57 protein-coding genes (2 of these 57 running past the window's edge) are annotated in these 57,671 nt (G+C 42.5%); 1 reads left to right on the top strand and 56 read right to left on the bottom strand.

Annotated features, from left to right (window positions below; translation table 11 throughout):
* The 39 genes from fliF to MPH60_RS14410 form a co-directional block, all read right to left on the bottom strand.
* Positions 1–1,017, bottom strand: partial view of a flagellar basal-body MS-ring/collar protein FliF gene (gene fliF, locus MPH60_RS14220; protein ID WP_241591156.1) — the 5' portion only. It extends 582 nt beyond the left edge of the window; the window shows 1,017 of its 1,599 coding nt (coding positions 1–1,017); its start codon is at positions 1,015–1,017; its stop codon lies beyond the left edge, outside the window.
* 93 nt (positions 1,018–1,110) lie between these two features.
* Positions 1,111–1,419: a flagellar hook-basal body complex protein FliE gene (fliE, locus tag MPH60_RS14225; protein ID WP_241591154.1), complete on the bottom strand. Its 309-nt coding sequence runs from the start codon at positions 1,417–1,419 to the stop codon at positions 1,111–1,113.
* A gap of 23 nt (positions 1,420–1,442) precedes the next feature.
* Entirely contained in the window at positions 1,443–1,901 is a 459-nt protein-coding gene (gene flgC, locus MPH60_RS14230; protein ID WP_241591152.1) for a flagellar basal body rod protein FlgC, read from the bottom strand.
* Entirely contained in the window at positions 1,901–2,296 is a 396-nt protein-coding gene (gene flgB, locus MPH60_RS14235) for a flagellar basal body rod protein FlgB (RefSeq protein ID WP_241591150.1), read from the bottom strand. The genes flgC and flgB overlap by 1 nt, the downstream gene beginning before the upstream one ends.
* A gap of 759 nt (positions 2,297–3,055) precedes the next feature.
* Positions 3,056–3,835 (bottom strand): GTP-sensing pleiotropic transcriptional regulator CodY, encoded by a 780-nt coding sequence (codY, locus tag MPH60_RS14240; protein WP_057278408.1) that lies wholly within the window; start codon positions 3,833–3,835, stop codon positions 3,056–3,058.
* A gap of 107 nt (positions 3,836–3,942) precedes the next feature.
* Positions 3,943–5,352, bottom strand: coding sequence for an HslU--HslV peptidase ATPase subunit (gene hslU, locus MPH60_RS14245; RefSeq protein WP_048684871.1), 1,410 nt, complete (start codon positions 5,350–5,352; stop codon positions 3,943–3,945).
* A 12-nt stretch (positions 5,353–5,364) separates the two neighbouring features.
* Positions 5,365–5,892, bottom strand: coding sequence for an HslVU peptidase proteolytic subunit (gene hslV / locus MPH60_RS14250; RefSeq protein ID WP_048684874.1), 528 nt, complete (start codon positions 5,890–5,892; stop codon positions 5,365–5,367).
* 20 nt (positions 5,893–5,912) lie between these two features.
* On the bottom strand, positions 5,913–6,815 hold the full coding sequence (gene xerC, locus MPH60_RS14255; RefSeq protein WP_241591147.1) for a tyrosine recombinase XerC: 903 nt from the start codon (positions 6,813–6,815) through the stop codon (positions 5,913–5,915).
* Positions 6,816–6,874: 59 nt separating this feature from the next.
* A complete protein-coding gene (trmFO, locus tag MPH60_RS14260) occupies positions 6,875–8,182 on the bottom strand; it encodes an FADH(2)-oxidizing methylenetetrahydrofolate--tRNA-(uracil(54)-C(5))-methyltransferase TrmFO (protein ID WP_101224639.1) in 1,308 nt (435 codons plus the stop codon).
* Between the two features lie 429 nt (positions 8,183–8,611).
* Entirely contained in the window at positions 8,612–10,687 is a 2,076-nt protein-coding gene (gene topA / locus MPH60_RS14265) for a type I DNA topoisomerase (RefSeq protein ID WP_241591145.1), read from the bottom strand.
* 267 nt (positions 10,688–10,954) lie between these two features.
* On the bottom strand, positions 10,955–11,821 hold the full coding sequence (gene dprA, locus MPH60_RS14270) for a DNA-processing protein DprA (protein WP_241591143.1): 867 nt from the start codon (positions 11,819–11,821) through the stop codon (positions 10,955–10,957).
* 119 nt (positions 11,822–11,940) lie between these two features.
* Entirely contained in the window at positions 11,941–12,843 is a 903-nt protein-coding gene (sucD, locus tag MPH60_RS14275; RefSeq protein WP_241591141.1) for a succinate--CoA ligase subunit alpha, read from the bottom strand.
* Positions 12,844–12,861: 18 nt separating this feature from the next.
* Positions 12,862–14,022, bottom strand: a complete 1,161-nt coding sequence (sucC, locus tag MPH60_RS14280; protein ID WP_241591139.1) for an ADP-forming succinate--CoA ligase subunit beta — start codon at positions 14,020–14,022, stop codon at positions 12,862–12,864.
* Between the two features lie 492 nt (positions 14,023–14,514).
* Positions 14,515–14,787, bottom strand: coding sequence for an EscU/YscU/HrcU family type III secretion system export apparatus switch protein (locus tag MPH60_RS14285; RefSeq protein ID WP_387548049.1), 273 nt, complete (start codon positions 14,785–14,787; stop codon positions 14,515–14,517).
* On the bottom strand, positions 14,784–16,703 hold the full coding sequence (locus tag MPH60_RS14290) for a hypothetical protein (RefSeq protein WP_241591137.1): 1,920 nt from the start codon (positions 16,701–16,703) through the stop codon (positions 14,784–14,786). Before MPH60_RS14290 ends, MPH60_RS14285 begins: the two co-directional genes overlap by 4 nt.
* Before the next feature lie 13 nt (positions 16,704–16,716).
* Complete coding sequence (locus tag MPH60_RS14295) at positions 16,717–17,499, bottom strand: ribonuclease HII (protein WP_241591305.1); 783 nt, start codon at positions 17,497–17,499, stop codon at positions 16,717–16,719.
* 170 nt (positions 17,500–17,669) lie between these two features.
* Positions 17,670–18,542, bottom strand: a complete 873-nt coding sequence (gene ylqF, locus MPH60_RS14300; protein WP_241591136.1) for a ribosome biogenesis GTPase YlqF — start codon at positions 18,540–18,542, stop codon at positions 17,670–17,672.
* A 17-nt stretch (positions 18,543–18,559) separates the two neighbouring features.
* A complete protein-coding gene (gene lepB, locus MPH60_RS14305; RefSeq protein ID WP_241591133.1) occupies positions 18,560–19,120 on the bottom strand; it encodes a signal peptidase I in 561 nt (186 codons plus the stop codon).
* A gap of 216 nt (positions 19,121–19,336) precedes the next feature.
* The gene (rplS, locus tag MPH60_RS14310) at positions 19,337–19,684 is read right to left on the bottom strand and encodes a 50S ribosomal protein L19 (RefSeq protein ID WP_034313702.1); all 348 of its coding nucleotides are present in this window, start codon (positions 19,682–19,684) and stop codon (positions 19,337–19,339) included.
* Positions 19,685–19,814: 130 nt separating this feature from the next.
* Positions 19,815–20,549, bottom strand: a complete 735-nt coding sequence (gene trmD, locus MPH60_RS14315) for a tRNA (guanosine(37)-N1)-methyltransferase TrmD (protein ID WP_241591131.1) — start codon at positions 20,547–20,549, stop codon at positions 19,815–19,817.
* Positions 20,549–21,067, bottom strand: a complete 519-nt coding sequence (gene rimM / locus MPH60_RS14320) for a ribosome maturation factor RimM (protein WP_214750782.1) — start codon at positions 21,065–21,067, stop codon at positions 20,549–20,551. The genes trmD and rimM overlap by 1 nt, the downstream gene beginning before the upstream one ends.
* 10 nt (positions 21,068–21,077) lie before the next feature.
* A complete protein-coding gene (locus MPH60_RS14325) occupies positions 21,078–21,464 on the bottom strand; it encodes a YlqD family protein (RefSeq protein WP_034313711.1) in 387 nt (128 codons plus the stop codon).
* Between the two features lie 209 nt (positions 21,465–21,673).
* The gene (locus MPH60_RS14330) at positions 21,674–21,904 is read right to left on the bottom strand and encodes a KH domain-containing protein (RefSeq protein WP_048684915.1); all 231 of its coding nucleotides are present in this window, start codon (positions 21,902–21,904) and stop codon (positions 21,674–21,676) included.
* 13 nt (positions 21,905–21,917) lie between these two features.
* A complete protein-coding gene (gene rpsP / locus MPH60_RS14335; RefSeq protein ID WP_048684918.1) occupies positions 21,918–22,190 on the bottom strand; it encodes a 30S ribosomal protein S16 in 273 nt (90 codons plus the stop codon).
* A 153-nt stretch (positions 22,191–22,343) separates the two neighbouring features.
* On the bottom strand, positions 22,344–23,684 hold the full coding sequence (gene ffh / locus MPH60_RS14340; protein ID WP_101224630.1) for a signal recognition particle protein: 1,341 nt from the start codon (positions 23,682–23,684) through the stop codon (positions 22,344–22,346).
* 11 nt (positions 23,685–23,695) lie between these two features.
* Positions 23,696–24,028, bottom strand: a complete 333-nt coding sequence (locus MPH60_RS14345; protein ID WP_034313718.1) for a putative DNA-binding protein — start codon at positions 24,026–24,028, stop codon at positions 23,696–23,698.
* A 214-nt stretch (positions 24,029–24,242) separates the two neighbouring features.
* Positions 24,243–25,265: a signal recognition particle-docking protein FtsY gene (gene ftsY / locus MPH60_RS14350; protein ID WP_241591128.1), complete on the bottom strand. Its 1,023-nt coding sequence runs from the start codon at positions 25,263–25,265 to the stop codon at positions 24,243–24,245.
* Positions 25,266–25,292: 27 nt separating this feature from the next.
* Entirely contained in the window at positions 25,293–28,856 is a 3,564-nt protein-coding gene (gene smc / locus MPH60_RS14355) for a chromosome segregation protein SMC (protein ID WP_241591126.1), read from the bottom strand.
* Between the two features lie 24 nt (positions 28,857–28,880).
* Entirely contained in the window at positions 28,881–29,621 is a 741-nt protein-coding gene (gene rnc / locus MPH60_RS14360) for a ribonuclease III (RefSeq protein WP_241591303.1), read from the bottom strand.
* Between the two features lie 263 nt (positions 29,622–29,884).
* Complete coding sequence (locus MPH60_RS14365) at positions 29,885–30,118, bottom strand: acyl carrier protein (RefSeq protein WP_034313729.1); 234 nt, start codon at positions 30,116–30,118, stop codon at positions 29,885–29,887.
* 57 nt (positions 30,119–30,175) lie between these two features.
* Positions 30,176–30,919 (bottom strand): 3-oxoacyl-[acyl-carrier-protein] reductase, encoded by a 744-nt coding sequence (gene fabG / locus MPH60_RS14370; protein WP_241591124.1) that lies wholly within the window; start codon positions 30,917–30,919, stop codon positions 30,176–30,178.
* The gene (fabD, locus tag MPH60_RS14375; protein ID WP_241591122.1) at positions 30,916–31,863 is read right to left on the bottom strand and encodes an ACP S-malonyltransferase; all 948 of its coding nucleotides are present in this window, start codon (positions 31,861–31,863) and stop codon (positions 30,916–30,918) included. Before fabD ends, fabG begins: the two co-directional genes overlap by 4 nt.
* Before the next feature lie 27 nt (positions 31,864–31,890).
* Positions 31,891–32,877: a phosphate acyltransferase PlsX gene (gene plsX / locus MPH60_RS14380; RefSeq protein WP_241591121.1), complete on the bottom strand. Its 987-nt coding sequence runs from the start codon at positions 32,875–32,877 to the stop codon at positions 31,891–31,893.
* Between the two features lie 24 nt (positions 32,878–32,901).
* Positions 32,902–33,459, bottom strand: coding sequence for a transcription factor FapR (gene fapR / locus MPH60_RS14385; RefSeq protein WP_034313744.1), 558 nt, complete (start codon positions 33,457–33,459; stop codon positions 32,902–32,904).
* A gap of 119 nt (positions 33,460–33,578) precedes the next feature.
* A complete protein-coding gene (recG, locus tag MPH60_RS14390) occupies positions 33,579–35,630 on the bottom strand; it encodes an ATP-dependent DNA helicase RecG (protein WP_241591119.1) in 2,052 nt (683 codons plus the stop codon).
* Positions 35,627–36,511 (bottom strand): L-serine ammonia-lyase, iron-sulfur-dependent, subunit alpha, encoded by an 885-nt coding sequence (sdaAA, locus tag MPH60_RS14395; protein ID WP_241591117.1) that lies wholly within the window; start codon positions 36,509–36,511, stop codon positions 35,627–35,629. The genes recG and sdaAA overlap by 4 nt, the downstream gene beginning before the upstream one ends.
* A 37-nt stretch (positions 36,512–36,548) precedes the next feature.
* Positions 36,549–37,211, bottom strand: a complete 663-nt coding sequence (gene sdaAB, locus MPH60_RS14400; protein WP_241591115.1) for an L-serine ammonia-lyase, iron-sulfur-dependent subunit beta — start codon at positions 37,209–37,211, stop codon at positions 36,549–36,551.
* A 207-nt stretch (positions 37,212–37,418) separates the two neighbouring features.
* Positions 37,419–39,089, bottom strand: a complete 1,671-nt coding sequence (locus tag MPH60_RS14405; protein WP_241591113.1) for a DAK2 domain-containing protein — start codon at positions 39,087–39,089, stop codon at positions 37,419–37,421.
* A gap of 18 nt (positions 39,090–39,107) precedes the next feature.
* Positions 39,108–39,470, bottom strand: coding sequence for an Asp23/Gls24 family envelope stress response protein (locus MPH60_RS14410; RefSeq protein ID WP_034313762.1), 363 nt, complete (start codon positions 39,468–39,470; stop codon positions 39,108–39,110).
* A 252-nt stretch (positions 39,471–39,722) separates the two neighbouring features.
* Here MPH60_RS14410 and rpmB point away from each other — a divergent pair, with 252 nt between their 5' ends.
* Entirely contained in the window at positions 39,723–39,911 is a 189-nt protein-coding gene (rpmB, locus tag MPH60_RS14415) for a 50S ribosomal protein L28 (protein WP_034313767.1), read from the top strand.
* A gap of 187 nt (positions 39,912–40,098) precedes the next feature.
* Here rpmB and spoVM read toward each other — a convergent pair whose 3' ends face one another.
* The 17 genes from spoVM to MPH60_RS14500 all read right to left on the bottom strand — a co-directional run.
* A complete protein-coding gene (spoVM, locus tag MPH60_RS14420; protein WP_034313769.1) occupies positions 40,099–40,179 on the bottom strand; it encodes a stage V sporulation protein SpoVM in 81 nt (26 codons plus the stop codon).
* Between the two features lie 122 nt (positions 40,180–40,301).
* The gene (locus MPH60_RS14425) at positions 40,302–40,955 is read right to left on the bottom strand and encodes a thiamine diphosphokinase (RefSeq protein ID WP_241591112.1); all 654 of its coding nucleotides are present in this window, start codon (positions 40,953–40,955) and stop codon (positions 40,302–40,304) included.
* Positions 40,956–41,057: 102 nt separating this feature from the next.
* Positions 41,058–41,705 carry a ribulose-phosphate 3-epimerase gene (rpe, locus tag MPH60_RS14430; RefSeq protein ID WP_241591109.1) on the bottom strand — a complete coding sequence of 216 codons (648 nt, stop codon included), beginning with the start codon at positions 41,703–41,705 and terminating at the stop codon, positions 41,058–41,060.
* A 1-nt stretch (position 41,706) separates the two neighbouring features.
* Complete coding sequence (gene rsgA, locus MPH60_RS14435) at positions 41,707–42,588, bottom strand: ribosome small subunit-dependent GTPase A (protein WP_241591107.1); 882 nt, start codon at positions 42,586–42,588, stop codon at positions 41,707–41,709.
* Between the two features lie 23 nt (positions 42,589–42,611).
* Positions 42,612–44,654: a Stk1 family PASTA domain-containing Ser/Thr kinase gene (gene pknB, locus MPH60_RS14440; protein WP_241591105.1), complete on the bottom strand. Its 2,043-nt coding sequence runs from the start codon at positions 44,652–44,654 to the stop codon at positions 42,612–42,614.
* Between the two features lie 5 nt (positions 44,655–44,659).
* Complete coding sequence (locus MPH60_RS14445) at positions 44,660–45,409, bottom strand: Stp1/IreP family PP2C-type Ser/Thr phosphatase (RefSeq protein WP_137018768.1); 750 nt, start codon at positions 45,407–45,409, stop codon at positions 44,660–44,662.
* Positions 45,410–45,413: 4 nt separating this feature from the next.
* The gene (gene rlmN, locus MPH60_RS14450; protein WP_241591102.1) at positions 45,414–46,508 is read right to left on the bottom strand and encodes a 23S rRNA (adenine(2503)-C(2))-methyltransferase RlmN; all 1,095 of its coding nucleotides are present in this window, start codon (positions 46,506–46,508) and stop codon (positions 45,414–45,416) included.
* Entirely contained in the window at positions 46,508–47,860 is a 1,353-nt protein-coding gene (rsmB, locus tag MPH60_RS14455; RefSeq protein ID WP_241591100.1) for a 16S rRNA (cytosine(967)-C(5))-methyltransferase RsmB, read from the bottom strand. Before rsmB ends, rlmN begins: the two co-directional genes overlap by 1 nt.
* Positions 47,847–48,806 carry a methionyl-tRNA formyltransferase gene (gene fmt, locus MPH60_RS14460; protein ID WP_241591098.1) on the bottom strand — a complete coding sequence of 320 codons (960 nt, stop codon included), beginning with the start codon at positions 48,804–48,806 and terminating at the stop codon, positions 47,847–47,849. Before fmt ends, rsmB begins: the two co-directional genes overlap by 14 nt.
* Positions 48,803–49,288 (bottom strand): peptide deformylase, encoded by a 486-nt coding sequence (gene def, locus MPH60_RS14465; RefSeq protein WP_241591096.1) that lies wholly within the window; start codon positions 49,286–49,288, stop codon positions 48,803–48,805. The genes fmt and def overlap by 4 nt, the downstream gene beginning before the upstream one ends.
* Before the next feature lie 95 nt (positions 49,289–49,383).
* On the bottom strand, positions 49,384–51,795 hold the full coding sequence (priA, locus tag MPH60_RS14470; RefSeq protein WP_241591093.1) for a primosomal protein N': 2,412 nt from the start codon (positions 51,793–51,795) through the stop codon (positions 49,384–49,386).
* 6 nt (positions 51,796–51,801) lie between these two features.
* Complete coding sequence (coaBC, locus tag MPH60_RS14475) at positions 51,802–53,010, bottom strand: bifunctional phosphopantothenoylcysteine decarboxylase/phosphopantothenate--cysteine ligase CoaBC (RefSeq protein ID WP_241591092.1); 1,209 nt, start codon at positions 53,008–53,010, stop codon at positions 51,802–51,804.
* A 260-nt stretch (positions 53,011–53,270) separates the two neighbouring features.
* On the bottom strand, positions 53,271–53,477 hold the full coding sequence (gene rpoZ / locus MPH60_RS14480) for a DNA-directed RNA polymerase subunit omega (protein ID WP_241591089.1): 207 nt from the start codon (positions 53,475–53,477) through the stop codon (positions 53,271–53,273).
* Between the two features lie 3 nt (positions 53,478–53,480).
* Entirely contained in the window at positions 53,481–54,095 is a 615-nt protein-coding gene (gene gmk, locus MPH60_RS14485) for a guanylate kinase (protein ID WP_241591087.1), read from the bottom strand.
* A 10-nt stretch (positions 54,096–54,105) separates the two neighbouring features.
* The gene (gene remA / locus MPH60_RS14490; protein ID WP_034313813.1) at positions 54,106–54,369 is read right to left on the bottom strand and encodes an extracellular matrix/biofilm regulator RemA; all 264 of its coding nucleotides are present in this window, start codon (positions 54,367–54,369) and stop codon (positions 54,106–54,108) included.
* Positions 54,370–54,422: 53 nt separating this feature from the next.
* Positions 54,423–55,298 carry a YicC/YloC family endoribonuclease gene (locus MPH60_RS14495; protein WP_241591085.1) on the bottom strand — a complete coding sequence of 292 codons (876 nt, stop codon included), beginning with the start codon at positions 55,296–55,298 and terminating at the stop codon, positions 54,423–54,425.
* Positions 55,299–55,453: 155 nt separating this feature from the next.
* Positions 55,454–57,671, bottom strand: the 3' portion of a protein-coding gene (locus MPH60_RS14500; protein ID WP_241591301.1) for a calcium-translocating P-type ATPase, SERCA-type. 461 nt of this gene lie beyond the right edge of the window; 2,218 of the gene's 2,679 nt are visible here — the last part of the coding sequence; its start codon lies off the right edge, out of view — the gene reads right to left on this strand; it ends in the stop codon at positions 55,454–55,456.

Below are 57,671 nucleotides of genomic sequence, written 5' to 3' on the forward strand. Positions count from 1 at the left end.
ACCGGATCCATTTGTGCCTTCAACGTATTGGGTTCCCAATGAATCTGAGGAATCCTCACTTTGCGGAACGCCTCCTGCACCTGCTGCGTCCCCGCTATACGATTCATTGATCCTTTGCGCAGAAATCTCAATTCCAGCCATATTTTCTTCATCGACCGGTTCCACTAAATTCTCTTCCCGATTTTCTTGAGTGAAATCAATGTCTGTCGTGACTGAAACAACCACTTTGTCTCTCCCCATTATCGTTCCAAGCATATTTTGTACCTGTCTTTGAATATCGCGTTCTATTTCTTTTTTTATTTCGTTTTGGGAAGCAAATGCGGACGCAAAAGAAGAATTTTCATTTTCAAGATCGAAGTACTCAAACTCTTGGTTCATAATGACGATATTATCTGTAGGGAGATTCGGAACACTTTTTGAGACGAGATGATAAAGGGAATTGATTTGACTTTCTTCAAATTTATAACCGGGTTTCGTATTCAATACAATGGATGCTGACGCTTCCCCAGCTGAATCACTGACAAAAACTCCTTTATCAGGAAGAGTGATCATAACACTGGCATCTTCTACTCCATCAATCTTTTTTATTAAACTGGCCAATTCCGTTTGCATCGAGTCAAGTTTAATGACATTGAATTCATTTTCAGTCATTCCGATACCGGCACTTTGACTAAAAAAGGAATAGTCGATACTGCCTGATTCCGGAATTCCTTCAGCTGCCAGCTCCACTTTAAGTGAATCCAGTTTTTCTTCTGGAACTTTTATGGTCGTTCCATTTTCAGAAACTTCATTCATAATCCCTTGACTGTCTAAATTTTCTTTAATGCTCCCCGTTTCCGAAGGAGTTAAGTTGGAATATAAGGGCACCAGCGTCGTACGCGTGGTTAAAATTGAAACTGCCGTAATGATGATGATAATTAATACCGCTGAACCAATCATCATGAATTTCTGTTTTTTACTGCGGCTTGTCCAGTAAGCAGTTATTTTGTTTTTAAAGTTCACTAGTACTTCATTCATTTAAATCCCCCGGTCAGTCTATGAATTTATGATTGGGGGATTTCTTTTCCCCCTGGTCATTTTTCTCTATATTATGAGGTTAAAAAATGAATGCTATATACTCATTCTCATCATTTCCTGGTAGGCTTCCACAACCTTATTCCGAACCTCTAATGTAGCCTGCATGGTAACGCTGGCTTTTTGTGAAGCTATCATCACCGAATGAAGCTCAACATCCTCCCCATTAACCAATTTGGTTGTAAGATCATCAGATGCCACTTGTGTTTCGTTAACTTTATTTATTGATTCTTTTAATACGGACGCAAAATCTTGTTGTGCTTCGTATGGTGTATTAGTCTTGTATTGCTCTTTTTTCAGAACATTACTTGCACTGTTCACTGCAGAAAGAGAAATCCCCTCCATATCGACATTCTCCTTTCAAACTTTTATTTCCCGATTTCCAAAGCTTTCATCATCATTCCCTTTGATGCATTTAAAACTGTCACATTTGCTTCGTATGAGCGTGTGACACTCATTAAATCAACCATTTCCCGAAGCGGGTCGACATTTGGCATTTCAACATAACCATCTTCATTGGCATCAGGATGTTCGGGATTGTAATCCAGTTCAAAAGGTGTTTTATCTTTTACTATTCCAGTCACCTTCACTCCATTCCCTACCTCGCTCGTTGTTCCTGATGCTGCGTTTAAGAAACTCGAAAAACCGTTTTCCTTACTTTGCAGCACAACCGATTTTCTTGTGTATGGCTTCCATGTTTTTGATTCGGCGTCATATTCCGCCCTGGTAGTATCGGCATTAGCCATATTAGCGGAGATTACATCCATCCTTACCCTTTGACTCGTCAGGCTAGATCCGGTCATGTTTATACTTTGGAAGATTCCCATCACTTACCTCCTCTAATTACATTCTGCAATGATTGAAACTTACCTGAAAGCCTGTCGGTTACTGCATTATAATAAATCTGGTTGGAAGCAAGATCCGTCATTTCCTTATCAACGTCCACACTATTCCCATTATTGTTATATCGGACATTTTTCTGCGTCACGATGTTAGAAGCATGACTCCCCTCTGATTTGAAGGTAAAATGTCGTTCATCGGTACGATATGACTCCAGGGAAGATTCCAGTTCTCCTTTAAAGGATTGTGTTTTATCGACCTCTTTAGCTTTATAATTAGGCGTATCCGAATTGGCTATGTTCTGTGAAATGACTTTTTGTTTGGCATTAGAATAATCAAGGGCATTTTCAAGTGATTGAAAAGTATTCGAGAATAATTCCACATCGATCACCTCTTTCTATAATTAACAAATAATGACTTTATCAATAAATTAACCCAGCACATTTACGTTTTAATTTTAAAGAAACATTATAACTATGTCCATAAACAACACATAGACTTTAGACCTATTATCGTCGAATTTTGTCACAAATCACTCAAATTTGTCGTTTTTATTAGTATAATTACAGGTCTATTATGACGTTATATTACATTTTATTATGATATTCTACATATTAACCAAATTTTACTTCTATTAGCTTATATATCATATCGAAAAACAAATCCATATACCTGATACTTTAGAACTAATTTTTAAATTTACTTTAAATTTATTATTTCATTTTAGTTGATTTCACCCTTTTAAATAAAGGATTCTTGAGAAAACAAGTAATTCCGGCTTTTTTTCTTTTTTTGAAAAAAAACGATGTTTTTTTAAAGCTCTGTTCCATTCGACAAAATCCCCAACAGGTTGGACCCGTTATCCATAGGATCTTTAAAATCAAAAAGTAACATCACCGTTCATTTTCATCATATCGACAGTTATAATAATATAATTACCCTTTTCAAGAAATATTTAACTATCTTTACTGCTTCTATTAGAAAACATGCCTATATTCACATTTCCATTTAATCCGAATTACCTCTTTTTGCTTTCCACCCATGTCATTCACCCGCATTTGCCTGTTAGTCCCAGAACGTCAACTGATCCAAATATCACAAAAAAAGGCAGCCCTTTTTCAAGGACTGCCTTTTTAGTATGTTAATTATTTTTAAGCTTCTCTAATTCAAGTAGGAATTTATCGTTCAATACTTTGATATAAGTACCTTTCATTCCAAGAGAGCGTGATTCAATGACTCCTGCACTTTCCAGTTTCCTTAGTGCATTTACGATAACGGAACGAGTGATGCCGACACGGTCTGCAATTTTGGAAGCTACAAGAAGACCTTCATTACCTTTAAGCTCCTCAAAGATGTGCTCAATTGCTTCCAATTCGCTGTAAGATAACGAGGAAATTGCCATTTGAACGACAGCTTTACTACGAGCTTCTTCTTCTATTTCTTCTGATTTTTCACGCAGGATTTCCATGCCGACTACAGTCGCACCATATTCAGCCAAAATTAAATCATCATCGTGAAATTTTTCTTGTAATCGGGCAAGCACCAATGTTCCTAATCTTTCTCCCCCACCCATAATCGGTACGATCGTTGTTAATCCAGTTGCGAAAAGCTCTTTATTTTCGACTGGGAAAGCAGTATATTCGCTTTCGATATCAAGGTTCGATGAGGTTTCAGGAATATTGAAAAGGTTTTTTGTGTACTCTTCTGGGAATTGTTTATCTTCCAACATTTTGTACATGCGTTCGTTTTCAATTTGCTGACTTACCGCTATGCCTAATAATTTCCCGCGGCGGCTGACGACGAATACATTCGCTTCGATAACTTCACTTAAACTTTCAGCCATTTCCTTGAAGTTAACTGCTTTACCTGCTGCTTTTTGGAGCATTGCATTGATTTTTCTCGTTTTTGCTAATAAGTTCATTTGATTTGTTCCTCCTAAAAATACCATGGTTCACAATAACTATGAAGTTGTATTTCCGTAATTTTATGTTCATTGCGTAGGCAAAACATTGCCCTATTGTTTCTTAATTAAAGGATAAACTGGCTTAAATCTTTGTTCCGGGCGATAGAACCAAGCTTACCTTCGACATATTGGGGAGTAATTGTAATCTTCTCCATCGTTATTTCCGGAGCTTCAAACGATAAGTCTTCAAGCAACCGTTCCAAAATGGTATGAAGTCTTCTTGCACCAATATTGTCTGTGTTTTGATTTACTTCGAAGGCCACTTCAGCTATCTTACGAACAGCATCGTCAGAAAATTCAATTTCTATACCTTCAGTTTCTAATAAAGCAACATATTGTTTTAACAAGGCATTATCCGGTTCATGAAGAATCCGTACAAAGTCGTCTACAGTCAGTTTGTTCAATTCAACACGAATTGGGAATCTACCTTGTAATTCAGGGATAAGGTCGGATGGCTTAGCCATATGAAAGGCCCCTGCAGCAATAAATAGGACATGATCCGTTTTAACTGACCCATATTTAGTCACTACTGTCGAACCTTCTACAATTGGCAGGATATCCCTTTGGACACCCTCTCTTGATACATCCGCTGATGAACTTCCAGATTGCTTACTTGCAATTTTGTCTATTTCATCAATGAAGATAATCCCATTTTGCTCAGCCCCGTATACTGCATCGGAAGTGACTTCATCCATATCAATCAATTTTGCCGCTTCTTCATTTGTTAAAACGGTTCTCGCTTCACTTACTTTCAATTTGCGCTTCTTGCTTTTTTTCGGCATCAAGCTTCCTAAAGCGTCCTGCATGTTCATCCCCATTTGTTCCATTCCCGAACCTTGGAGCATATCAAACATCGAAGCAGCCTGTTCTTCCACTTCGACCGTTATCATTTCACTTTCCAACTCACCATTAGCCAGCTTTTCAGCGACGATTTTTCTTTTTTCCTGCAAACTTAAATCTTCGGAATTTTCTTCCGGATCTTGTTCGTCTTGATTGTTATTGCCTCCAAAAAAGACTTCAAGAGGATTCTTGAAATTACTCTGTTTTTTAGTGGATGGCACTAATAGCTCTATTAAACGGCGATTTGCATTTTCTTCTGCCCGTTCTTTTACGCTGGCCATCTTTTCTTCCTTCACGAGGCGGACGGAAGTCTCCACCAAGTCACGGACCATGGATTCTACATCCCGGCCGACATACCCGACTTCCGTAAATTTCGTTGCTTCAACTTTAACAAAAGGAGCACCTACCAATTTAGCCATTCTCCGAGCTATTTCTGTTTTCCCAACGCCTGTCGGTCCAATCATTAATATATTCTTCGGTACGACTTCGTCACGAAGTTGATCCGAGAGAAGGGAACGTCGGTAGCGATTCCGAAGAGCCACTGCCACTGCCCGTTTTGCCTCACGCTGCCCTACGATATACTGATCCAGTTTTTCAACGATTTGCCTCGGTGTTAAATTAGCTTTTTTTGACATTTGCGCTCCTCCTTACAACTCTTCCACGATTATATTCGTATTTGTAAATACACAAATTTCCGCTGCAATTTGTAAAGATGATTGAGCGATTTCCTTTGCCGATAAGTGGTCGCTGGAAAACCGCATTAATGCCCTTCCGGCAGCCAATGCATAATTTCCTCCCGATCCTATGGCGAGGATCCCGTCATCCGGTTCAATTACTTCCCCGGTGCCAGAAACGAGCAGTAAATGGTTCTTATCCATCACGACTAGCATGGCTTCAAGCTTCCTCAATACATTGTCACTTCTCCATTGCTTTGCCATTTCGACGGCAGCGCGCTGAAGATTGCCATTATACTCTTCAAGTTTTGCTTCGAACATCTCAAATAAAGTGAAAGCATCTGCAACGGAACCTGCAAAACCTGCAAGGACATTACCATTAAAGATTTTTCTTACTTTCCTCGCTGTATGCTTCATCACTACTGAATTTCCTAAAGTAACCTGCCCATCACCGGACATGGCACATTCACCTTTATGATGCACTGCAAATATCGTTGTCATAAAGTGTCCCCTTTCAACATTTAAGGCCGCGGATGTGATGCATTGTAGACTTTTTTCAATTGGTCTTTTGTAACATGCGTATACACTTGCGTTGATGAAATTTTAGAATGACCAAGCAATTCCTGAACCGTGCGAATGTCCGCCCCATTATTCAATAGGTGTGTAGCAAACGAATGCCTTAGCATATGGGGATGAAGACTTCCGTCTGCGGCTGACTTTTTAATCAATTCATTCAATATATAGCGAACTCCCCTAGGTGTCAGAGGGTCTCCACGAAAATTAACAAATAAATAAACATGCGCCTTGGCGTCAGACGAAGTCAATTCCATCCTGGCTGTACGTATGTATAAATCTATCGCTTCCTGTGCATATCTACCAACCGGAACGTAGCGATCTTTTTTTCCTTTTCCATGGATCAGTACTGTCCCTAAGGAAAGATCGATATCCTGCAGTTTAATATCACAACATTCACTTACGCGAATGCCTGTAGCATACAATAATTCCAGTAAGGCATAATTCCTTATCCCTATCGGTGAATCTTTCTTTAAAGAAGAAAACAACTGATCCATTTCCTTCTCATAGAGAAAACGCGGCAGTCTTTGATCCTTTTTAGGTAAAGAAGCAAGAGAAAAAGGATTATCCTTAACATCACCTTCACGCAGTAAAAATTTATAAAGGCTCCGCAAACAAGAAGTTTTTCTTGCTACAGTGCGCTTAGAAAGTTTTTTCTCATATAAATTCGTTAAATATAACCGGACATCAAGATATTCAACGGACGTGATGTCCTCAATGCCCTGTTCATTAAGGAACAGAAAAAATTCGTGAATATCACGTTTGTAATTTTCAATGGTGTAATGTGAACTGTTCTTTTCAATTTGTAAATATTCGATGAAGGATGATAATGCCTTTTTTTGATTAATCATGGAAACACCTCGCAAAGGCTAATAAATAGTATCATACTTTAAAACAGCAGGCAAATATTTTACAAATTTTTCACAAAGTTCTGAATTGTGTCTAAAGCGCGTTTAGCATGCGTTTCATTCCGCTCTTTTTTGGATTTGATTCTCACTTCAAGGTCTGGAAGCAATCCAAAGTTGGCATTCATCGGCTGGAAGCTCTTACCATTCGTCGACGTTATGTACCTTGCCATGCTGCCCATCGTCGTCTCTGCAGGGAAAATGATAGGATCCAATCCTTGGACGATCCTTGCAGCATTGATACCTGCAACCAGTCCCGATGCAGCCGATTCTACATATCCTTCGACGCCAGTCATCTGACCGGCAAAGAATAAATCATCCCGATTCTTGAATTGGTACGTAGGCTTCAAAACATTAGGTGAGTTTATGAAAGTGTTTCGATGCATAACTCCATAACGGACAATTTCCGCATTTTCCAATCCAGGAATGAGCTGCAATACTTCTTTTTGCGGTCCCCATTTCAAATGTGTCTGAAAACCAACAATATTGTAAAGTGTTCCTGCAGCATCATCTTGACGCAATTGAACTACAGCAAAAGGACGTTTTCCCGTTTTTGGATCTTCCAAGCCAACAGGCTTCAATGGACCAAATAACATCGTTTTCTTCCCGCGTGATGCCATCACTTCAATGGGCATGCAGCCTTCAAAAAAGATTTCTTTTTCGAATTCTTTAAGTGGAACTGTTTCAGCAGCAATCAATGCTTCATAAAAGCGGTCAAACTCTTCTTCCGTCATCGGACAGTTCAGATAAGCTGCTTCACCTTTATCATAGCGGGATTTCAAATATACTTTATCCATGTTGATGCTGTCTTTTTCAAGAATTGGTGCGGCAGCATCATAGAAGTACAAGTATTCTTCATCCATGATTTGCTTTAAACTGTCAGATAGTGACTGACTGGTAAGCGGACCGGTTGCAATGACGGTAGGACCTTCCGGAATTTCCGTCACTTCTTCATTGATGACCGTTACATTTGGATGATTTTTGACCCTTTCCGTAACAAGACCGGCAAATTCATGACGATCAACAGCTAAAGCACCGCCAGCCGGTACAGCACAAGCATCTGCTGCGGACATGATCACCGAATCCAGAATACGCATTTCTTCTTTTAATACACCAACTGCATTTGTTAACGTATTTGCCCGAAGTGAATTGGAACAAACAAGTTCAGCGAATTTATCGGTATGATGGGCTGGCGTTTGTTTTACAGGGCGCATTTCATATAGATCGACTTTAATTCCTCTTTTAGCTAACTGCCACGCCGCTTCACTTCCAGCAAGCCCAGCACCGATTACACTTACTTTTGTTTCTTTCATTTTTCGAACCTCCATGTATAGATATGATAAGACAGGATCATTTATCATTAAAACTGCTTTCATAAAAGTTTCATTTTTAACGATACCTATGTATTTATACCCGAAATACTCATTCCTGCTAACGATAATTTAAAGAATATGCCCTATAATAGCCGGCATTCTTCCTGCAATCCATTTCTTCTAAAAAGGGTAACGGACACAAATAGGAATTATATCTTTAAAAGAATGTACTTGTCCACTGAATTTTACATCACATGGCTTAAATAAAAAAGTTTCAAGCTTTATCCATTTTCTTCTTTGAAGTAAATCCACATACTATCATGATATCATACTTTCCTGAACATAAAGAAACTCGGCAGATGCCGAGTCAATTTATATTTAGTTTTTTTCGATAGTTCACAGTGATAGTAAACGATTTCACGGTCTTTTTTATGCTTGGGGCAATTCTTTGAAATCACAATCCATGCACTGTACCTGGACGCCTTTTTTGAGTTTTTTCTCAACAAGTGTACCTTCACATTTTGGACAACTCCGCGGCAGCGGTTTATCCCAAGATATGAAGTCACATCCAGGATAGGTATCACACCCGTAAAATATGCGGCGTTTTTTACTTTTCCTTTCAATGATGTTTCCTTCTTTACATTTTGGGCATTTAACACCGATTTCTTTAACGATTGGCTTTGTGTTACGGCAATCCGGGAAATTACTGCATGCCATGAACTTTCCGTAACGCCCCATCTTAAAGACCATCCCATGTCCGCATTCCACGCAATCTTCACCTGCAGGTTCATCCTTGATTTCAATTTTCTCCATCTCGACTTCGGCTTTAGCCAAATGAACTGCAAATTCCTTATAAAATTCATCGATGACCTTTATCCATTCGATACTGCCTTCCTCGACGCTGTCGAATTCCTGTTCCATCTTGGCAGTGAACTCTGCATCAAGAATATCCGGGAAGAATTCGCGTATCAATTCAAGAACGATCTCACCAAGCTCCGTTGGTATGAACCGTTTATTATCCAAGGTAACATAGCCTCGTTTTTGAATCGTATCCAAGGTAGGAGCATATGTGGAAGGACGGCCTATTCCCAGTTCCTCTAGGGTTTTGACAAGACGGGCTTCCGTATATCGGGGCGGAGGCTGTGTGAAATGCTGCTTCGGCTCGATATCTTTTGAAAAGAATTGATCCCCTTTTTTCACATCCGGAAGTGCATTTTCCTTTTCTTCCACCGAGTCATCGGACCCTTCAACATATACCTTCATGAAACCCGGGAATTTAATTTTTGAACCATTTGCCCTGAAGATGACGTCCCCGTTATGCAGGTCGATGCTCATCGTATCCATGACCGCCGAAGACATTTGACTAGAAACGAATCGTTCCCAAATCAATTTATAAAGACGGAATTGATCTCTGGATAAGAACTCCTTGACTACACCCGGTTCACGTAATGTGCTTGTTGGCCTGACCGCTTCATGGGCGTCCTGGGCATTAGTCTGTTTTTTCTCTTTGCGCTGTTCAACCTGAACATAATCTTTACCATAATTATTTTGAATGAAGGTATGAACTTCCTCTTTCGCAACATCGGAAATCCGGGTCGAATCGGTTCTCATATAAGTGATTAACCCGACTGTACCTTCCTTGCCAAGCTCGATTCCTTCATAAAGCTGCTGAGCAAGCATCATGGTTTTCTTTGCACGGAAATTCAATTTACGTGCCGCTTCCTGTTGCAGGGAAGAAGTCGTAAAAGGAGCGGCTGGATTGCGCCTTCTTTCTTTTTTTGCCACTGCTCCTATCGTAAATTCGCCGCCATTTAAAGAAGCAAGCACTTTTTTGACGTCCTCTTCGTTATTCAGCTCCTTCTTCTCACCGCTAATGCTGAAGAAGGAACCTTCAAACTGTTCTTTTCCTTTTACAAAATCAGCCTTGATTGTCCAATACTCTTCAGGGATAAAATCTTTGATCTCCTTCTCCCTGTCAATGATCATCCGTACAGCAACTGATTGGACCCGTCCCGCGCTTAAGCCTTTTTTCACCTTTTTCCACAAAAGCGGGCTTATATTGTATCCGACCAAACGATCCAATACCCGTCTTGCCTGCTGGGCATCAACCAATTTCATATTTATTGGCCTCGGTGATTTAAATGATTCTTTGATAGCCTCTTTCGTGATCTCATTGAATACCACGCGGCAATCTGAGTTAACGTCAACATCAAGACTGTGAGCCAAATGCCAGGCAATGGCTTCCCCTTCCCTGTCGGGGTCAGCCGCGAGATAGATTTTTTTCGCTTTTTTTGCAGCTGTTTTCAATTCTTTTAAAACCGGGCCTTTGCCGCGGATAGTTATATATTTAGGTTCATATTCATGTTCAACATCGACACCCATTTGACTTTTAGGCAAATCGCGTACATGCCCCATGGAAGCCTTTACTTTATATTTTTTTCCTAAGTAACGTTCTATCGTTTTCGCCTTTGCGGGCGATTCCACAATCACTAAGTATTCTGACATCCAATAAATCCTCCTCAAAGAGGTAATATAAATCTTCACTATTATTAATCATTCAAAAATCATTTGTCAACACCTCTTTACTTTTCAAAGCTTACTGATTCATTTAATTATCGGTATTTTGACAAGAGGTGCCATTTGCAAAACTTATAACAGTTTTACAATATTTTCAACCTTTTTGTCTAATAATTCAACCCATCCTTTTAAAAAACCACCTTTTTTTCATTATTTTTCCGTTTGATTCTCCGTCTATCTTCTATATTATATTGTTCAAAACTCTTCCTCGATCTGCCTGGCACTCAAAACAAGTTTGGCACCATCAGAAATCAATTGATTGGTCCCCAGCGATTCAGGGCTCGTAACATTACCAGGAAGCGCAAACACATCCCTGCCGTGTTCCAATGCAGCTTGGGCCGTAATAAGGGATCCGCTTCTTTCTTTTGCCTCGACCACGAATACTCCCTGTGATAATCCACTGATGATTCGATTCCGAAGCGGAAACATCCAAGGTTCCGCCCTCAATTCCGGTGGAGTCTCAGATAAAAGCAAGCCTTTTTCAATGATTTCTTCAGCAAGGGGTATATTGGATTTTGGATATATTTTCATAAGTCCCCCTCCTAAAATCCCAATCGTATCCCCGCATTCACTTAATGTGATCTTATGTGACTCTGCATCGATTCCAGCCGCCACTCCACTTATGATCACGAACTTTTTCTTTATAAGCGGTAATAGAATCGTTTTTAAGGCCTCCAGACCATACGAGGTTGGCTTACGTGTTCCAACAACACCTAGCGTATTCTTCCTTGTTAAAAGCCTCTTATCGCCTTTATAATAAAGAACCCACGGAGGATCGAATATTTGCTTCAGCAAAAAAGGGTAATCATCATCGAAGATCGTCAAACAATGAATTTGGTTATCTTCGTATATTTTAAGTTTATCGATGGTATGGAGGGAATGTAAATCTTTGAGAAAGGGGGTGAGCTTATTTGAAGGGATAGGGAGCATTTTTGCCCATTCAGCGTGATTCGTCGTGAACAGGGAAGATAATGACGGGTCTTTGGACATGATGATTTGGATTGTTTTCCATCCTGCTCCGCGGCAATGATGGAGATGGATTAACTTTTCTTTTTTATTCAATTGAAAACGCCCCTAATCGGATATTTTTTTAAAGTAGGTTGATAGTGATGTACTTGGTGTCTCCCGAGGAAATTGGAAGGGAAAAAGGCCGACCCAAAAAAAGGTCGGCCCAGCTTGAATCAATGTGTTTTACAAGGTTCGTAAATATCTTTTTCTTTCAAGACGGAGATCAATGTTTCACCCATTACGGATGGAGTTTCGGCAACTTTAATTCCACATTCGTTCATAACGCGGATTTTCTCGTCAGCAGTCCCTTTTCCTCCTGAGATAATGGCACCGGCATGACCCATGCGTTTACCGGCTGGAGCCGTACGGCCACCAATGAAACCAACAACTGGCTTAGTCATATTTTCCTTCACCCAGATTGCTGCTTCTTCTTCTGCCGTTCCACCGATTTCCCCGATCATGATCACCGCATGTGTTTCCGGATCTTCATTGAATGCTTTCAAAACATCAATGAAATCCGTTCCGTTAACGGGATCTCCACCGATGCCGACAGCCGAAGATTGTCCAATGCCTGCTTGCGATAATTGGTGAACGGCTTCATACGTCAAAGTTCCCGAACGTGAAACTACACCTACATGGCCTTTTTTGTGAATATACCCTGGCATAATACCAATCTTACACTCTTCAGGAGTAATGACACCTGGGCAGTTCGGTCCGATCAAGCGAGTTTTTTTGCCTTCCATGTAGCGCTTCACCTTGACCATATCCAGGACAGGAATATGTTCCGTGATACAAATGACAAGATCAAGTTCTGCGTCTACGGCTTCTAGAATTGCATCGGCAGCAAATGGAGCCGGTACATAGATAACAGATGCATTCGCTCCGGTTTCAGTGACAGCTTCGGAAACTGTATTGAATACAGGTACCCCTTCCACTTCTGTTCCACCTTTACCCGGAGTGACTCCTCCAACGATTTTCGTGCCGTATTCCAACATTTGTTTTGTATGAAATAATGCTGTTGCACCAGTGATTCCCTGAACGATCACTTTCGTATCTTTATTAATATAAACGCTCATTATGTTCCCCCCTGCCTATTATCCTACAAGTGATACTATTTTTTGTGCTCCATCTGCCATTGATTCAGCAGACGTAATATTTAAACCTGACTCTTTTAGAATCTTTTTGCCAAGGTCCACATTCGTTCCTTCAAGACGAACAACAAGAGGGACATCCAGACCAAGCTCTTTAGCAGCAGCCACGACGCCTGTAGCGATGATGTCACATTTCATGATTCCTCCGAAGATATTAACGAAGATGCCTTTAACATTTTGATCGGAAAGGATGATTTTGAAAGCCTCTTTCACTTTTTCCTCAGTGGCGCCGCCACCAACGTCAAGGAAGTTAGCCGGATCTCCCATATAATGTTTAATGATGTCCATCGTCGCCATAGCAAGACCGGCACCATTAACCATGCATCCGATATTTCCGTCAAGCGATATGTAACTAAGGCCATGTTTTGATGCTTCAATCTCTTTCGCATCCTCTTCATCCAAGTCACGGTACTCCGCGATGTCTTTATGGCGGTAAATCGCATTATCATCGAAGTTCAATTTAGCATCAAGCGCCATTACATCGCCGTCGCCCGTTACTACTAATGGGTTGATTTCTGCGATTGAGCAATCTTTATCAACGAAAGCTGTATATAAGTTAACCATCAGTTTGGAAGCTTTATTTATAAGTGGAGCCGGAATATTGATATTGAATGCAATCCTCCGTGCCTGGAAACCAGTCAGGCCGACAACCGGATCGATTACTTCTTTGAAAATTTTCTCTGGTGTCTTTTCGGCCACTTCCTCAATTTCCGTTCCGCCTTCTTCAGAAGCCATCAATACGACACTGTCCGTAGCACGGTCAAGGACCAGCCCGATATAATACTCTTTCGTAATGTCGCAGCCTTCTTCAATAAGTAAACGCTTAACTTCCTTGCCTGCAGGACCTGTTTGATGGGTCACCAACGTCTTGCCAAGAATCTCTTCTGCATATGTACGTGCTTCATCAAGATTCTTCGCTACCTTGACTCCGCCGGCTTTCCCGCGGCCACCCGCATGAATTTGAGCTTTGACGACAACAACTTCCGTACCTAACTCCTTCGCTGCTTCCACTGCTTCATCAACAGTAAAGGCAACCCGGCCATTTGGAACGGATACCCCGTATTGTCGCAATATCTCTTTCCCCTGATACTCATGGATATTCATTTCCCATCCTCCTTATCTACTAAAAAACGACTTTGAAATTTAATGCGTGATTTCTCTACTATATTACAACAAAATTCTCCTTCGTGCATAATTTTCTTTCACATAATTTTTAAAATATTATTATAATATACTTCTATATCCTTGTTTAAAATGGAAAAAACCTTCTTCGCCGTTGTGTTTTTTCTTATTGAATTCATATATTTTAGTTCTGAAAATCTATTTTCAAAAAAATCACCACAGTTAATTAATCTTCTAAAAACGCTTCCATGAAAGCCTTTTCAACATAACAATTCAGAAGTCCTTTCATTGAAAAATCACAATTATCCTTGTCTTGGTCCAAAGGAAAAGCAAAAGGACAAAGCAATAGCCTTGTCCTTTTGTAAATATGTTATTATTCTTTTAATATAATGAAAATTCGTCAGTCATTTCCCTAATATTCTACATAAACCAACAGTGATCCATTTAGCGATACCGCCTGGATAAATTAGGAAACTATCGATTCATGTCCTTGTCAACTTTATAAATGAATGCGAATACCTCTGCAACAGCTCCATACAATTCTTCCGGAATCGTTTGATTTATATCCAATTGACCTAATAGTGCAGCAAGCGATTCGTCCCTTTGGACCGGTATATCCAGTTTCTTCGCCTTCTCCAGAATTTTTTCAGCCGTTTTACCTTTTCCCTTCGCCAATATGACGGGCGCTTTAGATGTCTTTTGATCATACCTTAATGCAATCGCTTCTTTTCGTTTATCATTCATCATATTCGAATATCCACTCCACTATACGAACCGGCTACTGAAAAAGGAACCGGTTTCAACCCATGATCCCGCTCTTTTTCATTCACAGGATTTACAAAGGAAACCCCTGACAATCTGTAATCCATTTTTTCGAGGTTCTCTCTCAGGATGTCAAGATATTGGCCGGCTGCCCCTTCAAGGACAGCGCCATTCCCATTGACGACCGTCACTTTGATGATTCGGTTTTGAACCTGCATGTCGATGACCGTCTCTTTAAGGCGTTCCAATTCTAAATAAAATAGGACACGGCAGTAATCCGGGTCAATTTTGCCATCTTTTGTTTTTCTTCCGCTCCATTGTAAAGTCAGGTCCGTTTGAGCAGGCCCCAGATTGAGTGGAAGTGTAAGAAGTAAATGCTGAATCGGTCCATTTTCCTGTGAAAGGATCTGTTGCGCCGTAATCCGATTTAGGATTTGTTCTGCCATCTCCTTCGTAGATGCCGAAATTTGCTCATTCAGCAATTTAAGCAGCAGCGGTTTAAGTGTCTCCAGATCCTTTGGGAACTCCGCCATATCAACCCCTGAAAGGTTAATGAGTGCATGTTCCAGCTGAAGACCAAGGATCTTGGTCATTTCTTTCAGTTGATGAGCAACAGAAGGTCCATCGGTGAAATCGATTGTTTGAAACTCAGCTTCCAATACATGTGAAAGGACCAGCTTCTCATTAATCTTAGCGTATTGGGCCTCAGGAAGCCTATTAAGCGACTGAAACAATAATTCAGCCGCCTTACCCTTCGACTCAGCTACTTGATCTGTGTCCTTATTCAGGTAGCCTATAAGGTCATTCACTTCCATTTTTCCGCCTACTGCCTTTTTAGCTGTTGCTTCGATAAAGGAACCCTGGAGTAAATGAAAGGCAAGAGAGGAAAGTTTTTCTGCAGGAATGTTGTTTCTCGGCATCGAGTGAATATTAATTGGCAGTTTTGCCCCCACATGTTCATGACCGTTCAATATGCGATTAATAGCAGTATCGATCTCTTCAACTTTTGCAAATGCTCCGCTTTTTGCCTCGGAAAGCAGCTGCAATCCTTGGTGTAATTTATCAACCGCTGAATTCTTAGCAATACCTGTCCTAGCCTCAGCTCCATCAATTAAATTTTCCAGAAAAACAGATTCCGGCATTCCCTTTGGTATGAAACCCGTCTTTTGAAGCAGGGAAAATGCACCGGATTTCATTTGTGACGTTGAATCGGAATCCAGCCAAGTGGTCACTAGTTTTTGCAAACCGATTTGTTGAAACTGGTTCTGTTTAGCAACATGGAAGGCGTCCAATACTTCCATCAGCTTGACGGCAGTCCTCGTCACTGCTCCACCATCCTCCAGCTTTTGCCTGAAGCCACTGAGGAGTTTGTGGAAAGGTTCACCTTTGAACTGTGTAAATAATGCTTCAAATACATCTTTTACAAAAGGCAGTTGCTGAATGAACATCGTTTTTATTACAGGCAGACCGACTTCTGCAGCATCAGCAGCTTTTAACCATTGCATGGCGGGCTGAAAAGTTTCCTTGGTTATCGGGAGGCGATTTGTCAGGAGATATTCGGCAAGCTTAGTTGCGGACGGATCGGGCGTTATGCCGAGATGAGCGATTAATTTTGCAGCCGTTCCCTTTATGCCGGAATCGTTCAAATCGGGGGAATTTAAAGCTTTTAACACGAGCCCCCCCTCAATTGGGTGCTGCACTTTAAACCAATGCCTTTCTCCTGTTCGAAGCGGGATATCTAGAGTGGCAATCATTTTTTGATGGCCAATCTGTACCTCGGCCGTTCGGTTAGGTAAAACCTTATTCACCTTTCCGAAAAGGATTTGCCCGTTTTTCCAACTCGCAGTTCCTTTTATTTCAATCGGTGAAGGTAACGGTTGACCGCTTGTTATGGATTGCACCACTCATCCCCCCTTAATCCTTCGTTCGTGCAGCGATTTCCTTAACTGGTGCAAAACTTCTTCTATGCCAAGGTGTAAGCCCGTGCGTGTCGAGCGCTTCTAAATGTTGGCTTGTCCCGTAACCCATGTGCTTTTCAAAACCATATTCCGGATATTTCTCACCATATTCCTTCATCATTCTATCACGGGTCACTTTCGCTATTATGGATGCTGCAGAGATGCTAATGCTTCTTGCGTCCCCCTTTATGAGCGAAAGCTGCGGAATCGGCACATCCAGTTCCATTGCATCGATCAACAAATGATCAGGAAGTTCCGACAGATCGTTCAATGCGGCCACCATTGCCTTTTTCGTAGCTTGATATATATTGATTTCATCAATTACTTCGCTATGTACAACACCTACACCTATGGATAGTGCTTCTTTAAAAATCATTTCATAAAACAGTTCCCTTTTTGCCTCTGGAATCTTTTTGGAATCATTAAGCCCAGGCAAATAAAAAGATTCAGGCAAGATGACTGCACTCGTCACAACTGGTCCTGCAAGAGGTCCTCTTCCGACTTCATCAATACCAGCCAGAATGGAAAACCCCTGTTTTCGCAATTGACGTTCAAACTCCGTCATTTCCGTGAAAGCATCCCTTACCTGTCGTTCTTTTTCATAAGCTCTTTGCCATTTGCTGACTAAGTCGGTCACTCCCTTTCGTCCGTCCTCCCGGCACTTCTGTAAAAATAAATCTTCGGGCTCTCTTATTGTCTTTAACTTTGAGGAGATTTCCTTAATGCTCATTTCGGTTATCATCGTTATCACCCATCATATTAATTATCGGCAGCCTTGCTCCCTTTTCTACAGTTCAGACAAAAATACGGAGCGGAAAAGAGACATCAAAAAGAGTAAGCCTTTTCGACATCCAACTCCAGCTCCGTATCAATCCTTTTCACTGATTGTCTTCAACAATCAGGTTAATGTTATTCGGGGATATCATTCTCTTCATAATCCAAAGGGACCTCCAGCGTAAGCGGACCCATCTTTTCTGAACGGATTTCACGTACGACCAACTCTGCGGTTTTGTCATAATCGATGAAGCCCCCAGATGCTAAACAGCCCCTGAACTTTCCGACCGCATCGAACAATTCGAGCGTTTCCTGCGGGATTACATCCAGGTTATAACGGGATTTCAACCTATCCGGATATTCTTTTTCCAAAAAGCGAAGACCGTATAAAGAGACTTCGTGCAAGTTTAAAATCGTATCCTTGATCGCACCTGTCAATGCCAGCTTCAAGCCTACTTCTTGATCCTCGAATTTCGGCCAGAGAATCCCCGGCGTGTCGAGCAATTCCAATTCCTTACCCACTTTTATCCATTGCTGCGCTTTCGTTACGCCAGGCGTATTCCCTGTTTTGGCAATGTTCTTTTTGGCAAGTCGATTGATTAAAGTCGATTTCCCCACGTTCGGAATGCCGACTATCATGGCACGGATCGCTCTCGGCTTTATTCCTCTTGATTCCATCCGCTCATATTTCTCTTTTAAAAGTTTTTTTGAAGCAGCTGTAATCTGGTTTAAACCGTTTCCAGCCTGTGAGTTAATGGCTATCGCCGTTTTCCCCTGCGATTTATAATGTTCAAGCCACATATTCGTTTTTACCGGATCGGCCATATCTGCTTTATTTAAAAGGATGACCCTCGGTTTATGCTGAATGATTTCATCGATCATCGGATTTCGTGAAGATGCCGGTATCCGGGCATCCACAAGTTCAAAGATGATGTCGATCAGTTTTAATTTCTCTGTTACTTCCCGTCTTGCTTTGGCCATATGGCCAGGGAACCACTGTATTGTCAATGGAATGCACCTTCCTACTATTCCGCCAATCGAAAGTCTTCGATCGGCCAATAAACTAATTTAGTTTTTCCTAACACTTTATCGTAAGGAACGACACCTACGCCAATATGGCGGCTATCCTTACTAAAACGGCGATTATCCCCCAGGACAAATAGGTGGCCTTCAGGCACCGTTTCTTGATCTATGACATCACTTAATGTAAAAGGTTCCGTCAAGTCCCCGCCATCAATCAATTGTTCTTTATATTCATCCAAGTATGGCTCATCATAAGCTTTTCCATTCACGTAAAGAGTATCATTTTTATATTCGACTTTATCCCCTGGCAATCCGATGACCCGCTTTATGTAATCCTTGCCTTCTGGAGCTTCGAAAACGATAATGTCGAATCTTTTCGGTTCGCCAATCGAATAGGAAATTTTATTAACGATCATGCGGTCGGTATCCTTTAATGTCGGCATCATGGAATTACCGTCCACAACAATAGGAGCCAGAAGGAAATAACGAATCAACGTCGCCGCTATAACCGCGATTATGACCGCCTTTGTCCATTCCCACAATTCATTTTTCTTTTTCGCCATCCTTACCCACCCTTTTTGAAGCATATCAACAATTATTTTAACATGTTGCGGACGCTATAGCGAGCAGGATTCTATATAGTTTTCACCGTAAGTGTATTCATCGTTTCTTAAAGTGCAAAAAGGGAGCCTGATAAACAAGCTCCCTTTTTGCATGATACTGTTTGGTTATTCACCTTATGTGGATCATGGTAAACCCGCATGAAGATATTCGAAGAATTAACGACGAATTTCTTTAATACGTGCTTTTTTACCACGAAGTTCGCGTAGGTAATAAAGTTTCGCACGACGTACTTTACCGTGACGGATAACTTCTAGTTTCGCAATTTTTGGTGTGTGAACAGGGAAAGCACGTTCTACTCCAACGCCGTAAGAGATCTTACGTACTGTGAAAGTTTCACTAACTCCGCCGCCACGACGTTTGATTACAACGCCTTCAAACAACTGGATACGTTCGCGAGTTCCTTCAATAACCTTTACGTGTACACGTACTGTGTCACCAGGTCTGAATGATGGAAGATCTGAGCGAAGTTGTTCTTTTGTGATTTCGTTAATAAGATTTTGCATCGATTTCAACTCCTCCTGGACGCTCTTGCAAATACTTATTGTTTGCAGCGGAACATCGTTATAAGACTGAGCATTTTGCCCAAGTCACAAGGTATATCCTATCATACTATAAACGTCGATGCAATAGACTTCAGTCTTCTTTTTTAATCTCGGACAATAATTTTTCTTCGACTTCCGACAGTTCATAACTATCGAGCAAATCCGGACGTCGAATCCAGGTTCTGCGCAGGGATTCTTTCATCCGCCATTCATCGATTCTCTTATGATTCCCGGATATTAGCGGATCGGGAACTTTCATCCCCCGGAAATCTGCAGGTCTAGTATAATGTGGATGCTCTAACAAACCAGAAGAATACGAATCAAGAATCGGGGAGTCAACATTTCCAAGAACGCCAGGCAGCAAGCGCACAACGCTGTCAATAATGACCATTGCGCCCAATTCCCCGCCTGTAAGCACAAAGTCACCTATCGATATTTCATCAGTGACGACATGCTCCCGAATCCGCTCATCATACCCTTCATAATGTCCGCAAATGAAAATGAGATGTTCCTCTGCAGCTAACTCTTCGGCTTTTTTCTGCGTGTAACGCTCTCCCTGGGGGCAAAGCAGGACTACCCTTGGGGTTAGCTCAGTTTGCCCTTTAAGAGCTTCCACGGCATCAAAGATCGGCTGTGCCTTCAATACCATTCCAGCACCGCCGCCATACGGATAATCATCTACCGTCGAATGCTTATTATCTGCATAATCTCGGAAATTGGTCACCTTATAGCTGACAGCCTGCTTTTCCGCAGCCTTTTTTAAGATTGACGAACCAAATACCCCTTCGAACATTTCTGGAAAAAGCGAAAGCACATCGATTCTCATCAGTCTAAAAGTCCTTCCATCGGTGTAATGATGACCTTTTTAGCGGAAATATCCACTTCTTTTACAATTTGTTCAATATACGGAATCAGAATGTCCTTACTGCCAGCTTTCTTTATGACCCAAACATCATTTGCACCAGGCGTAAGAACCTCAATGATTTCCCCAACTTCCATGCCTTCATCCGTAAATACCGAACAGCCGATGATTTCATGGAAGTAGAACTCACCTTCGTCCAATTTACCAAGCTGTGCTTCCTTGACTTTAAGGACCCCGTTTTTAAAAGCCTCGACTTGTCCGACGTTATAATAGTTCTCGAACGTCAATAGGTTAAAGTTTTTATGGGTGCGATGCGACCTGATGACAAGCGGCAAAGGTTTTTTCTCCGTGTCCCTAAACAAATACAGAGTATTTCCTACTTTGTATCGTTTTTCTGGAAAGTCTGTTGAAGAAATAACACGGACTTCTCCTAAAAGACCATGTGTGTTGACAATTTTACCTACATTAAACCATTTTTCCATTCTTTCACCTCTAACGAATTTCCGAGACGATTCCATCTTTAATGACAATGGTCTTCGTTGCCATGATTTCGTCCCAATCTGCCCCAATTTCCACATCAATGATACTTTGAACTTCCCGTTCCTTCAATTCACTTCCGGCGGGAAGGATCTCCAACTGCTCCATTTGAAATTCAAGCAGTTTAATTTTTTCTTGCCTCTGGTTTATTTCTTTTTCAAAATGAGCACGGAGACTAGCAGGTTGGAGAGTTCTTGTTTTTTCAAGTTTTTTCAGTTCAAAGCGAAGTTGTTCACTTTCTTTTTGAAGCTGAAGGCGTTTTGACTTGTATTTCTCGAGGAGCTGATTCTTGCTGGATTCCGTTAATACTTGGTTAACGATTACATTTTGGAGAATTTTCATCCCAGCACCTCCTATTATCTATGATTTCGTATTTCCTTCTAAAAATATGTATGATGGGGTAATCTTTTTGAAATGGGGGTCATTCTCTTAAGTATAACGTAAATCGGTAAAAGATGCGTCTTAAAAGGCGTAAAGTTTAAAGCCCGAATTTGATCAATTGGGATCCAAGCTTTCTTGAAGTACAAAAAAAGGAGGGGTATTAACCCTCCTTATTCGGAAATCTCCAAATAGATTTTCTTCTGCTGTGAAGATCCTGCTGCATATACCACAGTCCGAATCGCCTTAGCAACACGCCCTTGTTTACCGATCACCTTGCCCATATCCTCTTTATGAACGGAGAGGATATAAACAATCCGGTCGGATTCTTCCTTGGAGGTCACGATGACCTCTTCCGGATAATCCACAAGTGCTGAAACAATCGTTTCAATCAGTGCTTTCATCAACTACCGTCGATTACTTGCTGTTTTTTGCAACATGGAATTTTTCCATGATGCCTTGTGTTGAGAATAAGTTACGAACTGTATCAGATGGTTTAGCTCCATCTTGTAACCATTTAAGAGCAAGCTCTTCGTTGATTTCAACTTTTGCTGGTTGAGCAACCGGGTTATAAGTTCCTACCACTTCAATGTAACGTCCGTCACGTGGTGAACGAGAATCTGCAACTACAATACGATAGAAAGGAGATTTTTTAGCTCCCATACGTTTTAAGCGAATTTTTACTGCCATTTTAAATAAGCACCTCCGAATAGTTTCACACAAGATAGTATAATATCAAATGTCTTGCATGTTTGTAAAGGTTTTTTTCTTAACAGGTAAAAAAAGTGTTGAAATACATGGCTTCGACCCGTATTTCACCTTAGTTTTGACCTAAAATAAACCTTACATGAACGGGAATTTGAATCCCTTTTTCTTTCCTTTTTGCATGTTCGTAACCTGTTTCATCATCTTTTTCATTTCTTCGAATTGCTTCAGTAGACGGTTCACTTCCTGAATCGATCTGCCGCTTCCTTTGGCAATCCGTTTCTTGCGGGAAGCATTCATGGTTTCCGGATGTTCCTTTTCATGCGTTGTCATTGAACGGATGATAGCTTCAACATGACCGATTTGTTTCTCATCGATCTGAAGGTTGTCCATCCCTTTCATTTTATTCGCACCGGGAATCATTTTCAGAATATCATCAAGCGGTCCCATATTCCGCACCTGACCGAGCTGATCAAGGAAATCATCAAAGGTAAAAGTGGCTGTACGCATCTTTTTCTCTAATTCTTTCGCTTTTTCTTCATCTACATTGGCCTGTGCTTTTTCGATAAGGGTCAATACATCACCCATGCCGAGGATCCTTGACGCCATCCGTTCTGGATGGAAAGCTTCAAGTGCATCCAATTTTTCACCCATACCGACGAATTTAATCGGCGTGTTGGTGACCGAACGAATCGAAAGTGCCGCACCACCACGTGTATCCCCATCAAGTTTCGTCAATACGGCTCCTGTCAGGCCTAGCTGTTCATTGAAGCTTTGGGCTACATTGACCGCATCCTGACCGGTCATCGCATCGACAACCAGGAAGATTTCATCTGGTTTTGTCAACTCTTTGATATCTTTCAGTTCGCCCATCAAGTTTTCATCAACATGAAGGCGGCCTGCGGTATCAATCAACACATAATCATGATGTTCTTCCTTAGCTTTTTCAATTGCCTGTTTGGCAATTTCAACAGGACTGACCTGGTCCCCAAGGGAGAAAACAGGCATGCTTAATTGTTTGCCAAGTGTTTCAAGCTGCTTAATCGCCGCCGGACGGTAAATATCAGCCGCAACGAGCAATGGCTTGCGGTTGTATTTTTTCCTTAGAAGATTGGCAAGCTTTCCGGTGGTCGTCGTTTTACCTGCACCTTGAAGACCTACCATCATGATGACAGTCGGTGGTTTCGAGGCAACGGCAATCTTGCTTTGTTCGCCGCCCATCAGCTCCGTCAATTCTTCCTTGACTACCTTTATTACCTGTTGACCGGGGGTTAAGCTTTTCAGCACTTCCTGACCTACCGAACGTTCACTGACACGTTTTACAAAATCCTTCACGACTTTAAAGTTAACATCCGCTTCAAGCAGGGCCAATCGAACTTCACGCATCATTTCTTTAACGTCCGCTTCGTTGACCTTCCCTTTTCCACGGATCTTTTGCATCGTGCTCTGCAGTCGGTCGGCCAATCCTTCAAATGCCATATTGCCGCCTCCTAATCCAACTTCTCAAGCGTTGTGATTGCGTCTAGCAGCTTCTCTTTTGAAAAGGATTCCTTTTCTATGAGTCCCTTCATATTCGCAATCCACTGGTTACGCTCTTGAAATTTTTGAAATAACAATAGCTTTGCTTCATATTCCTCAAGCATCGCTTCTGTTCTTTTTATATTATCATAGACTGCCTGCCTACTGACTTCGTATTCATCGGCAATCTCGCCAAGAGAGTAATCATCCAGATAGTAGAGGGACATGTAGCTCTGCTGCTTCTCTGTTAACAACGATTGGTAAAAGTCATACAAATAATTAATCCGCGTTGTCTTTTCAAGCATCTTAGCAAGCCTCCCTGCTGTTAAGTGAAAACCCTTTACAAGTTTATATTGTAAAGCCTTGTTTATTTGATGTCAAGTTAAACTCCTTACCACTTGCTTGCAAAGCATTTTTTTTTTCATTTTCCGCTTTTTAGACCTTTATGCAATTGATACCCTAATGTGCACAGTGAACAAAAAACCAGAAGAGAATGATCTCTTCCGGCTACAATTTTTCTTAAACCTCTTCTTTATCGATGATATCGGCAAAAAGGCCATAAACATATTTCTCAGCATCGAATTCCTGTAGATCGTCCATTTTTTCACCTAGCCCGACAAATTTAACGGGAATGGCCAATTCGTTGCGAATGGCCAATACAATTCCGCCTTTTGCGGTGCCATCAAGCTTTGTTAACACAATACCGGAAACATTGGTCGCTTCCTTGAATGTCTTGGCCTGAATGAGGGCATTTTGTCCAGTTGTAGCATCAAGGGCAAGCAATACCTCGTGGGGTGCACCTGGTACTTCACGCTCAATTACCCGTTTCACCTTTTCCAATTCCTTCATTAAATTCACTTTATTCTGCAAGCGACCGGCAGTGTCACAGATCAAGATATCCGCTTTTCGTGCCTTTGCGGCCTGAATGGCGTCGAACATGACCGCAGCAGGGTCAGATCCTTCACCCTGTTTGATTACACTGACACCGACACGCTCTCCCCAAACCTCAAGCTGTTCAATCGCACCGGCACGGAAGGTATCCCCTGCAGCCAATACGACAGACTTACCTTCTGTTTTGAATTTATGGGCAAGTTTACCAATGGTCGTCGTTTTACCTACCCCATTAACCCCTACAAACAAAATGACCGTCAAACCTTCTTCTTGTATATTCAGGCTTGAAGTCGCTTCATCATCACCTTGGTAGATTTCCACAAGCTTTTCGGAAATTACGGACTGCACTTCCCTCGTATCAGAGATATTGCGAAGCTTGACTTCCCTTTTCAATTGATCAATCAGTTCCATCACAGTATCGAAGCCTACATCAGCCTGTATCAGGATTTCTTCAAGTTCTTCAAAAAAGTCCTCATCCACTTTCCGATAACGGGCAACAAGTTCATTAACCCTACCAGTAAAAGAATTCCTTGTCTTTGTCAAACCTTGCTTGAATTTTTCCCCTATGGATACTTCTGCTTCAACTGATTTTTCTTTTTCTTTTTCTTCCTGGGTCGTAAATTTCTCTTTTAGCTTTTTGAAAAAACTCATTGTCCCACTTCCTCTAATTCATGAATTTTAAACTTCAATAAAGTTTTCTGATTCTTCCATCCGGACGGAAACAAGTTTGGAGACGCCTGACTCCTGCATCGTTATGCCATATAGGACATCTGCCTCTTCCATCGTGCCTTTGCGGTGTGTAATCACGATGAACTGCGTTTCCCTGCTGAACTTCCTTAAAAATTGACTGAACCGGACAACATTCGCCTCATCAAGCGCTGCCTCGACTTCATCAAGAATACAGAAAGGCACCGGACGCACTTTTAGAATGGAGAATAAAAGGGCTATGGCTGTCAATGCTCGTTCTCCCCCGGATAAGAGGCTCAAATTTTGCAGTTTTTTCCCGGGAGGCTGTGCAATGATATCCACCCCTGTATTTAGTAAATCATCCGGATTTGTCAGCTTCAGCTCGGCTCTGCCTCCACCAAATAAAGCTTTGAAGACTTGTTCGAATTCTTCACGGATCGAATAGAAGGTATCCGCAAAGCGCCGTTTCATTTCATCATCCATTTCATCGATGACTTGGAATAATGTATCCTTCGCCTGTTGAAGGTCTTCCTTTTGACTTAGAAGGAATTCATAGCGTTCAGCTACACGTGCGTATTCATCAATTGCACCTAGATTCACCGTCCCCAGTTCCTCGATTGCAAGTTTGATGAGCTTCACTCTTTTTTGAGCTTCATCTGCAGGCATCATCAATGGATACTGTTCTTTAGCCCCTTCAAAGGAAAGGGTATATTCTTCCCTCAAGTGGTCGAGACGATTTTCCAGTTCGACATCCAGACGAGTTAATTTCACTTCTTCATCCTTTATCACTTCGACAATGCCTCTATAAAGTCGGTTTTCTTCTTTCAAGGACAGTTCAAGCGATTCAACTTCCTTAAGAAGCTCGTTTTTTTCCTGTTTTTTTATGGTGATTCCTTCAATTGCCCCATTTTTGTCGAGCAATTTCTGCTGAGCCATATCTTCCAGTGACTCTTCACCGCTTGAACTATCTGTCATTTCATTGGTCAGGAGCCCTAAATCATCTTTGTTTTCGGCAAGCCTGCTTGTTTCCTTTGAAAGATCCGATTCAATGCGTTCCATCTTCTCTTTTTGGTTTTGCAGCTGGCCACGCTTAGAGGCAAGCATTACCCTCAGTTCATTCGTTTCTTCAGCAAGGCTCTCTTTTGAGGATTGTTGAGATTGCTTTTGTTCGGTCATTTGGGAAATCAACCTGTCAAGCCCTTCAATTTCCGATTTACATGAGTCCAAAAGTTCTTCCAGCTCTTCAAGTCTTGCTGTTTTTTGCTGTTGTTCTTCTAAATAAGAATTTTTATCCAAATCATAAAGATGCAGCCGTTCATTCACATTTCTTTCCTGCAGCTCCACTTCACGGAGTTCGCCCTTAAGGGTTTGTTCTTGTAATCGAAGTCTCTCTCCTGTTTTTCTGGTTTGTTCAAGCGTTTGCTCTTGAACACCCACATCCACTTTGAGCTGTTTGACTTGCTTTTCTAGCTGATTCGTTTTAGCTTCCATGGCAGCAAGTTTTTGTTGAAGCTCTTCCAATTCCGTTTTCCTTGAAAGCAGGGAGGTCGTTTTTTGCTTTAAGGCTCCACCAGTCATTGAACCACCTGGATTGACGATATCCCCCTCAAGTGTTACGAAGCGGAAACGGTGCTGCATCATTTTTGCCAGGTCATTTGCACCTTTTAAATCGGTAGTGATCATCACGGTTCCCAATAGGTTTTCAGCAATCGCTGCATGCCTATCATCATATTGGATCAATGAGGAACCAGTCCCTACAAAAGCTGAATGGCTCTTCAGCATCGATAATTGGTTAGCTGATATCTCTCTTGCCTTTATGACTGATAAAGGCAAGAACGTCGCACGCCCATACCTATTTTTCTTCAAGAAGGAAATGGCTTCCCGTGCATGCTCTTCGCGTTCCACGACAACATGCTGCATCGCTCCGCCCAGAGCCGTTTCGATGGCCGTTTCATATTCCTTTGGAACTTTTATCAATTCCGCAACTGCCCCTTCAATGCCTTGAAGGGTTTCTTTCGCTTTCAAAACCTCTTTTACACCCTGAAAGAAGCCTGCATAATCATCTTCCATTTCTTCAAGCAGTTCCTTACGCGATTTTGCCTGTTGAAGGAATTGATAGGCCTTATAAAGGGTGGTTTCTTGTTTTTGATACGTATCTTTTGCGGCATTCAATTTATTCTGCTGATTTCGGAAATAAGAGACATGCTCTTCAAGCTGCTTGGTCATATTATCCATCAGCTTTGAATATTCCATTTTTTTAGCAGTGATATCCATTCTTTCGGTTAAGAACTTTTCATTTTCCATGTCCAGTTTAGCATTTTTATGTTCCTGCTGTGTTAGCTGCTGGAGCAGGTATTGTTTTTCGTTTTTAGCCGATGCCTGCTTGTTCAACCACTCGATATAGTCACTCTTTTTCGCTTCGATCATCGCTTCGATATCACTATTGAATAGGCCCAGGCTTTTTTGTTTTTCATGTAAGGTTTCAGATATCCCTTTGACTTCCAAGTTCAGTGCATTCAGGATTTCCGTTTCTCTTTCCTTTTGCAAAGACAGACGCTCGACAGCAGCCTCACCTTCCACAATCGCTTTTTCCAGCTGTGACTTGTTTTGGGCGGCATTTTTTTTCCGTTCTTTCAAAACTTCTTTACGGCCTTCAAGCTTTTCAAGTTCTTCGCTGGCATTCAGGAGAATTTCCTGAAGACCATTGATCGATGTCTCAAGCGTCGCAAGACTATCCCTTAGCTTTTTGAGATGCGCTTCCCTATCATGAAGCTGTCCTGCCATTTGCTCTTCCATTTCATTATGTTTTTCAAGTTCCTGTGATAGTTTTTCCCATTTTCCATAAAGTTCTTCTATTTCAAAAACGGTTAAAGCCACTTCTATTTGCTCAAGCTCGTCTTTCTTCGCCAAAAATTCCTTGGCGAGGGAAGACTGAATTTTTAACGGCTCCACCTGCCCCTCCAATTCATGGAGGATATCATGGACACGGTTTAAGTTATCCTGTGTTTCCGTCAGCTTCGATTCCGCTTTTCGTTTTCTCGTTTTATACTTCAGGACACCGGCTGCTTCTTCAAAAATCACTCGTCTTTCTTCAGCCTTACTGCTAAGGATTTCTTCCACTTTCCCTTGGCTGATGATGGAAAACGCTTCTCTCCCAAGACCAGAATCCATGAAAAGGTCTATGATGTCTTTCAGACGGCAACCTTGATTATTAATGAAAAATTCACTTTCTCCCGATCGATATACACGTCTTGTCACACTGACTTCATGAAAATCAATCGGCAGGGAATTGGTCTCGTTATCAAGGGTCAATGATACTTCCGCAAAATTCAATGCCTTCCTCGTGTCACTTCCCGAAAAGATGATATCTTCCATTTTTGCTCCACGCAGTGATTTCGCAGACTGCTCTCCAAGTACCCATCGGACTGCATCGGTCACATTACTTTTACCGCTTCCGTTTGGTCCAACCACTGCCGTGACACCAGGTACAAAATCAATCGAAATTTTCTCTGCGAAAGATTTAAATCCTACAACGTCCAAACGTTTGAGGAACATGACCTTTCCCCCTCTACTGTTCAACTATCTTGTTGATTTTTTTTCTTTTAAAACGATCAATGCATGCTCGGCAGCATGCTGCTCCGCTTCTTTTTTGGACTTTCCTATGCCAGAGCCCAGCTCTTCCCCATTCAAGGAAACGGTCGAAACAAACTCCCGATTATGAGCCGGTCCTTTTTCCTGCAAGATCTTATATTGCAGGACACCGATGGCATCACGCTGGATCAGCTCCTGAAGCTGGCTCTTATAATCCATCACATGAGAAAAAGCACCCTCGTCTATCTTCGGAAACACGACATTCGTCAAAAACTGCACCACTGACTCTAATCCTTGATCAAGGTACAAAGCACCAATATAGGCTTCGAATACATCCGCAAGCATGGCAGGGCGTTCTCTTCCGCCTGTCATTTCTTCCCCTTTTCCGAGCAATACATATTCCCCGTAAGAAAGGCTATTGGCAAAAGCAACAAGTGAAGGCTCACACACAATGGCTGCCCTCAGTTTGGTAAGTTCCCCTTCGCTCATCATCGGATATTTTTGATATAAGTATTTAGAGATGGTCAGTTCAAGTACAGCGTCCCCCAAGAATTCAAGCCTTTCATTATCTTCATAAGGCTTACGGCGATGCTCATTCACATAAGATGAATGTGTAAAAGCTTGTTTTAATAAATTTTCATCTTTAAAATGAAAACCCAGATTTTCTTGCAACTGTTTAAATTTATTATCCTTGATTGATGGTTTACGATTATTTCCGTTCCTACGCATCACACAAAACCCTCCACAACGGTTCAAAAAGCATATTTTTCCAATATATAAAAAGAAACCTGGCAGGAATTCCTGTCAAGCTTTCCTATGTACCATCATACATTATTATCCGCTTAAAGAAAACTAATGGCAGAAGCCCACTGCCATGCAGGCGGTGCTTACTCCGTACATGCTCATTCCCTTAACTGACGCGGCATCAAACTTCTTTAGCAATAAGAGAAAGCCCCGTTAAAAAACGGAGCTTTTAGTCAAATGACAATTCATTACATAGTGCTTTGTATGTAATTCACAGCATCACCTACTGTGGCGATTTTTTCAGCGTCATCGTCCGAAATTTCCATATCAAACTCGTCTTCGAATTCCATGACTAGTTCAACTACATCCAGGGAATCGGCACCAAGATCTTCTTTGAAAGAAGCTTCAAGTTTTACCTCTGATTCTTCTACGTTCAAACGATCTACAACGATTTTAGTTACTCTTTCTAATACATCTGCCAATGTGTTCACCTCCCCTCAAGACATTATAAATTAATTTCGAAAAAAATCAAAGAAAACTTACATGACCATGCCGCCATCTACATGAAGGGTTTGCCCAGTCATATATTTGCTTGCATCGGAAGCGAGGAAAGACGCCACTGCAGCAATATCTTTAGGGTCACCGAACCGTGCAAGCGGAATTTGGTCCAGCATGGCTTTTTGGACGTCTGCAGGCAATTCCCCAGTCATATCCGTAGAGATGAAGCCTGGGGCAATCGCATTGACCGTAATGCCTCTTGAAGCAAGTTCCTTTGCCGTGGTTTTAGTCAAACCGATCACACCAGCTTTAGCCGCAACATAATTGGCTTGCCCTGCGTTTCCGCTGACGCCGACGATCGAAGCCATATTGATGATCCTGCCGCTGCGCTGCTTCATCATTTGCCTTGTAACCGCCTTTGTGCATAGGAACACGCCTTTAAGATTCGTATTGATTACAGAATCCCATTCATCTTCTTTCATACGCATCAATAGGTTATCACGTGTGATACCTGCATTATTAACCAGGATATCCACTCTGTCAAACTGTTCTATGACCTCTTTGATCATGCTTGTCACCGAGTCACTATTTGCAACATCGCATTGGATGGCAAATGCTTTACGGCCCAATGCCTTGATTTCTTCAACCACTTCATTTGCTTTAGCTTCACTGCCGGAATAGTTGATGGCAACGTCTGCTCCCTGACGGGCAAGTTCCAATGCAACTTCCCTGCCAATACCTCGTGAAGCTCCCGTTACAAGTGCTTTTTTACCTTCGAGGATCATGCTTGTACCCCCTTCAATGTTTCAATTGTTTTAGTTAGAGTATCTATATCGGAAACCGAATGAATTTGAACGGAACGGTCGATTTTCTTTATCAATCCGCCCAATACTTTCCCCGGGCCCACCTCGATGAACGTATCCACGCCCAATTCAAGCAGATTTTTCACGCTGTCTTCCCAAAGGACCGGTGAATACAGCTGTTCGATTAATTTTTCTTTAATTTCAGAAGGTGCTGTAATGGGCTTGGCCGTTACGTTTGAAATGACGGGAATTTCTGCCTGGTTAAAGCTTACTTCATCGAGTACCCCCTGTAACTTTTCTGCTGCCGGTTTCATTAATTCCGAATGGAACGGCCCACTCACTTCAAGAGGAAGAGCCCGTTTAGCCCCATTTTCCTTGGCTTTTGCACTTGCAAGTTTAACCCCTTCGGAGGTGCCTGAAATGACGATTTGCCCTGGACAATTAATATTGGCCAATTGAACGGATTCGCCAGTGGCCGTAATTTCAGAAGTGACTTCAGATAAAGCTTCACGGTCCATTCCCAATATTGCAGCCATTGAACCTTGGCCATTCGGTACCGCAGCTTCCATGAATTCACCACGTTTACGCACTGTATATACGGCATCTTCAAAAGAAATTGCGCCAGATGCCACTAATGCCGTATATTCACCTAAACTGTGCCCTGCTGTAAAATCGGGTTTGATCCCCGCTTCTTCAAGTTCTTTGACAAAAGCATAACTCGTGGTCAATAAAGCAGGCTGTGCATTATAAGTCACCGTTAATTCTTGTTGTGTGCCATTAAAGATCAATTCGGAAAGTGGAAAATCAAGTTTTTCATCTGCTGATCGAAAAATTTGCTGAGCACGCTCGTTTTCCTGAAATAAGCCATGCCCCATTCCTATTGATTGAGATCCTTGTCCTGGAAAGACAAAAGCAATTTTACCCATATGTTACTCCCCTGCCTCTATGATTTATTATTGTTTTTCTATCGTCTCCGCAATTGTCGATATGACGTCATTTCCAACCATATCGCGAGTCTGGCGTATTGCATTATAGACTGCATTCGCATCTGAAGAACCATGAGCCTTAATGACAGGTGCCTTCAAACCGAAGAGGCCGGCACCGCCATACTCCGAGTAATCCATTTTATTTTTTATGCCTTTTAGTTCAGGCTTTACCATTGCTGCAGCCAGCTTACTCTTTAGGTTGCTCATCAAGGCCGCCTTCACCATTTTAAATACACCCATAGCAGTACCTTCAAGCGTCTTTAACACCATATTTCCCGTGAAGCCGTCCGTCACGACAACATCTGCCGGCCCGCTTAGGAGGTCCCTTGCCTCTACATTGCCTATAAAGGATATCTCCGATGATTGCTGCAGTAATGTAAAGGCATGCTTAGTCAGTTCATTCCCTTTTTTTTCTTCTGTTCCGATATTAAGTAATCCGACACGGGGCTTTTCAATTCCCCGCACTTTTTGTGCATAAACAGACCCCATTATGGCGAATTGAAGGAGGTGCTCCGGTTTTGCATCGGAGTTCGCGCCTACATCCAGAAGTACAAAACCTTTGCCATCGATTGTCGGAAGGGTTGGAGCCAACGCCGGGCGTTCAATGCCTTCTATCCTTCCGACCACAAACAAGCCTGCAGCCATTAGGGCCCCCGTATTGCCTGAAGAAATGCATGCATCCGATTCTCCGTCAGCCACTTGCTGTGCAGCCAATACCATCGAGGCGCTTTTCTTGCGGCGAACCGCACGAACAGGTTCATCGGTGCTTAATATTTTTTCATCAGTATGTATAACCTTTATACGGTCATGTTTCGCTAAGTATTGGTTGATCTCCGATTCATTGCCTATTAAGGTGATTTCCACATCGGAAAAAGCCTCGACAGCTTTCATCGCTCCCAAAACCTGTGCCTTGGGAGCATTATCGCCACCCATTGCATCTATCGTTATCTTCATTTTCTTTCATCCTTTACTAGCAAGTTAAGAGCGATACATTTCGAACTCGCCTTTAAAAACCAGTTCATTACCTACGTAGCTTCTAACCTCCACCACGGAACGATCGTTGGTGTGGTCCACGTTTTTAACCCTAGCTTTGGCTACCACTCTTTCATTTTCCTTTACAGAACGAGTAAATAAAATGGATGCTTTCGCAGTTAATGCCAATTCATCATTTATGACTGCTACAGCCAATGAATTTGCTTGGGCAAAAAGGTGATGTCCCCTTGCAATTCCATTCCGCTTAAAGACATGCTCTTTATTTATATCCAAAATCGAAATTGCGTTGTCATCTAAATTAAGATCAATTACTTCCCCGATGATTTCATCCAAAGGCAATGCCCTGATTTCGTCACTGAATTTTTTCTCGGCCACGCTTTTAATACGTTCACGCAATTCCGGTATCGATAATTCAAGACGGTCAAGCCTAATGGTCTGGACGCTCACCGAATATTTTTCAGCCAGCTCCTCATCCGTTACAAAAGGATTCTGTTTAATCGTTTCGATTAATAATTGCTGGCGTTCCTTCTTATTTCTTCGCATTTGAAGGTCACCATCCGTAGTATTATGACTAGGTACTAATAGTAGTATATATATTTTAAAAACAGATTGCAAGATATTGAGTAAAATCTCACAATCTGCTATTGGTTTTTTTATTCAGCTCAGTCCAGCTTTTCCCCCGTGAATACTCCCGTTTCCGCTAAGTAGTTCCGCAGCGGTGCATACTCAGGGGAATGCCAAAAGCTTTGGGAGGCAATCAATTTGGCAGCATCTTCCCTTGCCACTTCCAAGGTCCTGTAATCATGGATCATGTCGGCTACCTTGAACTCGGGAAGGCCGCTTTGTTTTTTACCGAAGAAGTCCCCGGGACCGCGCAGTTCCAAATCTTTTTCGGAAAGGGCGAATCCATCGTTTGTCTCGGTCATGATTTTCATCCGTTCTTTACCGACTTCCGTTTTCGGATCAGCCAGCAGGATGCAAAAGGACTGATCGCTTCCCCGTCCAACCCTTCCGCGCAACTGATGCAACTGTGAAAGCCCAAAGCGCTCAGCATCATAAATGACCATTACCGTTGCATTTGGAACATTCACCCCAACCTCGACAACCGTCGTGGAAACAAGGATTTGTGCTTCATTGGCACTAAACTGCTGCATCACTTCGTCTTTTTCATCCGCGGGCAGCCTGCCATGCATAAGTCCCACTTTGTACCTGTTCGCAAAGTATTGAGTCAGCATTGCATGAACATCGAGAACATTCTGTAAAGAATCCAGTTTCTCCGACTCCTCGATCAATGGACAGATAACGTAAGCCTGTCTCCCTTTCTTTAGTTCCTTTTCGACAAATGTTAAGATCCGATCAAGCATTTGGTGTTTTGCCCAATAGGTTTCTATCGCTTTACGCCCGGCAGGCATTTCATCGATCGTCGAGACGTCCATTTCCCCAAACACTGTAATGGCTAGCGTTCGCGGAATCGGTGTAGCCGTCATGAAAAGTACATCTGGATTTGTACCCTTTTCTCGAAGGATCCGGCGCTGCTCCACTCCGAAACGATGTTGTTCATCCGTTATGACAAGTCCCAGGTTCCGAAAATTCACTTCATCCTGTATCAATGCATGTGTTCCTATCAAAAGATCCAGCTCCCCGGATTCCAGCATTTGCAATAGTTCCTTGCGCTTTTTGCCTTTTACCGAACTTGTCAACAATGCGACCTTCACTCCACTCGGTTCCAACATCGCCTTCAGCGATTGAGTATGCTGCTCAGCCAAGATTTCCGTCGGGACCATTAATGCACCTTGGAAACCTGCTGTAATCGTCGCCTTCAGGCATATCGCGGCAACCACCGTTTTTCCAGACCCGACATCCCCTTGAAGCAGGCGATTCATCCTGTAGGGAGATTTCATGTCATTCATTATTTCCTCGACGACCCTATTCTGAGCGTTCGTCAAAGGAAAAGGGAGAGTTCCAACAAAAGCTTCCAGCTGCTCCATGTCAAACTCCTGGCCAATTCCTTTTGACTGCTCCCGCTGCACTTTACGAAGTGCTTGCATTTTAAGTTGAAACATTAAAAATTCTTCATACACAAAACGGCGGCGAGCCTTTTTCACCTCATTGGCCGATTGAGGGAAATGCATGGTACGAAGAGCGTCGTTACGCGGCATCAGTTTGTATGCCGACAATAATTGCGGGGGCAGATTTTCTTCTATCATTGCCCCATATTCAGAAAATGCATTGGAGATAAAGCGACGGATACCTTTGACAGTAATGCTGCCCTTCACTGAGTATACCGGTTCGAACTCTTTCTCCCGGCTACGATCGCCAACGTGGCATTCCGAGCCTGTAATGGTTTGGCGATGACGATCCCACTTCCCTGTTACCGTTACGGTTTCGCCTATCGCAAGCTTTGGCTTCAGATATGGCTGGTTAAAAAAAATCACATTTATTAAGTATCTCCCAGTTAACACTTTAATCGTAAGCCTGGATTTTTTCTTTCCGAAGTACCCTAATGTAGGCACCGTATGAACTTTGCCTTCTATGGTAACCCGCTCATCATGCTCGACCGTTTCTAAATCCCTCAATCTGTAATCTTCATAGCGATATGGGAGGTGCTCAAGGAGATCCGCGACGGTATGGATCTCCATTTCCCCCAAAGCTGCCCCCGTTTCGGCCCCAATGCCCTTTACTGCTGTTATCGGTTCCTGTAAAGCGGTGTTCACTTCTTATTCAGCGGCAAGCCAAAGATTTTGGCTTCCAACTCCCGTCCAGTCGGTGTAGCCGCTAAACCTCCTTGTGCAGTTTCCCTTAGAGCCGATGGCATCGTTTGCCCGATTTTGTACATCGCATCAATCACTTCATCACACGGTATGCGGCTTGTGATCCCCGCTAGCGCCATATCTGCGGCAACCATAGCATTGGCTGCACCCATGGCATTACGCTTCACACAAGGCACCTCCACAAGCCCAGCAACAGGGTCACACACAAGGCCAAGCATGTTCTTTAATGTGATTGCCATCGCTTCTGCACTTTGTGCAGGTGTTCCTCCTGCCATTTCAACGATGGCTGCCGCCGCCATGCCCGAAGCAGAACCGACTTCAGCCTGACAGCCCCCTGCGGCTCCAGAGATCGAAGCATTATTCGCTACAACAAAACCAAACGCCCCTGCTGTAAATAGGAACTCGATTTTCTGTTCCCGATTCGGCTTTAATTTATTTTGCAAAGCAAAAAGGGTTCCAGGCACAACACCGGCAGATCCAGCTGTAGGTGTCGCACAAATCGTTCCCATGGCTGCGTTCACTTCGTTTGTTGCCACCGCTTTGCTTACCGCATCCAGCAGCAGTTCACCGGATAAGGAATTTCCTGATTTAATGTAAGTCTGAAGAAGGACTGCATCCCCTCCAGTCAGGCCTGAAACGGACCGGACACCTTGAAGTCCTTTTTCAACTGCCTGTTCCATTACATCCAGGTTGACTCCCATCTGGCTGATGATTTCTTCACGGCTTTTTCCCGTTACTTCCATTTCCTGTTCTATCATCAGCGTTGAAATTTTTTTTTGCTTTGATTCTGCTAATTCTACTAATTCCGCTACATTACGAAACATGATTTCTTCTCCTTCCTAAGTGGAAACGATTGCCCTATCAATCCACAATCCTCGCTACTTGAGTGATATTGGGGAGTGCTGTAATTTCAGCGATGACGTGATCCTCCAGGTTTTGGTCCACTTCAATCGTCATCAAGGCCATCATCCCTTTTTCTTTTCGGGAGACTTCCATCTGACCAATATTGATTTGATGCTTGGCTAATATGTTTGAAACATTCGCGATGGCACCAAATCGATCATCATGAACGACCAGTATGGCAGGGTTGTGCCCGGAGAGCCTCAATTTAAACCCGTTCAGTTCGACGATTTCGATTTTCCCGCCGCCTATCGATATTCCGACAAGTTCCAGTTCACCATCCTCATCACCAACCGTTATTTTTGCTGTATTGGGATGCTCCGGTACGGCTTCTTCTTCCCGAAAAGTAATTTTCATTTTCTTTTTGCGGGCAATTTCCAGCGATTCTTTGATTCTCTCATCAAATGTATCAAAATCAAGTAAGCCTCCTACAATGGCTACATCCGTTCCATGGCCTTTATAGGTTTTGGCAAACGATCCGTAAAAAGAAATATGGGCCCATTTGGGTTCCCGGTCGAATAAATTCCTGGCAACCCTGCCGATCCTTGCAGCTCCTGCTGTATGGGAACTAGAGGGGCCAATCATAACAGGACCAATTATATCGAATACACTTCTAAATTTCATGATTTGCTCCTCCTTCTATACACTGGGAGTCAGTTTAATAATAAAGCCTGATATATTGTTATTACAATTACGCTGTCCGTAATCCTTCTTTTCATAAAAAATAAAACTGCATAGCCTAATGACATATGCAGTTTATTGCCTTTTATTTTTTTCAGGATCCTTAAACATTGTGACGAATAAGTCTCCCTCATCTTCATGGTTCTCTACTTATTCAATTGAAAAAATGAAAGAATATAAAGGTTGTTTCCCATTATGCACTTCAACTTCAACGTCTTCGAAATTCTCATTGCAAAACGCAACAAGACTTTCGACATTTTCAGCAGTGGCATCTTCTCCATATAAAATGGTAAGGATTTCTGAATCTTCATCAATCATATCGGAAAGAAGATCTTTTGCAGCTTGAGTCATGTCTTTATCCTTCACTTTGATGGTGCCTTCAGCAATTCCCATGAAGTCCCCGGTCTCGATTGCAAGACCGTCAATGTTGGTATCCCGGACAGCATAAGTAATCTGGCCCGTTTTCACATGTGAAAGGGCTTCGATCATCGCTTTTTTATTCTCTTCAGCATCAAGTGAAGGGTTGAAAGCCAGCAATGCAGCCATTCCCTGTGGTACTGTTTTTGTCGGGATGACCGTCACATGATCCCCGAGTACATCAGCAGCCTGATTGGCCGCCATGATGATATTTTTATTGTTAGGCAAGATGATCACATGATCTGCGTATGCCTCTTCGACAGCTTTAACGATATCTTCCGTGCTAGGGTTCATCGTTTGTCCGCCTTCGATGACAGACTTAGCGCCAATACTTTTGAATAATTCACTGATGCCAGCACCCATCGCCACTGACACTATAGCATATTTCTCTTTGGTGGACGGTTTAGTTTGAAGCGGTGTATTCGTCTCACCTACAATCGCAGTATGCTGTTCACGCATATTATCGATTTTCATTTTTATTAAGCTACCATATTGCTGTCCATAATTCAGGCACGTGCCAGGCTGTTCAGAGTGAATATGTACCTTGACGACTTCATCATCTGAAATGACTAATAAAGAATCTCCGTATTCACTTAAATCATTTCTGAACTTTTCTTCATCAAATGATTCATTGGCAAGTTTTTCACTTTCCAAACGGACCATGAATTCCGTGCAGTAGCCATATACGATATCTTCCGTGTTCATATGCCCTTGTACATTCATGTGATGTTCGGCATTGATCATGTCATCCATGCTTGGGCCATTTGCAGGTCGGACTGGAAGGGCCTCACCTTTCAGCTCAGCAAGGAAACCTTCATAAACGAACACCAACCCTTGCCCTCCGCTATCAACGACTCCCACTTCTTTTAAGACTGGAAGAAGATCCGGTGTGCGTTTTAATGAAGCATTGGCCTCCGTAACGATTTCCTCCATCACCTGAATAAGGTCTATATGCTTGGCTGCTGATGAAACCGCTTGCTTGGCTGCATCTTTTGCAACCGTTAAAATGGTTCCTTCAACAGGTTTCATAACGGCTTTATAAGCTGTCTGAACCCCCGCTTCAAAAGCTTGGGCAAATTCTTCACTATTGATTTCCGATTTATGTTCAATCGCTTTAGCAAAACCGCGGAACAGTTGCGAAAGGATAACTCCCGAATTGCCGCGTGCGCCCATTAACAGTCCTCTTGAAAGTGACGCACCCACTTTCCCGATGTGTTCCTGGACGTTGTTTTGCACTTCCTTCGCACCCGAAGTCATCGATAAATTCATATTCGTTCCTGTATCCCCATCTGGAACAGGGAAAACATTCAACGCATCAACCATTTGGGCATTAGCCGCTAAATGGTTGGCACCTTGAATGATCATTTCTGCAAAGCGCTTTCCGTTCAAACTTGTAATTGACACAAAACTTTCCTCCTATACTTAAGGGTTCGTCACACGAACTCCCTGTACAAAAATGTTGACGGAATCAACAGCTAATCCTACAGTTTTGTCCAGGGTGTACTTTACCTTTGATTGCACATTATGTGCAACTTCCGAGATTTTCGTTCCATAACTTACGATAATATACATATCGATATGAACTTCTTCCTCTTCTTGACGGACAATTACACCCTTAGTAAAGTTTTCTTTTCTTAAAATTTCGGCAATGCCGTCTTTAAATTGTTTTTTGGAAGACATTCCTATAATTCCGTAGCAATCCACGGCTGCGCCGCCTGCTACAGTAGCGATAACCTCATTAGAGATATCAATTTGTCCATACTTCGTTTGTAATTCGATAGACATTTTCTTTTCCCTCCCAAAAATCAAATCAACTAAAGACATTTTACTATAATGTCTATGGTTTTAAAAGTAAATGTCTTACGGTACTATATATAATTCAATTTTGAAGTATGTATGTCAAGGTTTTTTTCTTGAAAGTAATTAACTGAAGTATTGCATTCTAACGGTAGGTATGATAAATTATTAAAGTATTTTACAAAGACTTAAGACGACTGCGAAAAACTTAAGCTTGTTGTAGTTAGGAGGGAATTTGACATGGCACGTAAATGTGTAATCACTGGAAGAAGAACTCGTTCTGGTAACAGCCGCTCTCACGCAATGAACGCTAGCAAGCGTACATGGGGCGCTAACCTTCAAAAAGTACGTATTTTAGTTGACGGTAAACCTAAACGTGTATACGTTTCTGCAAGAGCTCTTAAATCGGGCAAAGTAGAACGCGTATAATGTTACGGCATCCTCTTAGGATGCCTTTTTACTTGTAATGGCCGGTATGTAATGGGGATGGTTTCAATTCGTTGATCAGGTCTTTCCTGCATCAAGGAGGGAGCCTTCACCCATTAACGGATGGCCGCCCCATTTTACAGAAAAAATAACACCTCCCTTAATTTGAGAGGTGTCATGGAGATAAGTATCAGCCTTTTTTAAACGCTCCGAGCATAGCCCTTACCAAACTGCCCAGAACTTTTGGCAATTTAATCGTATAAAATTTCATCATGCCCCTCCTCTTTGCATCCCACAATTAAAGATGAAGTGGAATTTTTCTATTACAACATAAGCTTTTAAGCGGATATAGGATGATCGTAATTATATCCGAATCTGCTCTAAGCATGAATTTTAATCACTGCTTCTTATCACCATTAATATGCCTTTCTCAAATGAAACATTCCCAGATTCGGAAATTAGTTCATTGCTGATGCAAAGCGTCGAACCTATTTCCAAGCTCGCATCATCCAGCGGATATTTAAAACCCGAAAGTGTAATGCCGGTGACTTCAGCCGTTACGGGGAGCAATGACAAGTATTTCTTATCTTTCAAAGCAGTGACCTCATATGAACCTGCTGTCTTTACCGTGATTATATTTTGCCGATCGACTATGTATATATCCATATCGCCATGATGAGGGAGGACACTTTCTTTTTGGAGCAGCTGGATATTCCCAAGAAAATGGTCCATTCTTCCCCCTGTTGCGCCCAGAATGTGAATTTCACTTGGTTTTTGCCCTATTGCCCATTTAAATGCGATCTCTAAATCCGTTTCATCCTTTTCCGAAGAGTATAGATTGATTTGTTCCAGCCTTTGCTCAATTTTCCTGTATTCACCTTCCGAAACTGAATCAAAGTCCCCAAAACCGCATTTAGGTTCGATACCTTTTTCAAGCAAAGACCAAACTCCCCTGTCAACCCCGACCCAAAGGTCAGTCTTCTCCTTATACCATGTCAGATCCGGCCAAAAACATTCCGGACCTCCAGCCATAATACTAATAATCATCGAAATCATCCTTTTCTTTACATATTCATATTAAAGATTCCTATGTTTGATTGATAAAAAAAGCCGATCACCATCATACGAATATGATAGTGTCGGCTTATATCACTTTCCCCGAATCTTTTGAATCGCTGCGTTTCGATCTTCTTGATTATATATTGCCGAGCCTGCCACAAGGATTGTCGCCCCTTGTTCAATACATAGTTTAGCCGTTTCTTCATTTACTCCACCATCAATCTCTATTTCCAGATTTTGATTATACATTTCCGCCATTGCCTTCACTTCGGCAATTTTGGGAAGAACGGATTTAATGAACTTTTGTCCGCCAAAACCAGGATTAACCGTCATCAACAATACCATGTCAATATCTTCGATTATAGGTTGGATCAAGGAAGCTGGAGTGGCCGGATTAAGCACCACGCCTGCCTTTACACCAAAAGATTTAATCAATTGGATCGTTCGATGCAAATGTGTGCATGCCTCTACATGGACAGTTATATAATCGGCTCCCGCTTTCGCAAAGGCCTCGATATAACGATCTGGTTGTTCGATCATTAAATGAACATCAAGCGGAAGCTTTGTCACCGGGCGGATGGCATCAACAATTAGTGGGCCTATCGTTATATTCGGCACGAAATGCCCATCCATGACATCTACATGGATTAAATCCGCTCCGCCCCTTTCCACATCAAGAATTTCTTCTCCCAATTTTGCAAAGTCAGCTGATAAAATGGATGGTGCGATTTTAACCATTTTAATACCTCGGCTTTCTATCTCTGATTTCTTCTAAGAATTGCATATAATGCTCATATCGATAACGTGGAATTTCCCCGGCATCGACCGCTTCTTTCACTGCACACTTCGGTTCTTTATCGTGCAGGCATGCCCTGAATTTACAGTGTTCCCCATGTTTATGCATTTCCGGGAAGCAATAGGATAACCGTTCAGCTTCCATTTCCATGAATTCAAGTGAACTGAACCCTGGAGTATCCGCGACAAGTCCAGAGCCGATATGAATCAATTCAACGTGGCGGGTGGTATGCTTCCCTCGTCCCAAGTGTGAAGAAATATCATCCGTCTTTAAAGCCAATTCAGGATTGATTGCATTCAGCAAAGACGATTTCCCAACACCTGACTGCCCGGCAAATACACTGGTTTTTCCTTCTAAATACGGCACCAGTTCTTCAATTCCTCCAGCGGTAACAGAAGATGTTTCCAGTACTGTATAGCCAAGCTTCTGATAGTCCTTGATATACTGAGACAATTTCTTTTGGTTTTCAGCTGTAACCAAGTCCAGTTTCGTAACGACGATAATCGGTTCGATTTCGTTATCTTCAATCAGTACGAGGAATCGATCGAGCAATGCCGGACTGAAATCAGGTTCTACTGCCGAAAAGACAAGGATTGCCTGGTCCACATTCGAGATTTGCGGACGTATCAATTCATTCTTTCGCGGTTTTACTTCGGTAACGGTCCCGTCCGTTTTATTTTCCGCTTCAAAAACAACATAATCACCCACGAGCGGGGTTACCTTATTCTTCCTGAACAGGCCCCTTCCACGGCATTGATAGACCTCTTCACCATCAAGGACATAATAAAATCCACTTAATGCTTTGATAATTTTTCCTTCGGGCATAACCACACTCCTAATTATTAAATTTATTCTGGATATGAGACGGATTCGTCAATTATGACCTGATTGTCCCGCATGACTTTATATCCTGCTTTCTTATCCGGGGAAACCATTAATTCGATTGTTCTCTTCGCATCTTGCAATATATAGAATGTTTCTTGTGGCTCCGTCATGCTATTGTCGATATCCTCGATGAAAATTTGTATTTTTTGCGTTTTGCCTGGCTCAACCGGATCATACTCAATTTTGATTTCCTCCGTTACACTCTTGGGAGGAATCTCTTCTTTCCCTTTTGAAATGACCACTTTCACTGTACTGCCCTTTTCCACCTTCGTAGCAGGTTCCGGTGACTGGGAAATGACAAGCCCCTCCGCTACGGAATCATCATAGATTTCCTCTTCGACATCGATCTTTATTCCACTTTCACTGGAATAATCATCAAGGCCAGCTTGATTGAACCCCGTTAGGTTCTTCAAGCTCAGCAGATCTGCCCCTTTACTGACCGTTAGATCAAGCTCCGTTTCGGATGGTACGACCTCAGTGGCGCCCGAGGGCGATTGATCTATGATCGTGCCGGCAGCACTGTCATCATATTTTTCGGTCACGCTTATGTTTTTGAATCCCATTTTTTCAAGCAGGGATTTAACATCAGAGTAGTCTCGGCCTTCATAACTGGACAATGAAATCGTCTCTTTACCCATGCTTTGATAAATATCGATCACTGCATCTTCCTTTACCGTCTTACCTTCCTTAGGGTTGGTTTTGATCACAAGACCCGCTTCAACCTCTTCATCTTCAATCTCGATCGTTTCTCCAACTTTCAAATTCAACTCAAGCAATTCAGTAATGGCATCATCCAATTCTTCCCCTTTAAGGTCCGGGATCGTCACTTCCTTCGAAACAAGAAGGGGAGGTAAAACAGTGACAGATAAAACAGCAAGCAGGGCGAGAACTAAAAAGGTGGTCACCAGGATTGCAGGCATGTTCTTTCGTTTTTTACCTTTATGTTCAGACTTGTTTTTTTGTTTTTTCTGTTTCTTTTGTTTCTTCTGTTTCTTCTGTTTCTTTTTCGTTTTACTCTCTGCTTCAGAATCACTTTTCTCATCATCCGCATAAACTAAAGTATTTTTTTCAGGACCCCTTATGATTGTCTCATCGACGCTGGAAAGCTGATCATCCGTTATGACGGGGATGGCTTTTGTTGCATCATGATCTTCAGGAATGGCAAAAGGCAGTTCATTTGAACGCTCAGGATTAAGCGACGTCCGCATGTCATCTTCCATTGAGTCCACGCTATCATAGCGGTAATAGGAATCTTTGGCTGTCGCTTTCAAGATAATATTTTCCACACTCTGGGGTATTTCAGAGTTCCAGCGTTTTGGCGACGGAGTTTCCGATTGTAAATGTTTAAGAGCGATCGACACGGCTGATTCACCCGAAAATGGCAGTCTTCCCGTCAATAATTCAAACATGACGATGCCAAGTGAATAAATGTCCGACTTCTTATTGGCCATACCGCCTCTGGCCTGTTCCGGAGATAAATAATGAACCGAGCCCAAGACTGCGTTGGTCTGCGTTATGTTTGTTGCACTTAGGGCCAATGCAATGCCGAAGTCCGTAATCTTGACGGTTCCTTCTTTATCAATCAAAATGTTCTGTGGCTTGATATCACGATGAATGATTCCATTATGATGGGCATGTGAAATTGCTGCCGTGATTTGCCTCATGATATCCAAGGCTTCATCAACTGGAATTGGATAATATTTTTGTATGTATTGCTTAAGTGTAAAACCGTCAACGTATTCCATTACAATATAATAGATGGAATCTTCTTCACCAACATCATAAATACTCACGATATTGGGATGGGCCAAGCTGGTTGCCGATTGGGCTTCCCGATTGAAGCGCTTGATGAACTCTTCGTCATTATTAAAATCCATGCGAAGGATTTTCAATGCGACATCCCTATCTAAGATCATATCCCTTGCAAGGTAAACATTTGCCATACCGCCGCCGCCGACCATCTCGATCAGTTTATAACGGCCGTTGATTCTTCTACCAATCAACATTCAATTCACCTGCTTTCACTTTCTTCAGTAAATTGAACAAGCACAAGTGTGATATTATCTTCCCCACCGTAGTGATTGGCCTTATCTATTAATGAATTCGCCTTTTCTTCAAGTGACTGTCCATTGGTTACCGTTTCTTCCAGTTCCTGTTCACTCACTTTATTCGTCAATCCATCCGAACAAAGCAATAGTAAATCATTTTCTTCGAAGATGACCGTCATAATGTCCATTTCCACTTGCATTTCTGTCCCCAAGGCTCGTAATAAAACATTTTTCCGCGGATGGTTTTCGGCATCTTCCTTCGAAATCTGACCGGAACGGACCAATTCGTTAACGAGTGAATGATCTTCCGTGACCTGCTTAAAACCGCTCTCATTATACAAATAACACCGGCTATCCCCGATGTTGGCAATCGTAGCAAACTTGTCGGTGCAAATGGCTGCAACAATGGTTGTCCCCATGCCCTTACATTCCGTATTCGCTTCTGCATGTTCAAAAAGCAATTGATTGACCGAGAAGATTTGCTGCTTCAGCCAATCCTCGGCATCATTTGCCGTTTCGATTCCGGTTGATACTTCCCAGCCCTTTTTCAGAAGGTCTATCGTCATTGCACTGGCTACATCCCCGGCACGGTGGCCGCCCATGCCATCTGCAACGATGGCAAGGCGAACGCCTTCCGAGTTCTTAAAGATTCCGCCATTATCTTCATTATGCTGGCGGACTTTTCCACGGTCTGTCTTAAATATTGCCCTCATAGGGTCACCTCGTCTCTTCTTTGCGCTCCTTGGCCCGAAGCTGGCCGCAGGCTGCGTCAATATCACTGCCTTGTTCCCTTCGGATCGTTACATTAATGCCGCGCTTCTTCAATGTTTTTTCAAACTCAAAAATTTGGTCCCGAGGTGTTCGTACATAGTTGCGTTCAGGTACATAGTTAACCGGTATTAAGTTAACATGGCATTTTATCCCTTTTATTAAAGCTGCTAATTCTTCAGCGTGCTCCACTGTATCATTCTCGCCACCGAATAGACCATATTCAAAACTTACACGGCGACCTGTTTTTTCTGTATAGTACTTGATCGCTTCGATCAAGTCTGGAAGTTTGTAGGCCTTATTGATCGGCATCAATTTACTTCTCAATTCCGTATTCGGTGCATGAAGGGAAACGGCAAAGTTTATTTGCATGCTTTCTTCGGCAAACTTATAGATTTTAGGAATGATTCCACTTGTGGAAACGGTAATATGACGTGCCCCGATGTTCAAGCCCTTTTCATGGTTTATATTCTTCAAGAATGACATCATATTATCGTAGTTATCAAACGGTTCACCTATACCCATGATTACGACAGAACTAACACGTTCTTCCGATTCGTCAAGTGCTTGCTGAACTTTCACGACCTGGGCAACTATTTCCCCTGATTCAAGATTCCGCTTTAATCCGCCTAATGTCGACGCACAGAATGTACAGCCAATTCTACATCCTACCTGTGTAGTCACGCAAATGGAGTTGCCGTATTCATGGCGCATCAGCACCGTTTCTATCGAATAACCATCTTGGAGTTCAAATAAAAACTTCATCGTTCCGTCATTGGACGTTTGCTGAATCAAAGTTTTCAAAGTTGTGAAAGTGAATTGCGCTTCCAGCTTATCCCGTAATGATTTCGAAAGGTTGGACATATCTTCAAAACTGGAGACACGTTTTTTATAAAGCCAGTCATATACTTGATCGGCCCGGAATGCCTTTTCTCCATTTTGAACAAGCCATTCTTTAATTTGGTGTAGCTCCAATGAGTAAATCGACGGTTTTTCTGGTGTCGTATCTTTTCTTACTCTAGATGATTTAGTGATTTCTGCCATTACAGCACCTTCTTTCTAAAACTCGCAATAAAGAATCCGTCACTGCTAAAATATTGCGGAAAAACTTGCAGCGTATGACCCTCGATGAATGGCTGAACGCTTTCAGGCATTCTTGCGGACAAGGTTGCATCGCTTTCAAAATCCGGGTGGCTTTCCAAAAATGCTGCAGCGACTTTGTCATTTTCTTCTTTATCCACCGTACAGGTACTATATACTAACCGTCCGCCTTGCTTAACAAGCGGGGCAGCCGATTCCAATAATTGTTTTTGTATACTTGAGAGTTTCATTATATCATCTTTTGTTTTAGTGTACTTTACATCAGGCTTCCGGCGCATGACTCCCAACCCGGAACATGGTGCATCGATCAGGACCCTGTCAAAACCTTCCTTATTGAAGTGTTCTTGCACGTTTCGGCTATCAAGGGCCATTGTCTTAATATTGTTTCTGAGCTTTAGGCGCTCCGCCTGCTCTTTAATGAGCTTGACCTTATGCTCATGAAGGTCGAGCGCATATACTTGTCCAGTGGTCAAGCCTTCTGCGATATGTGTCGTTTTCCCTCCAGGTGCGGCACAGCAATCGAGTACAGCATCATTTTCATTTGCACCCAAAGCATGGGCTACAAGCATTGAACTCTCATCCTGAATCGATAAATAACCCAATTTATAGCTTTCTGAATGAGCAAGATTCCCTTTATAGCTGACAATTGCTTCGGGAACGACCTCACTTGCTTCAACATCATATCCTTCTTCCGTTAATATGCTGATCAGTTCACGTCGTGAAATCTTCTTTAAATTAACCCGACCCGTCTGTAATGGCGCAGTTAAGTTGATTTCACACATTTCCTTGGTTTTTTCATAGCCAAATTGCTCTACCCAACGCTTTACAAGCCAAATTGGATGACTTACTTCTATGGAAAGACGTTCCAGATCATCTTTAATTTCATCTAATGAAGGAACACCATTTCTTTGGATGTTGCGAAGCACCCCATTGACCAGCGAAGATGTACCCTTGTGTCCGCGTTTTTTGGAAATTTCGACAGCCTCGAAAATGATTGCATGATCAGGCACTTTATCTAAATAAACCATTTGGTAAACGGAAAGCCTAAGTAAATTGATGACCCAGCTTTGCGTTTTTTTAGGTTGTTTAATATACGGGTTCAAATAATAATCCAAAGTCATCTTACGCTGTATGGTACCGTAGCTTATTTCTGTAAGCAAACCGCTGTCCACGGCGGATAACTGGTGCTTTTTAATCAAGTTGTTCAATAATAGGTTACTGTAGGATTGGTTTTTCTCTACAGATTCCAAAATATCGAGAGCGATTTCACGTACTCCCTTTTTAGTTTGCTTCATTCTGTTCTCCTAACTTCATGCCTGCTTTAATGAACGATCCGGCTCCGCGCAAGTAATCTTTCGCTGGCATTTTTTTCTTTCCTGAAGGCTGCAGTTCTGTAACCAGTATTGCCGTCTCATTGCCTGTCGAAACGATGAAACCATCATTTTGTACATCAATGACCGTGCCCGGCACAGCCTGATTGCCATTTTCAAGTTTCTTTACCTGCCAAATCTTCAAAATGGAACCTTCTAAGGTTGTATAAGCAACAGGCCAAGGATTCAGGCCGCGTACATGGTTATAGATGTCTTCCCCTGATTTCGACCAGTCGATTCTTTCCTCTGACCGCTTGATGTTAGGTGCAAATGAAGCTCTAGCCTCATCCTGCTTGATCGGCTGTAACTCCTCATTAATAAGTTTCGGAAGTGTCTCTGCAAGTAAATCCGACCCAATCTTGCTTAATTTATCATGCAGCGTTCCGACATTATCTTGTTCCTCTATAGCAACTTCCGCCTGAGTCAATATATCACCGGCATCCAATTTTTCCGCCATATACATGATGGTTATCCCAGTCTTTTCTTTCCCCTGTAAAATGGAATAATGAATGGGCGCCCCTCCACGCAGTTCTGGAAGCAGGGAGGCATGTACATTAATACATCCGTACTTAGGGGCATCCAGCAATTCATTCGGAAGGATTTGTCCGAAAGCTGCGGTCACCACCAAGTCAGCATTCAATGCAATGATCTTTTCAAGTTCTTCTTTTTCACGAATTTTTTCTGGCTGATAAACGGGAATCCCATGCTTTTCGGCTTCGACCTTAACTGGAGGCGGCGTTAGCACCTTTTTGCGCCCTACTGGACGATCGGGCTGTGTGACAACAGCAATCACATCATACCCTTCATCAATGATTCTTTTCAATACCGGCACTGAAAAGTCCGGTGTACCCATAAATATTATTTTCGTCATTCTTCTCCATACCTTTCTAACTCTTCTTCCGAAATATACCGGGAAACCTTACTTGTAAATAAAACTCCTTGCAGGTGATCGATTTCGTGCAGAAGGGCCCTTGCAAGGAAATCTTCCGCTTCTATCTCGAAAAAAGATCCTTTTCGGTCTTGTGCCCGGACTTTGACACGGTATGGACGCGTTACTTCACCATATAAACTCGGGAAGCTCAAGCATCCTTCAACACCTGTCTGTTCGCCTTCCATTTCCAGCACTTCCGGATTAATCAGTTCGATCGCACCTGATCCTTCCTCTATTTCAACGACGGCCACTTGCTTTTTCACGCCAACCTGAGGTGCTGCAAGTCCAACGCCATCCGCCTCCACCATCGTTTCATACATGTTATTTAACAGCTTTGCCAACTTTTTATCAAAACTTGTTACTTTATCGCATTTTTGTTGTAAAATTTTTTCAGGAAACAAAACAATCGGTAAAATAGCCAAAATTAAAGGTAACCTCCTAGATATGAAAAACAGCACTTCATTATATAAAAACGCAAGCTGTAGCAGCTCGCGGTAATCATCCATCTCTTAAACAATTACATCATGATCTGTGGATTTAAATCTATTGAAATCTGCAGCTGATTCTGAGCGGTTTCTTTTTGATAATGCTCCAAAAGTGTGCGTAAATGCTGATTCAGGTCCGGCTCTCGTTTGTATTTTATCAGACATTGATAGCGATATCTATTGTTGATTCGACTAATGGGCGAAGCAACCGGACCTAGTACGATTGAATCCCGATTCAATCGTGAGCCTAAATAATTCGTGATTTTCTCAGTAACACTCACTGTCTTCATTAAATCTTCATGTGAAACGGTTATAAGGACAACATAATAATAGGGAGGATAATGACTTTGCCTCCTTAGATGCATCTCCCGTTCATAAAAAGCATCATAATCCTGAAAGGCAGAAAGCTCGATGCTGTAGTGCTCAGGTGTATAGGTTTGGATGACCACTTCTCCCGGAAGCTGATGACGTCCTGCCCTTCCGCTGACCTGTGTCAGCAGCTGGAATGTCTTTTCTGAAGAACGGAAATCAGGCAGATGCAGCATCGTATCAGCAGAAAGGACTCCAACAAGGGTGATATTAGGAAAATCAAGGCCTTTGGCAATCATTTGGGTGCCTAGCAATATATCGGCCTTCCCTTCACCAAAGGCATTCAGCAACCGCTCATGTGAACCCTTCTTACTCGTCGTATCAACATCCATCCGTATGACCCGTGCTTCAGGGAGGATTTTCGCAAGCTCTTCTTCAACCTTTTGAGTGCCTGTACCGAAGAACCTAATATGTTCACTTTCACATTCAGGGCAAGCGGAAGGCATTCCCTCTTCAAAACCGCAATAATGGCATTTCATTATATCATTAAAGCGATGATATGTGAGTGAAATGTCACAATTAGGGCAGTTGATGACCAATCCGCAGCTTCTGCACATCACAAAGGAAGAATGCCCCCTTTTATTTAGCATCAGAACTGTTTGCTCCCCCTTCTCAAGCCGGTCTTTCAGCTTGGTAAAGAGCAGCTCCGAAAACATGGAACGATTTCCCGTTCTTAGTTCTTCGCGCATATCTACAATATCCACTGCTGGCAACGCATTTTTATTCATCCTCTGGCTAAGTGTCAATAATTTATAGACATTTTTCTTGGCTCGCGCAAAAGATTCAAGTGTAGGTGTCGCGCTGCCAAGAATAACCGGACACCCATATGATTTTGCTCTTTCAATGGCTACGTCCCTGGCGTGGTACCTTGGCGTTTCTTCTTGCTTATAACTGGATTCATGCTCTTCATCAATGATGACCAGCCCCAGGTTTTCAAAAGGAGCAAACACGGCGGAACGCGCGCCCACCACAACTTTTACTTCTTTACGGTGAATTTTCCGCCATTCATCATATTTTTCACCTACTGATAAACCGCTATGCATGACAGCCACCTGCTCCCCAAACCTTTCCTTAAACCTCTTCACCGTCTGTGGAGTTAAGGAGATTTCAGGTACAAGCATGATGGCTTCCTTCCCTTTTTCAATGACAGAGGCAATAGCCTGTAGATACACTTCAGTCTTCCCGCTTCCGGTTACACCATATAAAAGGAAAACATCATGTTCATCATGATGTATTTTCTCTTGGATAGGCTTCAAGGCAACTGTTTGTTCAGCTGTAAGTGTAAAGGGAGTGGATTTCTCGAACACACGGTTTTCATAAGGATCACGATATATTTCTTGATCCATTTCCGCCAAGGCCCCTTTTGACACTAGGGATTTGACGGTACCGCTTGATGTGTTCATCAATTCAAGCAATTCTTTTAACGGAATGGGCTCTTGATGTTCAATAAAGTATTGAAGGAGTTCCTGTTGTTTTTTTGCATGGCTTGACATGGCTGATGCCATTTCTTTCAGTTCCTTAGGGGAAAGCAAAGATTTTATGACACGGATTGTCTTCTTATTAAGTCGGTTTTTCACATTATATACGAGCTCAAGATTGCCATTTTGCATTTCCTTTTGGAAAAGGGAGGCGTTCTCCCCTTCAATCACGTCTTTCCAGGATATTGAATCATTTTTTCCGAAAAGGGTTTGAATGAAGGGAGGCAGCTGATCCTTTTTATCTTCAACGACTTTGATCACTTTTTCATACTTTGCTTTCATCGCTGCCGGAAGCATGGCCTGTAGTGCTGAAATTTTAAAGCACATTGCCTCTTTGGTCAACCAGTCACCCAGCTGAAGCAATTCATCATTAAGGATAGGCTCCAAATCCATTGGTTCTTTTATATAGCGTAATTTCGCAAAGTCGCTTTTAGCTTTTAAGCATGTGACGAATCCCTGAACCATTCTTGGACCGAATGGGACGATGACCCGCATTCCGGGTTTGATGACTTGGTTCCATTTTTCAGGTATGCGATAGTCGAATTCACGATCCGTTTGTTTAGCAGGTACATCCACGATGACGGATGCTATATCCATATGACATCATTCCTTTTGCATGCGAGATACTTCCGCCAGGATGCTTTTAGCTATATCCGCTTTACTCATTTTTGGAAGTTCGGTCGCACTTCCATCTTTATCGTAAATAGTCACGATGTTCGTATCCGTTCCAAATCCTGCCCCTGGCGCGGTAACATTATTGGCAACGATCATATCTGCATTCTTTTTGGCTAATTTCCCTCTTGCATATTCTTCAACATTGTTCGTTTCAGCCGCAAAGCCTACCAAGAACTGATGAGTTTTATTTTCACCGAGTTCCATGAGGATATCCTTTGTCCGTTCAAATTCAATCACATTTTCCCCTGGCTGCTTTTTCATCTTTTGAGCATGATAAATCTTCGGTTTATAGTCCGCCACTGCAGCTGTCATGATTACGACGTCACTGGAATCGAACTGATCGAATACCGCAACATACATATCTGCTGCTGATACCACTGGTATTACTTTGGCCTTTGAAGGTGGTGTCAAGTTCACTGGGCCAGTGATCAAAGTTACCTCAGCGCCCATTTCGATTGCCTTTTCGGCTAGGGCATAGCCCATTTTGCCGCTGGAATGATTCGTCACGTAACGCACGGGATCGATTGCTTCACGAGTCGGTCCTGCCGTTATCAAATATTTCTTTCCTTTAAGAGGCTGTTGGTGTGATTTGCGTCCATCGAAATGCCGGTTAAGATGTTCAACGATTGTTTCCGGTTCCTCCAATCGACCTTTCCCTACATAACCGCAGGCCAAATACCCTTCACCCGGTTCAATGAATTGATATCCAAACGACCGAAGTGTCTCCATATTTTTCTGGACCGCTGGGTGGGCGTACATGTGCACGTTCATTGCCGGCGCAACCCAGACAGGCGCTTCCGTTGCCAGAAGTGTGGTCGTAATCATATCATCCGCGATTCCATTGGCTACCTTTCCGATGACATTGGCTGTAGCTGGAGCCAACAGGATGATATCAGCCCAATCAGCCAAGTCGATGTGTGCAATGACTGATGAATCCTTCTCATCAAAAGTATCTGTATACACATCATTTCTCGAAAGTGCTTGAAAGGTGAGCGGCGTCACGAATTTACGTGCCGATTCACTCATGATCACTTTAACATGTGCACCTTCCTGAGTTAATTTACTTGTCAGGGCAGCAGCCTTATATACAGCAATCCCGCCGGTGACACAAAGAAGTACTTTTTTATCGATAAGCATGCAAATTTCCCCTAACTATACATTCTATTTGCTTCTAATTATGACGGAAAACCGAAGAAATTTCATTTGAAATGCGCAATAACATATGGATTTCCCTAAACATTCCATATCTCGCCTGCTTTCATCAATGACTTCCGGACTTTTTTAAAACCAAAACAAACAGGCCTGACACCTTGGCCGCAGGAAGGAAGCACTTTCCAAATGTAACGCTCCTGTTTGCTTTAGGGTGTCAGGCCCGATAGGTCAAGCTATGAGTTCTTTTAGTTTTCCTCGTAAGAATTATCGTAAGTCAATTTACCGGTATGAATCTCTTCAAGGGCACGACCTACTGATTTATGGGAAACCGGTTTGGCAACGAGGCAATTATCTTTAATTTGCATTTCCCTGGCACGCTTTGCTGCCACTGATACAAGTGAGTATTTTGAATCGATTTTAAGTAATAGAGAATCAATTGATGGATATAACATAATTTATTCCGCCTCCAACATTTTTTTATATAAAGCAGCAACTCTTTCCCGACGGCAATGCTCGGCTATTACAATTGCATTAATTCTGGCACATGCGGCATCCACATGATCATTTTCAACAACGTAATCATACAGATCCATAAGTTCTATTTCTTCCTTGGCCACTTTCATCCGGCCTTTTATCGCTTCCTCCGTCTCGGTTCCGCGAGTAACGATGCGGCTTTCGAGTTCGGTCAAACTCGGAGGAGCAAGGAAAATGAAAAGTCCTTCGGGGAATTTCTCCCGGACCTGTTTAGCTCCTTGAACTTCAATTTCCAGAAATACATCTTTTCCGGAATCGATCGTTTCACGGACATAATCCACGGGTGTTCCATAATAATTACCGACGAACTCAGCATACTCCAGCAATTTGCCTTCTTCAATCAGTGCTTCGAATTCCTCGCGTTTTTTGAAGAAATAGTCCACTCCGTCCACTTCACCATGGCGAGGCAGCCGTGTCGTCATCGAAATTGAATATTCGAATGCCGTTCCTGGCTGAGAAAAAATCGCCTTTCTTACAGTTCCTTTACCAACACCGGATGGACCGGACAAAACGATTAATAAACCTTTTTCTCTCATATTGTTTCAGTTACCCCTCTTCTACGCTGTCATCTCTATCTTGAAGCCGTGCGGCAACCGTTTCCGGTTGAACGGCAGATAAGATAACATGGTCGCTGTCTGTAATTATAACGGCCCTAGTCCTTCTACCATATGTAGCATCTATTAAGGATCCGCGGTCACGGGCATCTTGGATGATCCTTTTGATCGGAGCCGATTCAGGGCTCACGATGGATACGATCCGGTTTGCGGAAACGATATTCCCAAAACCAATATTAATGAGCTTAATTGACATTTTTGTCCCCCATTCATATCTATTGTCACCTTGTTAGGTTCATCATAAACTGACTACTCGATATTTTGAACCTGTTCCTTTAATTTTTCAAGCAAACTTTTCATTTCCACCACTTCTTTGGTAATGGCCGAATCATTTGCCTTTGATCCAATCGTATTGACTTCCCTATTCATTTCCTGGACAAGGAAGTCGAGTTTCCTTCCAATTGGTTCACTATGGGTAAGTGTCCTTGAAAATTGCTGTAAATGGCTATCGAGTCTGGTCAGTTCTTCATTTATATCACATTTATCAGCAAAAATGGCCGCTTCTGTCACAATGCGGCTATCTTCGATCAATCCTTCAGTCAACTCTGCCAGTTTGATTTCCAAGCGGGCTTTATATTTTTCGACGACTGAAGGTGCATGCATTTTGACCCCTGCCACAATCTCACCAAACTTTTCAAGCTGGCGTTTCATGTCCAAGGCCAGTTCCTGACCTTCCAGATTCCGCATTTTTTTCAGATTTTCCAATGCCCCCGTGACAGCCTTCAATAACAGGGATTCCAAATCGGCAGGAACCGCAGGCACTTCCTCGGTTATGAAAATTGATTCAAGTTGCAGCATATCCTGTAATGTAATGGAACTTTCCAGTTTGTATTTTCCCTTGACCTCTTCCATCAATCCCACATACTGATCAGCAAGATCCCAATCGATCTTCACCTTTTTGGAAACCAGGCTCTCACCTTCAACTGTAATGAAGATTTCCACCCGTCCCCTTCTTATGTATTGATTCGCCTTCTTCTTCACCTTTTCTTCCAAAACCAAAAGCTGGCGCGGCATTCGAATCGTATATTCACAAAAACGATGGTTCACGGTCTTAATTTCAACAAAAACCTTAACCTGTTCGTTTTCCGCTTCTTCTCTTCCATAGCCCGTCATACTGGTAACCATGGTTCCACATCCTATCAAACATAATGTAGTCATTTAGCACTTAACATTCATTATATATTAGCTGCAGCACGAAAACTTTAGCTCACAAATAAAATACTACAAAAATAAAAAGGCAATAGAGCAAGACTCTACCACCTTAAAGATTATATCATATATCATTGTGCTTTTCTTGCTAAAAAGGTTCCAGCCAGTAAAAAAGTTGGTATGGATGCCATCCCTATTACTAATAGCCAATCCCTTCCCGAAATCGGTACTGTATGAAAGATGGTTTGTAAAGGCTGCACATACATGACGGCTACCATCAATAATAGGGAGGATAATACCGCCCCCACTAGATAAAGGTTACCAAATGGATTTCTCGAGAAGATCGAACGTTCACTCCGGCAATCGAATACATGTATAAGCTGAGCCAGCACCAAGGTAGCGAACGCAATCGTTTGTGCATAAGCAAGGTTTTCCGGATTTGCACGATATACAACATAAAATGCGATCAATGTAGAAACCCCGATCAGGAAACCGCGTGAGATGATCTTCCAGCCAAGCCCTCTTCCAAAAACACCTTCATTGGCATTTCTTGGATTTCTTTTCATTACATCTTCTTCGGCGGCATCCAGGCCCAACGCCATCGCGGGCAGTCCGTCAGTTACAAGGTTCACGAATAAAATCTGGATTGGTATCAAAGGTAAAGGCAAGGCACATAACATCGCAAAAAACATGACCAAAATCTCCCCCACATTGGAAGCAAGCAGATAACGGATGAACTTCCTGATGTTTTCATAAATATTCCTGCCTTCTTTGATGGCTGATTTAATTGTGGCAAAATTATCGTCAACCAATATCAAGGAAGAAGCTTCCTTTGCTACATCAGTACCCGTGATGCCCATGGATATACCAATATCCGCTGATTTTATTGCAGGGGCATCATTGACACCATCCCCTGTCATTGCAACGACATGTCCTTTATTTTGCAAGGCTTTTACGATTTTTAACTTATGTTCCGGGGACACGCGGGCAAATACCGAAACACTTTCAACAACTTCCTCAAGTTCCCCGACATCCATGTCGGCCAATTGCCGTCCTTCAAGTACACGGTCTTTTCCTTTTAAAATACCAAGTTCTTTAGCTATTGCCTTTGCGGTTATTACATGGTCGCCAGTAATCATGACAGTTTTGATCCCGGCATCCCTGCATTCCTTAACTGCCTGCTTCACCTCCGGACGCGGGGGATCGATCATACCCTGCAGTCCCATGAAGGTCAAATTGCGCTCAGCTTCGGTTTCTTGAAGCAAAATCGTTCCTTTTGAAAGGGGTTTATAACCAACAGCAATCATTCGAAGTGCCTGCGAGGCAAGCTCATTCATGTCCTGCTGTACCCTTTCCTTACTCTCCCGATTTAATATTTCCGACCTTCCTTCCCAAAGGATCGTATCGGACTGGGCGATCAATACGTCAGGGGCCCCTTTTGCGATGACAAAATGATTATCTTTATCATCCTTCACTATGACACTCATCATTTTGCGGCTCGAGTCAAATGGAAACTCCTTGACTATCGTAAACCTCTTGGACAGATGCTCCCTCGTCAACCCTGCTTTCATTGCCGCGACCAACATCGCCCCTTCTGTCGGATCACCGTCTAAAATATATCGTTTACCATTCTCCTTTAACTCAGCTTTGTTACAGAGCATGCCAAATGTAATTATTTGCAGCAATGCATTATGGTTTCTGGGGGCAACCGAAACTCCCTCTAAAGAAAACTCTCCGACAGGTTTATAACCAGTACCGCCGACATCCCAAGTTTTCCCTCCACTCCAAACCTTTGTCACCGTCATTTTGTTTTGGGTCAGTGTTCCTGTCTTATCCGAGCAAATCACCGTTGCGCAGCCCAGCGTTTCTACGGCAGGAAGTTTGCGGACAATCGCTTTTTGTTTGATCATACGCTGAACGCCTAAAGACAAGGCTACGGTCACAATGGCTGGCAAGCCTTCGGGAATCGCCGCAACAGCCAATGATACCCCGGCCAAAAACATCGTATAGAGGTCATGCCCTTGAATGACACCAGTCAGGACCACAATTACAGTTAATATTAAAGCCGTGACGATCAAAATTTTGCCTAGCTGCTCCAACCTCCGCTGAAGCGGTGTTTCTTTTGTTTCTGCAGTCTGCAGGAGATCCGCAATCTTGCCCATCGCCGTATTCATACCTGTAGCGGTTACGATTCCGACTCCATTTCCTCTTGTCACCATCGTTCCCATAAAAGCCATATTTTCCTGATCACCGATACCTTCAACTTCATTCATCAATGGATCGGAACATTTAACGGCCGGGAGTGACTCGCCGGTAAGTGCAGACTCTTCTATTTCAAGGCTTGAATGG

It is taken from the genome of Peribacillus sp. Aquil_B1 (assembly GCF_022603275.1).
In the GTDB taxonomy this organism is placed as follows: Bacteria; Bacillota; Bacilli; order Bacillales; family DSM-1321; genus Peribacillus.

Bases quoted from the DNA above. Each gene is read 5' to 3' on its own strand.
- rlmN (WP_241591102.1), bottom strand. From the start codon at position 46,508: ATGGCAGAAATCACTAAATCATCTAGAGTAAGAAAAGATACGACACCA.
- ftsY (WP_241591128.1), bottom strand. From the start codon at position 25,265: ATGAGTTTTTTCAAAAAGCTAAAAGAGAAATTTACGACCCAGGAAGAA.
- sucC (WP_241591139.1), bottom strand. From the start codon at position 14,022: ATGAATATCCATGAGTATCAGGGGAAAGAGATATTGCGACAATACGGG.
- rimM (WP_214750782.1), bottom strand. From the start codon at position 21,067: ATGGAAAAATGGTTTAATGTAGGTAAAATTGTCAACACACATGGTCTT.
- pknB (WP_241591105.1), bottom strand. From the start codon at position 44,654: ATGTTGATTGGTAGAAGAATCAACGGCCGTTATAAACTGATCGAGATG.
- rsgA (WP_241591107.1), bottom strand. From the start codon at position 42,588: ATGCCCGAAGGAAAAATTATCAAAGCATTAAGTGGATTTTATTATGTC.
- rpmB (WP_034313767.1), top strand. From the start codon at position 39,723: ATGGCACGTAAATGTGTAATCACTGGAAGAAGAACTCGTTCTGGTAAC.
- ffh (WP_101224630.1), bottom strand. From the start codon at position 23,684: ATGGCATTTGAAGGATTGGCCGACCGACTGCAGAGCACGATGCAAAAG.
- trmFO (WP_101224639.1), bottom strand. From the start codon at position 8,182: ATGAAAGAAACAAAAGTAAGTGTAATCGGTGCTGGGCTTGCTGGAAGT.
- spoVM (WP_034313769.1), bottom strand. From the start codon at position 40,179: ATGAAATTTTATACGATTAAATTGCCAAAAGTTCTGGGCAGTTTGGTA.
- rpoZ (WP_241591089.1), bottom strand. From the start codon at position 53,477: ATGTTATATCCATCAATTGATTCTCTATTACTTAAAATCGATTCAAAA.
- MPH60_RS14330 (WP_048684915.1), bottom strand. From the start codon at position 21,904: ATGAAAGCACTGATTGAAACGATTGTTTCAGCACTTGTGGATTATCCG.
- trmD (WP_241591131.1), bottom strand. From the start codon at position 20,549: ATGAGAATCGATGTGCTTTCGCTTTTTCCAGAAATGTTCGAAGGGGTA.
- rpsP (WP_048684918.1), bottom strand. From the start codon at position 22,190: ATGGCAGTAAAAATTCGCTTAAAACGTATGGGAGCTAAAAAATCTCCT.
- priA (WP_241591093.1), bottom strand. From the start codon at position 51,795: ATGGATATAGCATCCGTCATCGTGGATGTACCTGCTAAACAAACGGAT.
- rsmB (WP_241591100.1), bottom strand. From the start codon at position 47,860: ATGAAGCAAACTAAAAAGGGAGTACGTGAAATCGCTCTCGATATTTTG.
- MPH60_RS14495 (WP_241591085.1), bottom strand. From the start codon at position 55,298: ATGGTTACCAGTATGACGGGCTATGGAAGAGAAGAAGCGGAAAACGAA.
- hslV (WP_048684874.1), bottom strand. From the start codon at position 5,892: ATGACAACGATATTTGCAGTGCATCATAAAGGTGAATGTGCCATGTCC.
- topA (WP_241591145.1), bottom strand. From the start codon at position 10,687: ATGTCAGAATACTTAGTGATTGTGGAATCGCCCGCAAAGGCGAAAACG.
- smc (WP_241591126.1), bottom strand. From the start codon at position 28,856: ATGTTCCTCAAACGTTTGGACGTTGTAGGATTTAAATCTTTCGCAGAG.
- sucD (WP_241591141.1), bottom strand. From the start codon at position 12,843: ATGAGCGTTTATATTAATAAAGATACGAAAGTGATCGTTCAGGGAATC.
- sdaAB (WP_241591115.1), bottom strand. From the start codon at position 37,211: ATGAAATTTAGAAGTGTATTCGATATAATTGGTCCTGTTATGATTGGC.
- MPH60_RS14425 (WP_241591112.1), bottom strand. From the start codon at position 40,955: ATGATTATTAGTATTATGGCTGGAGGTCCGGAATGTTTTTGGCCGGAT.
- MPH60_RS14285 (WP_387548049.1), bottom strand. From the start codon at position 14,787: ATGATGAATGATAAACGAAAAGAAGCGATTGCATTAAGGTATGATCAA.
- lepB (WP_241591133.1), bottom strand. From the start codon at position 19,120: ATGGCGAAAAAGAAAAATGAATTGTGGGAATGGACAAAGGCGGTCATA.
- sdaAA (WP_241591117.1), bottom strand. From the start codon at position 36,511: ATGTTTCGTAATGTAGCGGAATTAGTAGAATTAGCAGAATCAAAGCAA.
- fabD (WP_241591122.1), bottom strand. From the start codon at position 31,863: ATGGGTAAAATTGCTTTTGTCTTTCCAGGACAAGGATCTCAATCAATA.
- fmt (WP_241591098.1), bottom strand. From the start codon at position 48,806: ATGACGAAAATAATATTTATGGGTACACCGGACTTTTCAGTGCCGGTA.
- hslU (WP_048684871.1), bottom strand. From the start codon at position 5,352: ATGTCAAAAAAAGCTAATTTAACACCGAGGCAAATCGTTGAAAAACTG.
- coaBC (WP_241591092.1), bottom strand. From the start codon at position 53,010: ATGCTTATCGATAAAAAAGTACTTCTTTGTGTCACCGGCGGGATTGCT.
- plsX (WP_241591121.1), bottom strand. From the start codon at position 32,877: ATGAAGATAACGATAGATGCAATGGGTGGCGATAATGCTCCCAAGGCA.
- fabG (WP_241591124.1), bottom strand. From the start codon at position 30,919: ATGATCCTCGAAGGTAAAAAAGCACTTGTAACGGGAGCTTCACGAGGT.
- codY (WP_057278408.1), bottom strand. From the start codon at position 3,835: ATGAACTTATTAGCAAAAACGAGAAAAATCAATGCAATGCTCCAAAAA.
- MPH60_RS14345 (WP_034313718.1), bottom strand. From the start codon at position 24,028: ATGCTTGAAAAGACAACGCGGATTAATTATTTGTATGACTTTTACCAA.
- fliE (WP_241591154.1), bottom strand. From the start codon at position 1,419: ATGGAGGGGATTTCTCTTTCTGCAGTGAACAGTGCAAGTAATGTTCTG.
- fapR (WP_034313744.1), bottom strand. From the start codon at position 33,459: ATGCGAAGAAATAAGAAGGAACGCCAGCAATTATTAATCGAAACGATT.
- rpe (WP_241591109.1), bottom strand. From the start codon at position 41,705: ATGGTTAAAATCGCACCATCCATTTTATCAGCTGACTTTGCAAAATTG.
- rnc (WP_241591303.1), bottom strand. From the start codon at position 29,621: ATGCGTAGGAACGGAAATAATCGTAAACCATCAATCAAGGATAATAAA.
- xerC (WP_241591147.1), bottom strand. From the start codon at position 6,815: ATGATTAATCAAAAAAAGGCATTATCATCCTTCATCGAATATTTACAA.
- remA (WP_034313813.1), bottom strand. From the start codon at position 54,369: ATGTCAATTAAGCTCATTAATATTGGTTTTGGGAATATCGTTTCCGCA.
- rplS (WP_034313702.1), bottom strand. From the start codon at position 19,684: ATGCAAAATCTTATTAACGAAATCACAAAAGAACAACTTCGCTCAGAT.
- MPH60_RS14410 (WP_034313762.1), bottom strand. From the start codon at position 39,470: ATGTCTATCGAATTACAAACGAAGTATGGACAAATTGATATCTCTAAT.
- MPH60_RS14325 (WP_034313711.1), bottom strand. From the start codon at position 21,464: ATGAAAATTCTCCAAAATGTAATCGTTAACCAAGTATTAACGGAATCC.
- flgC (WP_241591152.1), bottom strand. From the start codon at position 1,901: ATGGGAATCTTCCAAAGTATAAACATGACCGGATCTAGCCTGACGAGT.
- gmk (WP_241591087.1), bottom strand. From the start codon at position 54,095: ATGAGAGAAAAAGGTTTATTAATCGTTTTGTCCGGTCCATCCGGTGTT.
- MPH60_RS14445 (WP_137018768.1), bottom strand. From the start codon at position 45,409: ATGAGGGCAATATTTAAGACAGACCGTGGAAAAGTCCGCCAGCATAAT.